Annotated in this window: 57 protein-coding genes (1 of these 57 cut by a window edge); 22 read left to right on the top strand and 35 right to left on the bottom strand. The window is 58.6% G+C overall.

The features are described from left to right. Nucleotides 1–5 carry the 3' end of a DUF2244 domain-containing protein gene (locus KMP13_RS04395; RefSeq protein ID WP_215264352.1) on the top strand. 481 nt of this gene lie to the left of the window's left edge, so 5 of the gene's 486 nt are visible here — the last part of the coding sequence; its start codon lies off the left edge, out of view; it ends in the stop codon at nt 3–5. Nucleotides 6–88: 83 nt separating this feature from the next. Here KMP13_RS04395 and KMP13_RS04390 read toward each other — a convergent pair whose 3' ends face one another. After that, the gene (locus KMP13_RS04390; RefSeq protein WP_215264341.1) at nt 89–562 is read right to left on the bottom strand and encodes a GatB/YqeY domain-containing protein; all 474 of its coding nucleotides are present in this window, start codon (nt 560–562) and stop codon (nt 89–91) included. 219 nt (nt 563–781) lie between these two features. Between KMP13_RS04390 and carA the strand changes: the two genes are divergently transcribed. Together carA and KMP13_RS04380 are read left to right on the top strand one after the other, a co-directional pair. Next, nucleotides 782–1,945 carry a glutamine-hydrolyzing carbamoyl-phosphate synthase small subunit gene (gene carA, locus KMP13_RS04385; RefSeq protein WP_215264340.1) on the top strand — a complete coding sequence of 388 codons (1,164 nt, stop codon included), beginning with the start codon at nt 782–784 and terminating at the stop codon, nt 1,943–1,945. A gap of 110 nt (nt 1,946–2,055) precedes the next feature. Then, nucleotides 2,056–4,044: a glycosyltransferase gene (locus KMP13_RS04380; protein ID WP_251363675.1), complete on the top strand. Its 1,989-nt coding sequence runs from the start codon at nt 2,056–2,058 to the stop codon at nt 4,042–4,044. Here the strand turns inward: KMP13_RS04380 and KMP13_RS04375 are convergent. Beyond that, nucleotides 4,001–4,651, bottom strand: a complete 651-nt coding sequence (locus KMP13_RS04375) for a GntR family transcriptional regulator (RefSeq protein WP_215264350.1) — start codon at nt 4,649–4,651, stop codon at nt 4,001–4,003. The genes KMP13_RS04380 and KMP13_RS04375 overlap by 44 nt on opposite strands. Nucleotides 4,652–4,790: 139 nt before the next feature. Here KMP13_RS04375 and KMP13_RS04370 point away from each other — a divergent pair, with 139 nt between their 5' ends. Beyond that, entirely contained in the window at nt 4,791–5,435 is a 645-nt protein-coding gene (locus tag KMP13_RS04370) for a pyrimidine 5'-nucleotidase (protein WP_215264339.1), read from the top strand. A gap of 4 nt (nt 5,436–5,439) precedes the next feature. Here the strand turns inward: KMP13_RS04370 and KMP13_RS04365 are convergent, their stop codons facing one another. Further along, nucleotides 5,440–6,201, bottom strand: coding sequence for a nuclear transport factor 2 family protein (locus KMP13_RS04365; RefSeq protein WP_215264338.1), 762 nt, complete (start codon nt 6,199–6,201; stop codon nt 5,440–5,442). Nucleotides 6,202–6,385: 184 nt separating this feature from the next. On the opposite strand from KMP13_RS04365, the gene KMP13_RS04360 reads away from it, so the two are divergent. Continuing rightward, nucleotides 6,386–7,588 carry a UbiH/UbiF family hydroxylase gene (locus KMP13_RS04360; protein ID WP_215264337.1) on the top strand — a complete coding sequence of 401 codons (1,203 nt, stop codon included), beginning with the start codon at nt 6,386–6,388 and terminating at the stop codon, nt 7,586–7,588. On the opposite strand, the gene KMP13_RS04355 is transcribed toward KMP13_RS04360, so the two are convergent. Both KMP13_RS04355 and KMP13_RS04350 read right to left on the bottom strand, forming a co-directional pair. Beyond that, a complete protein-coding gene (locus KMP13_RS04355; RefSeq protein WP_215264336.1) occupies nt 7,585–8,052 on the bottom strand; it encodes an Lrp/AsnC family transcriptional regulator in 468 nt (155 codons plus the stop codon). The two genes, KMP13_RS04360 and KMP13_RS04355, sit on opposite strands and share 4 nt — an antisense overlap. After that, entirely contained in the window at nt 8,049–8,504 is a 456-nt protein-coding gene (locus tag KMP13_RS04350; protein ID WP_215264335.1) for an Lrp/AsnC family transcriptional regulator, read from the bottom strand. The genes KMP13_RS04355 and KMP13_RS04350 overlap by 4 nt, the downstream gene beginning before the upstream one ends. A 129-nt stretch (nt 8,505–8,633) precedes the next feature. Between KMP13_RS04350 and ilvC the strand changes: the two genes are divergently transcribed. The 3 genes from ilvC (at nt 8,634) to KMP13_RS04335 (ending at nt 11,069) form a co-directional block, all read left to right on the top strand. Further along, on the top strand, nt 8,634–9,656 hold the full coding sequence (gene ilvC / locus KMP13_RS04345) for a ketol-acid reductoisomerase (protein ID WP_215264334.1): 1,023 nt from the start codon (nt 8,634–8,636) through the stop codon (nt 9,654–9,656). A 109-nt stretch (nt 9,657–9,765) separates the two neighbouring features. Then, on the top strand, nt 9,766–10,164 hold the full coding sequence (locus tag KMP13_RS04340; protein WP_215264333.1) for a hypothetical protein: 399 nt from the start codon (nt 9,766–9,768) through the stop codon (nt 10,162–10,164). Continuing rightward, entirely contained in the window at nt 10,161–11,069 is a 909-nt protein-coding gene (locus tag KMP13_RS04335) for a DMT family transporter (protein ID WP_215264332.1), read from the top strand. The genes KMP13_RS04340 and KMP13_RS04335 overlap by 4 nt, the downstream gene beginning before the upstream one ends. Before the next feature lie 20 nt (nt 11,070–11,089). Here the strand turns inward: KMP13_RS04335 and KMP13_RS04330 are convergent, their stop codons facing one another. Further along, the gene (locus KMP13_RS04330; protein WP_215264331.1) at nt 11,090–11,410 is read right to left on the bottom strand and encodes a hypothetical protein; all 321 of its coding nucleotides are present in this window, start codon (nt 11,408–11,410) and stop codon (nt 11,090–11,092) included. 120 nt (nt 11,411–11,530) lie between these two features. Between KMP13_RS04330 and KMP13_RS04325 the strand changes: the two genes are divergently transcribed. After that, nucleotides 11,531–12,259, top strand: a complete 729-nt coding sequence (locus tag KMP13_RS04325) for a helix-turn-helix transcriptional regulator (protein ID WP_215264330.1) — start codon at nt 11,531–11,533, stop codon at nt 12,257–12,259. 39 nt (nt 12,260–12,298) lie between these two features. Here KMP13_RS04325 and glmM read toward each other — a convergent pair whose 3' ends face one another. The 8 genes from glmM to KMP13_RS04285 all read right to left on the bottom strand — a co-directional run bounded on the left by glmM (nt 12,299) and on the right by KMP13_RS04285 (nt 22,971). Then, a complete protein-coding gene (gene glmM, locus KMP13_RS04320; RefSeq protein ID WP_215264329.1) occupies nt 12,299–13,642 on the bottom strand; it encodes a phosphoglucosamine mutase in 1,344 nt (447 codons plus the stop codon). A 55-nt stretch (nt 13,643–13,697) separates the two neighbouring features. Further along, entirely contained in the window at nt 13,698–14,693 is a 996-nt protein-coding gene (gene folP, locus KMP13_RS04315; protein ID WP_215264328.1) for a dihydropteroate synthase, read from the bottom strand. Beyond that, nucleotides 14,690–15,622 carry a dihydroneopterin aldolase gene (locus KMP13_RS04310; RefSeq protein ID WP_215264327.1) on the bottom strand — a complete coding sequence of 311 codons (933 nt, stop codon included), beginning with the start codon at nt 15,620–15,622 and terminating at the stop codon, nt 14,690–14,692. Before KMP13_RS04310 ends, folP begins: the two co-directional genes overlap by 4 nt. Before the next feature lie 145 nt (nt 15,623–15,767). Next, nucleotides 15,768–16,412: a cell wall hydrolase gene (locus KMP13_RS04305; RefSeq protein ID WP_215264326.1), complete on the bottom strand. Its 645-nt coding sequence runs from the start codon at nt 16,410–16,412 to the stop codon at nt 15,768–15,770. A gap of 177 nt (nt 16,413–16,589) precedes the next feature. Beyond that, a complete protein-coding gene (locus KMP13_RS04300) occupies nt 16,590–19,100 on the bottom strand; it encodes a putative PEP-binding protein (RefSeq protein ID WP_215264349.1) in 2,511 nt (836 codons plus the stop codon). A gap of 258 nt (nt 19,101–19,358) precedes the next feature. Continuing rightward, the gene (gene glyS, locus KMP13_RS04295; protein ID WP_215264325.1) at nt 19,359–21,422 is read right to left on the bottom strand and encodes a glycine--tRNA ligase subunit beta; all 2,064 of its coding nucleotides are present in this window, start codon (nt 21,420–21,422) and stop codon (nt 19,359–19,361) included. A 70-nt stretch (nt 21,423–21,492) separates the two neighbouring features. Beyond that, nucleotides 21,493–22,014 carry a DUF6446 family protein gene (locus KMP13_RS04290; protein WP_215264324.1) on the bottom strand — a complete coding sequence of 174 codons (522 nt, stop codon included), beginning with the start codon at nt 22,012–22,014 and terminating at the stop codon, nt 21,493–21,495. Between the two features lie 15 nt (nt 22,015–22,029). Then, the gene (locus tag KMP13_RS04285) at nt 22,030–22,971 is read right to left on the bottom strand and encodes a glycine--tRNA ligase subunit alpha (protein ID WP_215264323.1); all 942 of its coding nucleotides are present in this window, start codon (nt 22,969–22,971) and stop codon (nt 22,030–22,032) included. Between the two features lie 221 nt (nt 22,972–23,192). Here KMP13_RS04285 and KMP13_RS04280 point away from each other — a divergent pair, with 221 nt between their 5' ends. Continuing rightward, on the top strand, nt 23,193–24,947 hold the full coding sequence (locus KMP13_RS04280) for a trypsin-like peptidase domain-containing protein (protein WP_215264322.1): 1,755 nt from the start codon (nt 23,193–23,195) through the stop codon (nt 24,945–24,947). 86 nt (nt 24,948–25,033) lie between these two features. On the opposite strand, the gene KMP13_RS04275 is transcribed toward KMP13_RS04280, so the two are convergent. From KMP13_RS04275 to KMP13_RS04255, 5 genes are all read right to left on the bottom strand, one after another. Beyond that, nucleotides 25,034–25,675 carry an SDR family oxidoreductase gene (locus KMP13_RS04275; protein WP_215264321.1) on the bottom strand — a complete coding sequence of 214 codons (642 nt, stop codon included), beginning with the start codon at nt 25,673–25,675 and terminating at the stop codon, nt 25,034–25,036. 42 nt (nt 25,676–25,717) lie between these two features. Further along, the gene (locus KMP13_RS04270; protein ID WP_215264320.1) at nt 25,718–26,215 is read right to left on the bottom strand and encodes a DUF1178 family protein; all 498 of its coding nucleotides are present in this window, start codon (nt 26,213–26,215) and stop codon (nt 25,718–25,720) included. 56 nt (nt 26,216–26,271) lie between these two features. Beyond that, nucleotides 26,272–26,730 carry an NUDIX hydrolase gene (locus KMP13_RS04265; protein ID WP_215264319.1) on the bottom strand — a complete coding sequence of 153 codons (459 nt, stop codon included), beginning with the start codon at nt 26,728–26,730 and terminating at the stop codon, nt 26,272–26,274. A gap of 76 nt (nt 26,731–26,806) precedes the next feature. Continuing rightward, the gene (locus tag KMP13_RS04260) at nt 26,807–27,556 is read right to left on the bottom strand and encodes an EcsC family protein (RefSeq protein WP_353055681.1); all 750 of its coding nucleotides are present in this window, start codon (nt 27,554–27,556) and stop codon (nt 26,807–26,809) included. Nucleotides 27,557–27,614: 58 nt separating this feature from the next. After that, entirely contained in the window at nt 27,615–28,103 is a 489-nt protein-coding gene (locus tag KMP13_RS04255; RefSeq protein WP_215264318.1) for a GNAT family N-acetyltransferase, read from the bottom strand. 85 nt (nt 28,104–28,188) lie between these two features. Between KMP13_RS04255 and KMP13_RS04250 the strand changes: the two genes are divergently transcribed. Together KMP13_RS04250 and KMP13_RS04245 are read left to right on the top strand one after the other, a co-directional pair. Further along, nucleotides 28,189–28,791: a flavin reductase family protein gene (locus KMP13_RS04250; protein ID WP_215264317.1), complete on the top strand. Its 603-nt coding sequence runs from the start codon at nt 28,189–28,191 to the stop codon at nt 28,789–28,791. Nucleotides 28,792–28,820: 29 nt separating this feature from the next. Next, nucleotides 28,821–29,468, top strand: a complete 648-nt coding sequence (locus KMP13_RS04245) for a CatB-related O-acetyltransferase (RefSeq protein ID WP_215264316.1) — start codon at nt 28,821–28,823, stop codon at nt 29,466–29,468. A 21-nt stretch (nt 29,469–29,489) separates the two neighbouring features. Here KMP13_RS04245 and KMP13_RS04240 read toward each other — a convergent pair whose 3' ends face one another. From KMP13_RS04240 to KMP13_RS04225, 4 genes are all read right to left on the bottom strand, one after another. Beyond that, nucleotides 29,490–29,834 (bottom strand): VPLPA-CTERM sorting domain-containing protein, encoded by a 345-nt coding sequence (locus tag KMP13_RS04240; protein ID WP_215264315.1) that lies wholly within the window; start codon nt 29,832–29,834, stop codon nt 29,490–29,492. Between the two features lie 26 nt (nt 29,835–29,860). Then, nucleotides 29,861–30,025, bottom strand: a complete 165-nt coding sequence (locus tag KMP13_RS04235) for a hypothetical protein (RefSeq protein WP_215264314.1) — start codon at nt 30,023–30,025, stop codon at nt 29,861–29,863. A gap of 246 nt (nt 30,026–30,271) precedes the next feature. Beyond that, nucleotides 30,272–31,552: an ATP-grasp domain-containing protein gene (locus KMP13_RS04230; RefSeq protein WP_215264313.1), complete on the bottom strand. Its 1,281-nt coding sequence runs from the start codon at nt 31,550–31,552 to the stop codon at nt 30,272–30,274. 171 nt (nt 31,553–31,723) lie between these two features. Beyond that, nucleotides 31,724–33,334: a SulP family inorganic anion transporter gene (locus KMP13_RS04225; RefSeq protein WP_215264312.1), complete on the bottom strand. Its 1,611-nt coding sequence runs from the start codon at nt 33,332–33,334 to the stop codon at nt 31,724–31,726. A gap of 373 nt (nt 33,335–33,707) precedes the next feature. Between KMP13_RS04225 and KMP13_RS04220 the strand changes: the two genes are divergently transcribed. The 3 genes from KMP13_RS04220 to KMP13_RS04210 all read left to right on the top strand — a co-directional run bounded on the left by KMP13_RS04220 (nt 33,708) and on the right by KMP13_RS04210 (nt 36,005). Then, nucleotides 33,708–34,274, top strand: a complete 567-nt coding sequence (locus tag KMP13_RS04220; RefSeq protein ID WP_215264311.1) for a hypothetical protein — start codon at nt 33,708–33,710, stop codon at nt 34,272–34,274. Nucleotides 34,275–34,423: 149 nt separating this feature from the next. Continuing rightward, nucleotides 34,424–35,287 (top strand): S-methyl-5'-thioadenosine phosphorylase, encoded by an 864-nt coding sequence (locus KMP13_RS04215; RefSeq protein WP_215264347.1) that lies wholly within the window; start codon nt 34,424–34,426, stop codon nt 35,285–35,287. 91 nt (nt 35,288–35,378) lie between these two features. Then, nucleotides 35,379–36,005 carry a LysE family translocator gene (locus tag KMP13_RS04210; RefSeq protein WP_215264310.1) on the top strand — a complete coding sequence of 209 codons (627 nt, stop codon included), beginning with the start codon at nt 35,379–35,381 and terminating at the stop codon, nt 36,003–36,005. 22 nt (nt 36,006–36,027) lie between these two features. Here KMP13_RS04210 and KMP13_RS04205 read toward each other — a convergent pair whose 3' ends face one another. Continuing rightward, a complete protein-coding gene (locus tag KMP13_RS04205; RefSeq protein ID WP_215264309.1) occupies nt 36,028–36,216 on the bottom strand; it encodes a hypothetical protein in 189 nt (62 codons plus the stop codon). A 341-nt stretch (nt 36,217–36,557) separates the two neighbouring features. Between KMP13_RS04205 and KMP13_RS04200 the strand changes: the two genes are divergently transcribed. Continuing rightward, the gene (locus KMP13_RS04200; RefSeq protein ID WP_215264308.1) at nt 36,558–37,097 is read left to right on the top strand and encodes an adenine phosphoribosyltransferase; all 540 of its coding nucleotides are present in this window, start codon (nt 36,558–36,560) and stop codon (nt 37,095–37,097) included. 61 nt (nt 37,098–37,158) lie between these two features. On the opposite strand, the gene KMP13_RS04195 is transcribed toward KMP13_RS04200, so the two are convergent. From KMP13_RS04195 to coxB, 10 genes are all read right to left on the bottom strand, one after another. Continuing rightward, complete coding sequence (locus tag KMP13_RS04195; protein ID WP_215264307.1) at nt 37,159–38,577, bottom strand: FAD-binding oxidoreductase; 1,419 nt, start codon at nt 38,575–38,577, stop codon at nt 37,159–37,161. A gap of 34 nt (nt 38,578–38,611) precedes the next feature. After that, on the bottom strand, nt 38,612–39,202 hold the full coding sequence (locus KMP13_RS04190) for a GNAT family N-acetyltransferase (RefSeq protein WP_215264306.1): 591 nt from the start codon (nt 39,200–39,202) through the stop codon (nt 38,612–38,614). After that, a complete protein-coding gene (locus KMP13_RS04185) occupies nt 39,202–40,476 on the bottom strand; it encodes a M16 family metallopeptidase (protein ID WP_353055679.1) in 1,275 nt (424 codons plus the stop codon). The genes KMP13_RS04190 and KMP13_RS04185 overlap by 1 nt, the downstream gene beginning before the upstream one ends. Next, the gene (gene thrC, locus KMP13_RS04180) at nt 40,473–41,861 is read right to left on the bottom strand and encodes a threonine synthase (protein ID WP_215264305.1); all 1,389 of its coding nucleotides are present in this window, start codon (nt 41,859–41,861) and stop codon (nt 40,473–40,475) included. The genes KMP13_RS04185 and thrC overlap by 4 nt, the downstream gene beginning before the upstream one ends. Next, nucleotides 41,861–42,544, bottom strand: a complete 684-nt coding sequence (locus KMP13_RS04175) for an SURF1 family protein (protein WP_215264304.1) — start codon at nt 42,542–42,544, stop codon at nt 41,861–41,863. The genes thrC and KMP13_RS04175 overlap by 1 nt, the downstream gene beginning before the upstream one ends. Nucleotides 42,545–42,672: 128 nt before the next feature. Next, nucleotides 42,673–43,485 (bottom strand): cytochrome c oxidase subunit 3, encoded by an 813-nt coding sequence (locus KMP13_RS04170; protein ID WP_215264303.1) that lies wholly within the window; start codon nt 43,483–43,485, stop codon nt 42,673–42,675. A gap of 11 nt (nt 43,486–43,496) precedes the next feature. Next, a complete protein-coding gene (locus KMP13_RS04165; protein ID WP_215264302.1) occupies nt 43,497–44,084 on the bottom strand; it encodes a cytochrome c oxidase assembly protein in 588 nt (195 codons plus the stop codon). Next, entirely contained in the window at nt 44,084–44,251 is a 168-nt protein-coding gene (locus KMP13_RS04160; RefSeq protein ID WP_215264301.1) for a cytochrome C oxidase assembly protein, read from the bottom strand. Before KMP13_RS04160 ends, KMP13_RS04165 begins: the two co-directional genes overlap by 1 nt. Nucleotides 44,252–44,255: 4 nt before the next feature. Then, nucleotides 44,256–45,197, bottom strand: a complete 942-nt coding sequence (cyoE, locus tag KMP13_RS04155) for a heme o synthase (protein WP_215264300.1) — start codon at nt 45,195–45,197, stop codon at nt 44,256–44,258. A 113-nt stretch (nt 45,198–45,310) separates the two neighbouring features. Further along, on the bottom strand, nt 45,311–46,150 hold the full coding sequence (gene coxB, locus KMP13_RS04150) for a cytochrome c oxidase subunit II (RefSeq protein ID WP_215264299.1): 840 nt from the start codon (nt 46,148–46,150) through the stop codon (nt 45,311–45,313). A 194-nt stretch (nt 46,151–46,344) separates the two neighbouring features. Between coxB and tldD the strand changes: the two genes are divergently transcribed. The 3 genes from tldD (at nt 46,345) to topA (ending at nt 52,036) form a co-directional block, all read left to right on the top strand. Beyond that, nucleotides 46,345–47,766: a metalloprotease TldD gene (gene tldD / locus KMP13_RS04145; protein ID WP_215264298.1), complete on the top strand. Its 1,422-nt coding sequence runs from the start codon at nt 46,345–46,347 to the stop codon at nt 47,764–47,766. 238 nt (nt 47,767–48,004) lie between these two features. Continuing rightward, nucleotides 48,005–49,156: a DNA-processing protein DprA gene (gene dprA / locus KMP13_RS04140; RefSeq protein WP_215264297.1), complete on the top strand. Its 1,152-nt coding sequence runs from the start codon at nt 48,005–48,007 to the stop codon at nt 49,154–49,156. A gap of 210 nt (nt 49,157–49,366) precedes the next feature. Further along, nucleotides 49,367–52,036 (top strand): type I DNA topoisomerase, encoded by a 2,670-nt coding sequence (topA, locus tag KMP13_RS04135; RefSeq protein WP_215264296.1) that lies wholly within the window; start codon nt 49,367–49,369, stop codon nt 52,034–52,036. 27 nt (nt 52,037–52,063) lie between these two features. Here the strand turns inward: topA and KMP13_RS04130 are convergent, their stop codons facing one another. Continuing rightward, complete coding sequence (locus KMP13_RS04130) at nt 52,064–53,293, bottom strand: Hint domain-containing protein (RefSeq protein ID WP_215264295.1); 1,230 nt, start codon at nt 53,291–53,293, stop codon at nt 52,064–52,066. A gap of 288 nt (nt 53,294–53,581) precedes the next feature. On the opposite strand from KMP13_RS04130, the gene KMP13_RS04125 reads away from it, so the two are divergent. The 3 genes from KMP13_RS04125 to KMP13_RS04115 form a co-directional block, all read left to right on the top strand. Continuing rightward, complete coding sequence (locus KMP13_RS04125) at nt 53,582–54,304, top strand: CoA transferase subunit A (protein WP_215264294.1); 723 nt, start codon at nt 53,582–53,584, stop codon at nt 54,302–54,304. Beyond that, on the top strand, nt 54,304–54,933 hold the full coding sequence (locus KMP13_RS04120) for a 3-oxoacid CoA-transferase subunit B (protein ID WP_215264293.1): 630 nt from the start codon (nt 54,304–54,306) through the stop codon (nt 54,931–54,933). Before KMP13_RS04125 ends, KMP13_RS04120 begins: the two co-directional genes overlap by 1 nt. A gap of 318 nt (nt 54,934–55,251) precedes the next feature. Further along, on the top strand, nt 55,252–55,624 hold a 373-nt coding region (locus KMP13_RS04115; RefSeq protein ID WP_215264292.1), incomplete at its 3' end, for a phage integrase N-terminal SAM-like domain-containing protein.

The following is a 55,624-nucleotide window of genomic DNA, read 5'->3' as shown; positions in this document are numbered from 1 at the left end:
CATAGGATCACCAGACCCAGCCCATAAAAAAAACCGCCACAAGGGCGGCCTTTTTAAGTCGAAATCGTATTCGATGTGGGCGAGCCGATCAGCAACCGCCCGAGGTACAAAGCTGATCTTTGACCAGCGTGCCAACCTTGCCAAAATCCATTTGGCCCGTGAACTTGGCCTTAAGCGCCGCCATGACTTTTCCCATGTCACGGATCGATGCTGCGCCGGTTTCGGCAACTGCATTTTTGATCGCATCCGTGATCTGGGTGTCATCCAGCTGCTTGGGCAGGAACTCTTGAATAACCTCGATCTCGGACAGTTCCCGCTCCGCCAGATCCAGGCGTCCGCCTTCCTCATAGGCGCGGGCGCTTTCGGTGCGCTGCTTGGTCATCTTGCCCAGAATGGCGAGGATCTCGCTATCAGCGATCTCACCCTCGTCGCTGGTGCCACGCGCGGCAATTTCACGGTCCTTGATGGCAGCATTGATCAGCCGCAGGGTGGCCAGACGCTCAGAGGCTTTGTCTTTCATCGCCTGCTTCAATGCGTCGTTTACCCGCTTTCGCGTATCCATATCTATCTTCCATACAACAGGATTAGGAAAAACGAGCATTACCCAGTTTCGCAGCCTCTGACAAGTTTAGCCTGTTCCACGCCGTTTTTTGTTAATCACAGGTCGATCCAGACCAGGTTTAACGCATAATTTTCGCTCGGATGCCGGCGGGCACTGCTTGACCGTCCCTGCGCTGCACCCTACAAGCCTGTGAATTTTACCCGCATGGAGAGTCGCGTTATGGTCGTTACCGCCCCGTCCAAGCCCACCGCCTGCTTGGCGCTTGCCGATGGCACCGTCTTTTATGGTACTGGCTTCGGTGCCACCGGGGAGACCGTGGCCGAGCTGTGCTTTAACACCGCGCTCACCGGATATCAGGAGATCATGACGGACCCGTCCTATGCGGGGCAGATCGTGACCTTCACCTTCCCGCATATCGGCAACGTCGGCGTCAATCCAGAAGACGATGAAACCGGAGATCCCGTGGCTGCCGGCATGGTGGTCAAATGGGACCCGACCCTGTCGTCCAACTGGCGCGCCACCGAAGAGCTGAAATCCTGGCTCACACGCACCGGCCGGATTGCAATTGGTGGCATCGACACCCGTCGCCTGACCCGCGCGATCCGCCAGCAGGGCGCACCCCATGTTGCCCTCGCCCATAACCCGGATGGTGTCTTTGACATCGAAGCGCTGGTGGCCAAAGCCCGCGCCTGGCCCGGCCTCGAAGGCATGGATCTGGCCAAAGACGTCACCTGCGCGCAATCCTACCGTTGGGACGAAATGCGGTGGGCCTGGCCCGAAGGCTACACCCGCCAAGAAGCCCCAACCCACAAAGTTGTCGCCCTGGACTTTGGTGCAAAACGCAACATCCTCCGCTGCCTGGCCTCTGCCGGATGCGATGTGACGGTTCTGCCCGCGACGGCCACGGCCGACGAAGTGCTCGCGCATAATCCAGACGGTGTGTTCCTCTCCAACGGCCCCGGCGACCCGGCCGCAACAGGCGAGTATGCTGTCCCGATGATCAAGACCATTCTGGACACCACAGACCTGCCGATGTTTGGCATCTGCCTTGGTCACCAGATGCTGGCGCTGGCTCTGGGTGCCAAAACGATCAAGATGAACCACGGCCACCACGGTGCCAACCACCCGGTCAAGGAATACGAGACCGGCAAGGTTGAGATCACATCGATGAACCACGGTTTTGCCGTGGATGCGCAATCCCTGCCTACGGGCGTGGAAGAGACGCATGTCTCGCTCTTTGACGGCTCCAACTGTGGCATCCGGATCAGCGAACGTCCGGTCTTCTCGGTTCAACAACACCCCGAAGCAAGCCCCGGCCCGCAAGACAGCTATTACTTGTTTGAGCGTTTTGCAGAGGCTATGGCCCAGCGCAAAGCATCGTGAAATCAATGGGTTTCGCCGTAAAACCGGCGGGACCCTCACGGTTGTTAATGCTTTTTTAACCCAAAAATCAACTCTACTTATACGGTAATCATCCACAGGATTGATGCCGCATGGGCAAAGTTTGGTCTTCCAACGTTGCACTCCCCGCGACGCCCCGTGAACGCGTGGGCGGCCCGCTCTTGGGGAAAATTCTGCTGCGCCAAAACGCGGTCAGCAATGACCGGCTGATGCGGGCTTTGGTCTTGCAACAGCACCAGCGCGCCAAGCTCGGCCAGATCCTTGTGGCGCAAGGTTGGGCCAGTCGTGCCAAGGTGTTACAGGCATTGGCCGACCAACACGACATGCCCACCGTGACATTAAAAGGCCGCCAGATGAGCCGCGCTTTGCTGGGGCGCAAAGCACCGGCGTTTTGGTTGCTGCACACGGCGGTTCCCTGGATGAAGCTGGGGGACACAGTTGTGATCGCCATCGCCCATCCCGAAGAACGTGCCACGCTCGAATCGGCTTTGGGTGGAAGTTTTCCACAGGTGAAATTTGTACTGGCCGATGAAGAGGACATTCGCACCGCAATCGCCAGCCATTTCCGCCGTGAACTGGCGCATAATGCATCCTCTCGCACCCCCAATCGGATGAGCTGCCGCAATCTGATGAGCCGCAATTTGCAGCGTGTCTTATGCGGCCTGATGGTCATGCCCGCAGCTGGGCTGCTTCTGGCACCGCAGGCGACGTTTGCCGCGCTGACATTGGCGGCGCTTTTGTGCCTGTGCTTGTTCATGTCGTTGAAACTGGTGGGGTTGCTGTCGCATATCCAGCAACTCAGGCACGCCCGCGCGCCCACCCCGCCGGTCAACAAAGGGCAATTGCAACGGCTGCCCAGCATCTCGGTCCTGGTGCCGCTGTTCAAAGAGGCCGAGATCAGCCGCGATCTGCTGCGCAGGCTTGGCAAACTGTCTTATCCGCGCACCCTGCTGGACGTGTTCCTGGTGCTGGAAGAAGATGACACCATCACCCAAAACGCCGTCTCGCGGGTCGATCTCCCCCATTGGATCAAGGTGATCGAGGTGCCGCGCAATGGTGGTTTGCAGACCAAGCCGCGCGCGATGAACTATGTTCTGGATTTCTGCCGCGGCGATCTGGTGGGCGTGTGGGACGCCGAAGACGCCCCCGACGGGGACCAGCTGGAAAAAGTCGCCCGCGCCTTTGCCGATGCGCCTCCCGGTGTGGCTTGTTTTCAGGGCGTGCTGGATTACTACAACCCCACCACCAATTGGCTGTCGCGCTGCTTTACGCTGGAATACGCCGGCTGGTTCCGCATCGTGCTGCCTGCGTTGTCCAAACTTGGTCTTGTGTTGCCGCTGGGGGGCACCACGATGTTCATCCGGCGCAATGTGTTGTTAGAGATCGGCGGCTGGGACGCCCATAATGTGACCGAAGACGCGGATCTGGGCGTGCGTCTGTACCGTGCGGGCTACGAGACCCAGATGTTGCCTGCCACCACCTATGAAGAGGCCAATTGCCGTGCCTGGCCTTGGATAAAACAGCGCTCTCGCTGGCTCAAAGGCTTCATGGTGACCTACCTGGTCCATATGCGCCGCGCCGGGCAATTGCGCAAAGACATCGGTTGGTGGAAACTCTTGGGGCTGCAGGCGTTTTTCATCGGAACCGTTGGCCAATTCCTGCTGGCACCAATCTTGTGGACCTATTGGCTGTGGTGGTTGGGTTTCGCCCCGCCGGTCGCAGCCAACCTATCGGGACAGAGCGCGCAGACCTTGGTGATCCTCATGCTGGGGTGCGAGGTGTTGTCGATATTGCTCGCCATCGCCGCCGCCTTTGCTTGTGGGCGCAAACGGCTGGCCTTCTGTGCGCCGACGCTGTTGTTTTACTACCCGCTGGGCACCATCGCCGCCTACAAGGCGCTCTATGAGCTGATTATAAAACCGTTTTACTGGGACAAGACCCAACATGGGCTGCACAGCGACCAACCCAGTGCACAGATTAAACCACGGGCCAACCCACAAACCAGCGCGCGGGGACCCAAAGTGACGCTTACATCGGTTACCGTTGCTCGCGCTGGATCGCGTCCTGCTTCAGGCGGGTGACAAAAGCGACCGAGATATGTTCGCGCAATGCCTTATATGCCGCCTCTTCATCACGGCGCTCAATCGCATCGACGATTTTCTTATGCTCGGCCTGCGCAATACGCCCCCGCCCCTGCGCCGATAGCGAGGTGCTGACCATCAACGCCATGGTCCGGTGCACCAGATCCAATTGCTGCACCAAATAGCGGTTGTGCGAAGCCAGATGGATCTGTTCGTGGAACCGGCGATTGGCGCGTGCCAGCTCTACCGGCTTGTCCACCAGCGCATCATCGGCGGCGACCATCTCACGCAGAACTTTGACCTCCTCGGAAGTTGCGTGTTTGGCAGCCAGCCGCGCGGCCAGCCCCTCCAATTCACTGCGTACCGCGTAAAGCTCGGCCATTTGGTTGTGATCCAACGAGGCGACAATCAGCGAACGCCCGTCACGCTCCAGCAGGGATTGTGTCTCCAGCCGTTGCAGCGCTTCACGGATCGGGGTGCGCGACACGCCAAACTGTTCCGCTAGATCGCTTTCCACCAGCCGGTCGCCCGGTTTATAGACGCCAACGTCAATCGCTTCGAGGATCAGAGCATAGGCGTCTTTTTGGTTGCTGCGGTTCTGGTACATCGTCATCCCTGTGGTCGTGTGGATATTATGTCTACACCGCTCCCGATTTGGTGCAACCCTTTGCCAGAAACTGCGCCGATTTCCCGCAGCCCGCGCGCGCGCCATTGTCACGCCAGCGCCCAGCACGTAACGAGGTTGCATGACCAAACATGCTTTTTCCCACGTCCGCCATTGGGTCTTTGATCTGGACAATACGCTATACCCGCCCTCAGCGCGATTGTTTGACCAGATCGAGGTTAAGATGACCCGCTATGTGATGGAGGTTCTGGGCGTCGAAAAAGCCGAGGCCGACCATATGCGCAGCCATTACTGGCATGCGCATGGCACCACGCTGGCCGGGTTGATGACCCATCACCAAATCGACCCGGAACCCTATCTGGAAGCGGTGCATGACATCACGCTCGACCATCTGGAACAGGACCAGGCGCTGGCTCAGCACATTGCCGCCCTACCCGGCAAACGCATCGTCTATACCAACGGATCCGCCCCGTATGCCAAACGCGTGCTCGCCGCGCGGGGGCTGGCGGGATTGTTTGACGGGGTCTTTGGGGTAGAACACGCCGCGTACCGGCCGAAACCCGAACGCGCGGCCTTTGATCTGGTGTTTGAAAAAGCCGGGATCGACACTCAAACCGCTGCCATGTTCGAAGATGATCCGCGCAATCTCACCGCGCCACACGCCATGGGCATGCGCACGGTCCATGTCGCGCCAGAGGCCACGCCAGCAGATCACATTCACCACCACACCGATGATTTGACCGCTTTTCTGGAACGGCTGCTGTAGCCGTTCAGAACTTCCCGTTGGTGTTTTTCCACTCGGGCTGCGGTGCCACGGTTTCTGTGGTGTCCCAATGCTCTGCGATCAACCCCGCCTCGTAACGGAACAGGTCGTAAAACGCCGTCTGCGTCCCATCGCGCAGCCCCTCGCTCACCGTCAGGACAAAATCCCCCTGCGCCAGAACGCGGTGCAATCTCTGATAGGTAATCCGCGGCTGCCCAGCGTGGTCGGCAGATAGCGCCGCGCGCAAGGATGCAATTCCATCGCCCAGATGCGGATTATGCTCGATATAGTTGGCGTCCATATGCCCGGCCAAGGCCTCAAACCGGCGCATGATCAGCACCTGTTGAACAAACCCTCGCGCCTGCCTGCGGTTTTCTTCGGTCAGATGCAGATCCGTGACCGCAACCGGGCCCTCGACCATATCACGGCCCGATAGATTGGGACCAAGCCGGTCTTGGATATTGTCCCAATGTTCCACCGCCTGCCCGTCTTCAAACCGGAACACCTCGAAACAGATTTTGCGGCTTGAGAAATCATATTCCATCTGGGCAAAGACATAGTCGCCATCTTCAAACCCGCGCACCATATTGACCCGTGGCTCCGTTTTGGCGAGGCGCGCAAACAAACTCGCCAGCCCTTCGCTGCCCTCATGGGTTTGCGGGTTGTGCTGGATGTATTGCGCCTCATTCACCACAGCAATCGGACCGGGATCGCCGGTTTCAATGCTTTTCAGCAGCTCACGGATCTGGTCGATACGGTTTTGTGTCATCGGCGTCCCTTCCCCTCTGCCAGAACTCTAACCCCGCCATGGCGCACTGTCTTGTGAAAGCAGCACTTGCCAATTTCGCACGGCTCATCCCGCCCCGAGGCGAATGATCACAGCGCGCAGCTGTCGCCTGTACTTCCCTTGCGCAAAACCCTATGTGAGGGACAGAGTTCTGGAGGGCGGTAGTATGTCAGAGAGCTGCGATATCTTCATTTCCGGTGGCGGGATTGCCGGTCTTACGGCGGCGGCCACCTTTGGTGCGATGGGGCTGAACGTGATCTGCGTCGACCCGACGCCGCCCATTGTCGAGCGCGACACCAAGGGCGCGGACCTGCGCACCACAGCGTTTTTGCAGCCAGCCAAATCGCTGTTGTCTGAATGTGGCCTGTGGGAGCGTTTGGACGCCCATGCCGCCCCATTGCAGATCATGCGGATTGTCGACGCCGGGGGCGCCTTGCCGACGCCGCGCGTGGTGCGCGATTTCAACGCCTCCGACATCTCGGACCAGCCCTTTGGCTGGAACCTGCCCAACTGGCTGTTGCGCCGTGAAATGATGGCCCGCTTGGCCGAGCTGCCGAATGTCGATCTGCGTATGGGCACCGGCGTTGCGCCACGCGGTCTGTTCACCCGTATGGACAGCGCCCGGGTCACCCTGACAGATGGCGCGCAGATCGCGGCCAAACTGGTGCTGGCCTGCGATGGGCGCAATTCCCCCGTACGCGAGGCCGCAGGCATTCCTGTGTCGACCACCCGCTACGGTCAAAAGGCGCTGGCGCTAGCGGTCACCCATGACGCCCCTCACGACAATGTCTCAACCGAGGTGCACCGCAATGGTGGCCCGTTTACCCTGGTGCCGCTGCCGGATTATCAGGGCAAGCCCTCCTCGGCGCTGGTCTGGATGGAGCGCGGCCCAAAGGCACAAGAATTGCTGAACCTGCCTGTTGCGGCCTTTGAAGCGGCGATGACCGATCGCAGTGGCGGGGTCTATGGGCCGTTGAAACTGGCCTCAAACCGCACGATCTGGCCGATCATCAGCCAATCCGCAGCGCGTCTGAACGGCGAACGCGTCGCCCTGATGGCCGAAGCCGCCCATGTGGTGCCCCCGATCGGGGCCCAAGGGTTGAACATGTCGCTGGGTGATCTGACCACCTTGCGCGATCTGATCCAAACCCGTCCCGAAGGTCTGGGTGACACCGCGATGCTCAGCGCCTATCACAAGGCCCGCCACCGCGAGATCATGATCCGGGTGCGTGGCATTGATCTGTTGAACCGCACGTCAATGTTGGAGCCGCGCCCCTTGCGCGATCTGCGTGCCGCAGGCCTCAGCGCGCTTTATTCGCTGCCACCGGTGCGCCGGACGTTGATGCAGATGGGCCTGGGTGTGCGTTAGACGCCCTCCCCCAAGGGCCCCGGCCTGCGTTCCTCGGACAGCATCACATTGGCCTCGACATTGCCAACGCCGGGCAGAGTCATCACCCGCCGCCGCAGCACCCGTTCGAAATCGGCAATGTCGCGCGCGGTCACCCGCAGGCGATAATCATAGAGCCCCAGAACATGTTCCACCCGCTGCACCTCGGGGATGGCGGTCACCGCTCGTTCAAAATCCTCGAGCGAGACCCGCCCTTTGGTCGCCAGTTTGACACCCAGAAACACCGTGACCCCAAAGCCCAGCTTTTCCTTGTTCAGATCCAGCCGACGCCCAACCAGAATGCCTTGATCCTGCAAGCGTTTGATCCGCCGCCAGGTGGCCGGCTGGCTCAACCCCAGTTCCCGCCCCAAAGCCCCGGCAGATTGAGTGGCATCCGCCGACAGGGCGCGCAATAGCGCCAGATCGATTGCGTCATACTCGCTCATATGGGCAGGCTTTCTTCGGCTTTGATCCGTGCCACATGCATCAACGCCTCAATATCCGCGATATGTGGCAACAGCAGGATCTGCCGACGATAGATCCCCTGATAATGCGCCATATCCCGTGCAATGACCGTCAGGCGCACGTCCACCTGCCCTAGAAACGTTTGGATCTCCAGCACTTCGGGAATATCACGCGCAGCGGCAATGAATTCGTCAAAGGCTTGCGCATATGTCTTGTCCAGGGTCACCCGCAGCGACACCTCAACCTCATACCCCAGCGCGCGCCAATCGATCTCCATTCGCACGCCCTGGATCACACCACTGTCGCGCAGCTTCTCCGCCCGACGCGACAGGCGCGACGGGGTCAGCCCCAATTGATCCGCCAGATCCGGCAGCGATTGGTCCGGTTCCGCCTGCATACGGCGAAGAATGCGTCTATCCAAATCATCAAGCATGATTGAATCAGTAATTGAAAGTTATGCGAATGATAAGCGCAAAATAAGGTGAATTATCAAACGAAACACTCTCGCGCCTGTCGCAGGAATGCCTATGATCTCCGCAAATTCAATGTGAGGAGACGTGACATGCGCGTTTATTATGATCGCGATTGCGATGTGAACCTGATCAAAGACAAAAAAGTCGCTATTCTGGGCTACGGCTCGCAAGGTCACGCGCACGCGCTGAACCTGCGCGATTCCGGCGCCAAGAACCTTGTTGTGGCCCTGCGTGAAGGCTCTGCATCGGCCAAGAAAGCCGAAGGCGAAGGCCTGACCGTTATGGGTATCGCCGAAGCGGCAGCTTGGTGTGACGTGATCATGTTCACCATGCCCGACGAACTGCAGGCTGAAACCTACAAGAAATACGTCCACGACAACATCAAGCCGGGTTCCGCAATTGCATTCGCTCACGGCCTGAACGTCCACTTTGGCCTGATCGAGCCCAAAGAAGGCATCGACGTGATCATGATGGCGCCCAAAGGCCCAGGTCACACCGTACGCGGCGAATACACCAAAGGCGGCGGCGTGCCCTGCCTTGTTGCGGTTGACACCGACGCCACCGGCAAAGCGCTGGAAATCGGCCTGTCCTATTGCTCCGCCATCGGCGGCGGTCGCTCCGGCATCATCGAGACCAACTTCCGTGAAGAGTGCGAAACCGACCTGTTCGGTGAACAAGCTGTTCTGTGTGGCGGTATCGTTGAACTGATCCGTTGCGGCTTTGAAACTCTGGTCGAAGCGGGCTACGCCCCTGAAATGGCCTATTTCGAGTGTCTGCATGAAACCAAGCTGATCGTTGACTTGATCTATGAAGGCGGCATCGCCAACATGGACTACTCGATCTCCAACACTGCTGAGTACGGTCAATACGTCACCGGCCCACGCATCCTGCCATACGAGCAGACCAAGAAAGCCATGAAGGACGTCCTCACCGACATCCAACAGGGTAAATTCGTGCGTGACTTCATGCTAGAAAACCAAGTTGGCCAGCCCACCATCAAAGCCTCCCGTCGTGCCAACGACGAGCACCAGATCGAGGTTGTCGGCGGCAAACTGCGCGACATGATGCCTTGGATCTCTGCTGGCAAAATGGTCGACAAAGAGAAGAACTAAGCTCTTTCTCTGATTGCACTTTTGAAGCAGGGTCGGCATCGTCGGCCCTGTTTCTTTTGGGGGCACTTGCAGGATGGAAATCGACTTAGACGTAAGGCGACGAAAAATAATGCCCCGCCTGACGACAGCTACTGTCTGTCTCTTCGTCGCCATCTGGTGCTATTTCGGATTTGCCACAGGCGTAAATGTGGAATGCGGTAAGCTTTCTGTACCGGCCGAGAAACGGCTTCGTTTCTGCAAACTGGCCGAACGGTTTAGCCATCCACTTTTGACAGATCACCAGTTGGCTGATGCTTTGCTGGACAGCGCCATCACCTTGGCTGAACTTGGTAAAACCCATGCAGCTTCAGAGGATTTCAAGAGGTCCTGGCATTTACAAAACCCGTACAGAAAAGAAGTTAACACCGCCCGATCCAACACGATTAGGCGAATGACACATCCTGATGTGGCACGATCTGTCCAGCAGATCTGGAGAGACGCCATCACAGAAAGCAGCCGATCCAAATGAACACCTCCCCCACCATCGCCCCCCACTATTGGGTCATGATCGCAACCCTTGGCTTTGTCTGGGGTGGGACGTTCTTGATGGTTGAACTGGCTCTGCGCGGCGTGACACCGTTTTGGCTGGCGGCTGGGCGGATTGGCTTTGCGGGCATCTTGCTGTCGGCGATCTGGGGCGTTCGCGGTTTCCGCTTGTTCGAAGACCGCAGCAATTGGACATCCGTTACTTTGGTTGCGCTGCTCAGCACTGCGCTGCCGTTTTTGTTGCTCAGCTGGGGCCTGCAATATGTGACCTCGGGCTTTGCTGGCGTCAGCATGGGTGCGATCCCACTGATGATACTGCCGCTCGCACATGTCTTTGTCGCCGGAGAGCAAATGGGGCCGCGACGGATCCTTGGCACAGTGCTTGGCTTTGTTGGCATTTTGATCCTGATCGGTGGCAAGGCCTTTGACAGCAGCGGGTCCGACCTTGAAACCTTTGGCCGCCTGGCCTGCCTGTCCGCTGCCGCCTGTTATGCCTGCTCTTCCATCCTGACCCGCCGCCTACCACCCGTGGACTCACTGGGCCTGGCGGCAGTGTTGATGCTGATTGGCGCGGTGGTGATCATCCCCATCGCCTGGATCGCCGAAGGCCCGCCCCCAGCGCTGGATCAAGAGACGTTATTCTGGGTTGCCATCCTTGGTCTCATCCCGACGGCCGGCGCCAATCTGCTGCGGGTGATGGTTGTGCGCGGGGCTGGGCCGGTCTTCATGAGCCTGACCAATTACCAGGTCCCTGTGTGGTCGGTCACATTGGGCGCTTTGATCCTCAACGAGGCACTGCCATCATCACTTTTTTATGCGCTGGCCCTGATTATTGGCGGCGTGGCCATCAGCCAATACAAATCGCTATCAGCGCTATTAGGTCGATAATCAAAGTGCACATTACGCACTCAGGACGCATTCCTTCGCCAATCTCTAATTCTGCGAACCAATAAAACGCAGATCAAAACATAAATGAATGTGACCCATCCAATAAACACATACAAAACCAAAGATGTCCCAATTCCCCAGCCCAGCACGAAAAAAGAAACGATAAAAGAGATCACGGCAACCGCAAGGCTGAAGAATGTGATTTGGATCCCGACCCCTTTGAGTGAGTTGGCATCATCACAATCCAGACGCTGCACCCCCGACGACGTGGGTATCGAAAGCCCTTCGGCAGTGGGGTTTTCTGATTTCAACATGTCTTCGGTAACGTTAAATTGATTCATGGCGAAACCTGCGTAGATAAATATTCTTTTGCGTGTATATTTCCTTCATGGTCAATTCTTCAAAGGCCGTAAACCTATACAATTCTATAGTATCGAAACGCAAATTACATCGAAATCGAAATGTCCGATAGTTTACTGGAATTCACTTCAAATATCGCTTCGGCCAAATCAGCAGAAGACGTCGGGAAACATTTTCTAAAAACTGCTGATTTTATGGGGGTTTGCCTGCTGCACGCATTTATGGGCACCCCAGAAGAATCCTTCCGCGTGACGACCATGCCGGACTGGGGCGTGAAAATGGACTGTCACCGGCCCGATCTGATGGACTGCTATACCGTGCAAAATGTGCGTGCAGGTATACCTAGAACGCTGTGGGGGTTGGATATTGATGCCCAACAAATAGACAGAATTACCCCTGCGTCGCTTCAATCAAGCCGAGACAGGTTCGAATACTATGGGCAGCGGACAGCCATGACATTTGCCATGCCGGATCCAGATGGCATCTACCGCGGTGCAGGTGCCGGGTTTGGCTTTGCGGAAAATTCTGCGCAGTTCAAAACCATGTTGAAAGAACAGGGCGGGATCTGGGCCGTATTTGCATTTGCCGCGCATTCTCGGATGCAGCAACTTCTGGATCTGGCGCCGGGAAAATCTCCGCTGACCAAACGTCAGGCTGAAATTCTGGTGCTGCTTGCCAATGGTATGCAACTGGGCCAGATCGCAGATGCTTTGGTGGTCTCAGACTCAACGATCAATATGCATCTGGCGACCCTGAAAAAACGCCTGAACGTCAAAACCAAGGAGCAGGCATTGGCGATGGCGCTGACAAACAATTGGATCGCCGTCTAACGCCACGTGGTGCCGCGGCGACCCATTTCTGAAAACTGGTTAAGCTGTTGCCACCTCAACCGCGCTGACAACACTGTCGACGGCTTGGTTCAAAATCGCCTCATCCTCGCATTCCGCCATCACCCGGATCAAAGGTTCGGTGCCCGATTTTCGGATCAACAAGCGTCCCTGCCCGTCCAAAACCTTCTCGGCCGAGGCAATAGCGTCCTGCACACGTTCATTCTCCAGCGGCACCTGCCCGGCGGTGTAGCGGACGTTTTTCAACAGCTGCGGCACCGGGGTGAATTGATTGGTAAGCTCAGAGGCTTTCTTGTCGCTGCGCACCATCTCTGCCAGGAAATGCAAACCCGCCATCAGACCATCGCCAGTGGTGGCAAAATCGGTCATCACGATGTGGCCGGACTGCTCACCACCCAGGTTGAAGCCCTCTGCGCGCATCCGCTCCACCACATAGCGATCCCCAACCGAGGTACGCTCCAGCGAGATCCCGTCAGCGTTCAAGGCCCGCTCCAGACCCAGGTTCGACATCACGGTGGCAACCAATGCATTGCCATTCAAACGCCCATCCCGGTGCCATTGACGCGCCAACAGCGCCATCAACTGGTCGCCGTCGGCCACCGCGCCGGTCTCATCAATCACGATGACGCGATCCGCATCGCCATCCAGGCAGATCCCAACATGGGCGCCATGCGCAACCACAGTTTCCGCCGCCACCGACGGCTGGGTCGATCCGCAACCACGGTTGATATTGCGCCCATCCGGGGCGACGCCAACCGGAATAACCTCTGCGCCCAGCTCCCACAGGATCTCGGGCGCGGCGCGGTGGGCGGCGCCATTGGCGCAGTCGATCACCACTTTCAGCCCTTCCAGACGCACATCGCGTGACAATGAGCTTTTGACCCGTTCGCCATACCGGAACCGCGCATCATCCACCCGTTTGGCCCGCCCGATGTTATGCGACTGAGCACACTCCACCCCGGCCTCGATCAGCGCTTCGATCTCCATCTCTGCAGTGTCCGAGAGCTTGTATCCGTCGGGGCCAAAGAATTTGATACCATTGTCATCCGCCGGGTTATGACTGGCGGAGATCATCACGCCCAAATCCGCGCGCATGGAGCGAGTCATCAGACCCACCGCAGGCGTCGGCACCGGCCCCAACAACAAGACATTCATGCCCGTTGATGTCAGACCCGCCGTCAGCGCGTTTTCAAACATATACCCCGAAAGTCGCGTATCCTTGCCAATCACCACCCGGTGGCCGCTGCCGTTGTCCCGGCGAAAGTAACGCCCAACCGCTGCGCCAATCCGCAGCGCCATTTCGGCCGTCATCGGGTGAATATTGGCGGTGCCACGCACGCCGTCGGTTCCAAAAAGTTTCCGCATCGCTTTTGCCTCGCAACTGGGCCGGTTCATTGCCGGTGCCATGATTGCTGTCAGGTTACCGGATGGCCTGCCACAGGCGCAATGCCTGATGCGTGGCGGCCACGTCATGTACTCGCAGGATTTGCACGCCTTGGGCCACGGCTGCAAGCCCCACCGCCACCGAGCCCGGCATCCGGTCCACAGCCTGCGGCGCATTGCCGATGTCGCCGATAAACCGCTTACGCGAAGCCCCCAGCAAGATCGGACATCCCAGCGTGTGAAACAGGCTGATGTTTTTGAGCAGCGTCAGATTATGGGCCTGCGTCTTGCCAAAGCCGATGCCCGGATCCACCACGATCTGGTCACGAAAAACACCGATGGCTTCCAAACGGTCGATCTGTTGTTCCAAAAAGTCATAGACGTCCAGCAGCACATTTTCATACTGCGGATCATCCTGCATGGTCTGCGGATCACCCTGCGCATGCATGATACAGACCGGCACCCCCGCCTGCGCGGCCAAGGGCGCAAGCGCCGTGTCATGCGTAAAACCCGAGACATCATTGACCAGACTGGCCCCGGCCTCCAACCCTTCCAAAGCCACTGCGGCCTTGCGGGTATCGAGCGAGATTGGCACTTCGCTCTGTTCTCGGATCCCGGCAATCACCGGGGCTGTGCGCGCGATCTCTTCGACCTCTTCCACGGTTTCAGCACCGGGACGGGTGGATTCGCCGCCCACATCAATAATCGACGCGCCTTGTTTGATCATCCGCTGCGCCGCCGTGCAGGCCACGTCGTAATCCTCATGTACCCCGCCGTCCGAGAAACTGTCGGGGGTGACGTTCAAAATGCCCATCACCTGAGGCGTGCCCATATCCAGCCCCGCAATAGACGAGCGGCGCGCCGACATGCGGCGGCGGTGTTCTTCGGGGACCAATCCGGCTGGCATGATCTGCGGCGGGCGCCCCCGCTCCAGCGCTTCGACTTCGGAAAACCACAGGCGGCCCCCAGCCAGGGGAATGGCACCTTCGGGGCGGGTTTCGCCATCTCGCACTAAGGGTCGGAAATAGATCAAATCTCTGCTTGCTCCAATGTCACCGCGCGCAAGGGGGTAGCGGACGTCCAGTTCGCGACATCAGCATCCCCAGCAAAAGCAAGCACCTCGCAGGCTGCGAAGTGTTCTGCAAACCATTTGGCCAGCGCCCATCCGTCTTCGGCGTCCACGTCAGATCCCTCCGGAGCATCCAGCACGATCTTGGCCGGAGCCCATACGCTAATCTGGCGGTTTTTCAGCGCCCAGTCCAGTTCAGTGCGGCTGGCCACAACCACACATCGTGGCTCTCGATTGTTCAACTGCCATGCGGCGAGTTCGACCGAAACCAGTGCTGCGCGGCGACGCGGACCATCCGACATGCCATCGCGGTCTTTGGTCGGCGCAGGCGGAACACATACCACCAGCGGTGCCTCCATCGCGGCCATCTGGTCGATCCAATGCGAGACATGCGGGCTTTTTAATGCGACCTCAGTCAGATAGGCGATCCGCGGATTTGGGGCCGCAACCACGTCCACGGGCGCATCGGTCACCACGCCCTCTTTGCTGCGCACAATTTCAACACCCAGCGCGCCCGGACCCCGGTCCAGCTTTTCAATCCGCACGAACACCCGCCGCGCTTGCGGTTCTTGCAGAATACGCAGCGCCACACGGTCACAGAGGGTCTCCAACAGGTTCAACCGCTCGGCGGCCAATTCGGCGGCAATCGACTCTGCCAGCGTGTCATAGGACAGGATGCGATCAACATCATCGTCCAGATCTACAGGCAAGGGCGCGATTTCCACCACCACGTTGAAACTCAGCCGTTGGGTTACATCGCGTTCGCTCTGAAAAGCGCCGATTTCCACATCCACGATGTGATTGCGCAACGAGAGCCGATCCAAAGGGCGATCAGCGGTTGCCTTTGCACGCGCTTCGGGATGCGCAAAGGCAAGTTCGGTTTCAGATGTCATCTCAGCTGTCCTTGACGGATGGCACAAAGCCCCGAACCAAACTGGCCGGGGCTTTCTCTATACCGTCTTAAAATCAGGGGAGACAGCGCTATCGCGCAGCATTTCGCGCCAAATACGCCAAATTTTCACTGCCCCTACCGGATTGTCAGTTGGATGCGGTCCGATAACGATCGTCACGGTAGAATTTGTGCACGCCAATGCGCGCGGTCTCTGTGAAACTGCGGCTCCAACGGGGGCGCACCGCTGTGGTGTGGTAATAGGTGGCGCCTTCCGTCAGATCGGTGCTTGTCCCATCCAGCACCACACGCGCGACCTTGGCCACACGTTCATAGGCCCGCTTTTCGGCAATCACTTCCTTGTGGCCGTCGCAGGTATAGGTGAACTGACACTCATACTTGCGCCCGGTCCCTTGGTGGACCACCGCACAGGCGGAATTCGGGAACTGTTTGCTGTCCACCCGGTTCATGATGACCTCAGCCACCGCGAACTGCCCTTTTACCGTCTCACCGCGTGCCTCAAAGTAGAGCGCCTGCGCCAAGCACTGAAATTGGGCATCGCCGGTCGCTTTTGGACGGCTATCGAGCCAACTGTTGGCAAATTCCACATTTTCGCCCTTGGCGCGCCCGTTTTTACCGTTAAACTTGAAAAAACGCGCATAGCGGGCTTCGGGAATGGCCTGCAAAGTCGTCTGCTCCTTAAGGAACAGTTGGCCAAGATCTGCTTCGGCCTGTGCGGAACTGCACAGGGTTACAGCCGCAGCAGCCGCAGCGGCAAACTTGATAGTCTTCATCTCTTTCACCCCCAAAAACACCGCGCACATGGCAAGCTGGTGCACGCAGTCGGATCGTCTAGCTGAAACTTCTCAAAAGGTCCAGACGGCGCCAGGGTTCAGCCCAGTTTGCGCACCGATCCGCTTCCTCGTCTCTGTCTCACTTGCAAAGGGAAATGTCGAGAAAGCCGTTAATTTTCAGTTAGTTTGAAGCGTTTTCTCCGTTTTATCAGCGATAGCGAGCTGAGCGGCGGCAAGCCGCGCAACGGGGACGCGAAATGGTGAACAGGACACGTAATCAAAGCCTGCACGGCGGCAAAATGCGATTGATTCGGGGTTGCCCCCATGTTCGCCACAAATCGACAATGTGATGCCCGGACTGGCCTCTCGACCGCGCTGAACACCCAGCTTCAACAACTCCCCAACCCCGTCCACATCCAGCACGTGGAACGGATCTTCGGGAAAGACCCCCTGGCGCACATATTCGGACATGAACCGGCCCGCATCATCACGCGACAGCCCATATGTCATCTGCGTCAGGTCATTGGTCCCAAAGCTGAGGAAGGCCGAATGCGCCGCAATCTCATCCGCGCGCAGCGCCGCGCGTGGTGTTTCGACCATGACTCCCAGCCGATAGTTAAACGCCTGCCCGCGTTCTGAACGCACAGCAGCCGCAACCGCATCGATACGCGCCTTGACCAGCTCCACCTCGCGTTTGGCAGACACCAGCGGGATCATAATCTCCGGCACCACCGGCGCGCCGTCCACCGAGGCCTCAAGCGTGGCTTCAAAAATCGCCCGCGCCTGCATGTCATAGATTTCCGGAACGGTCACCCCCAGACGCACACCGCGCAGACCCAGCATCGGATTGTATTCACCCAGCTCCTCCACCCGGCGGGTGACTTCGCTAACCGGCAGGCCAAGCGCCTCTGACAATTCGCGCTGCCCCGACTGGCTGGTGGGCAGGAATTCATGCAAGGGCGGGTCAAACAGGCGAATGCAAACCGGCAGGCCTTCCATAATGCCAAACAGCTCGCGAAAGTCATCGCGCTGCATCGGCAACAAACGCGCCAAAACGGCCGCCCGCCCCGATGGGGTCTCGGCAAAAATCATCTCCTGCATCACCGTCAGGCGACCGGGGTCAAAGAACATATGTTCGGTCCGGCACAGCCCAATGCCTTGGGCATTGAAATTGCGCGCGGTGCGGGCATCGCGTGGCGTGTCGGCATTGGTGCGAATGGCAATATCACGCTCTTCATCCGCCCAGGACATCAAGGTCTGGAAGGCCCCGTCCTGCGCCGCTTCGACCATTTCGGGTTCCCCGGACAGCACTTGGCCGGAACTGCCATCAATGGTGATCAGATCGCCTGACCGGAAAATCCGCCCATCCGCCGCCCGCAGCCGTTTGCGGCGGGTGTCAAACCGGATCGAATTTGCGCCCACAATACACGGCAGACCAAGGCCGCGCCCGATCACGGCTGCGTGGCTGGTCATGCCGCCCTTTTCGGTCAGCACCGCGACGGCGGCATGCATGCCGCGCACGTCCTCGGGCGAGGTTTCGCGCCGCACCAGAATACAAGCCTCCCCGCGCGAGGCGCTCGCCTGCGCTTCAGCTGATGTAAAGATCAGTCGCCCGGTCGCGGCCCCCGGACTTGCGGCAATCCCGTCGCCAATCACATCGCGGCGCGCATCGGGCGCCACCTGCCGGTGCAACAGCTCGTTCAGGGAATGCGCGTCGATCCGCATTACCGCTTCTTGCTGTGGGATGATCTTTTCTTCGGCCAGACGCACCGCCATCCGCAAGGCTCCGCGCGCGCTGCGTTGCACGCGTACACCGTCCAAGATGTGCACTTTGCCATCCTGAATGACAAATTCAGCCTGCATCTCCTCGCGCAGTTTTTCCCGCATCAAGGCCGCATGTTGTTTCAATTCTTCAAAGGCTTCGGGCGCCAGGTCTTCCAACGCCGGTCCGCGCGCGTCCTTGGCCAGATACATCGCTGCGACATCAGCGCCCAAGGCATCGCGCCCCTGGCTCTGGCTCAGATAACGTCCAGTGATCCGCTGCTCCCCGGTCTTGGCGTCGACCAATTGCAAGACACCAGATCCGCATTCGCCACGCCCCAGCCCCGGCACCATTTCCTGCACCACAAGGCCAAGCCCCGCATCCGCCGGCGCACCGCGCGCCTGACGCAAAAGCCGCGCCGATGTCCCCTCCCAGGCCCGCGCCATTGACCGCAACACCGCGCCCAATTGCTCGGACCGATCCTGCGGGAAATTCTCATCCGTTTCCGCCTCATAGGCATGTAGGATTTCAACCAGCGCATCGGGGCCGCCGTCCTCAACATCTTCAAAGACATCCGGATCTAGACGCGCCACATGCACCGCATAAGACTGCACAAACCGCAGGTAAATCGCTGCCGCCGCGCCGCGTCCCAGTTGATCACATAGGTCCACATAACAGGCATCATTAACGCCGATGTTCAAAATCGCACCGGGTCCACCCCAATCGGGATCTTCCGACGACGGACGCACACAAAGCAGCGCATCCGAGGGGAACTCAGCCAGGATCGCATCCAGATCTGGCATCACCCCATTGGCAATCCCGTGCACCGCATCAAACGACAGGGCAACAGTGCGCGGCACCGGCAGGTCCAACCGAACAAGGCGCTGCAGGCATTTTGCACGTCCGCCATGGGCCGACACATGCATGTTTGCCGTTGGTGTAATACGCACCGCATTCTCGAACTCGGAACCATCTTTCTGCACTGCAGCATCCTCTCACTGCCCGCAGCATAACACCGCGAATGCCCCTGCATAGGGCCGAATTTGAAAATTTTTCTGCACCTGAACAATGCAAAACACCCGTGAGGGTTCGGTCAATCTGGCGCAAATTACGCAATTGCGCAAAAAGAAAAAGGCCGGCTCATCAAGAAGCCGACCTCTCATATCACATAGCTTGGGTGAGGCTTAGCCTTCGATCTGGCTAAGATCCGCAACCTGCCCGCAGGCCTTGCGGATATCACTCAACAAGTTCAGACGGTTACGGCGCACGATCTCATTGTCCGCGTTGACCTGCACCGCCTCAAAGAAAGTGTCGATCGGCTGGCGCAGTGCGGCCAAGCCGCCCATGGCGGCCGCGAAATCCTCGGTCTCGATGGCCGTGGAGATCGCTCCCCCGTCGCCTTCCAACGCATCAAACAGCGCCTTTTCCGCGTCATCCGTGGCAAATTTGCGATCCGCCCCATAGGAATATTCAACGCCATCCTTCTCTTCGGCCTGGGTCAGGATATTGTTGGCGCGTTTAAAGCCCTGCACCAGGTTCACACCATCGTCTGTGCCCAGGAATTCCTGCAAGGCACGGGCGCGTTTGACCAACAGGGTCAGATCATCATTGCCGTCCATTTCAATGCAGGCATCGATCACATCGTGACGCACACCCTGATCGCGCAGGAAAACCTTCAGACGATCGTGGAAGAAGGACATCAGATCCTCAACATCCGCACCCTCATAGCCTTTGGCAAAAATCTCTTTCAGCGCAACATGGTCGTCATTCTCAAGAACCAATCGGATCACACCCAAAGCCGCACGACGCAGGGCAAAGGGGTCTTTGGAACCCGTAGGCTTTTCATCGATTGCCCAGAACCCGGTCAGCGTGTCGATCTTGTCTGCCAGCGCCACTGCAACGGATACCGCCTCGGTCGGGACCACATCTGACGGGCCAAGGGGCGAATAATGCTGCTCACAGGCATTGGCGACTTCTTGCGGAAGGCAAGCCGCTTCAGCGTAGTAACGCCCCATCAGACCTTGCAGTTCCGGGAATTCATAGACCATCTCGGACGACAGATCCGCCTTGGCGACCTTGGCCGCCTGCTCTGCCAGATCGGCGTCGGCGCCAACAACCGACGCAATCTCACGTGACAGCGCTGCGATCCGGTCGATCCGCGCCGCTTGGGTGCCCAGCTTGTTGTGGAAGGTCACGTTCGACAGTTTCTCGGTCCAAGCAGTCATGCCGGTCTCGGATTTGGCAACCCGCAGGTCATTCTCCCAGAAGAATTTTGCGTCCGCCAAACGGGCCGACAGAACCTTTTGGTTGCCCGCCAGAATGGTCGCGCCATTGTCGGCGGTTTCACGGTTGGCGACGGTGATAAACCGTTCGATCCGTCCGGTCTTGGAATTTCTGACCGAGAAGAATTTTTGGTGTTCCTTCATCGAGGTCTGCAAGACCTCGGCAGGCAAGCCCAGGAAATCCTCGGCAATTTCACCCATCAAGACCACAGGCCATTCCACCAGCCCCGCAACCTCTGCCAGCAGGCCCTTGTCCTCTACCACGTCCAGACCGGACGCAAAGGCCTGATTGGTGGCATCCTGCCAGATCGCGTCGGCACGTTCTTGGGGATCCAACACCACAAAGGCGCGCTTCAACTGGGCCGCGTAGTCGTCAAAACCAGACACGGTGACCTTGGCAGGCGCCATGAAACGGTGGCCAAATGTGGTGTTGCTGGCATTGATGCCTTCGATTTCAAACGGCACAACCTCGGCACCCTCGTCGCTGGACAGCAGACAGATGATCGAATGCAGCGGGCGCACCCAGCGCAAGGAGCCCGCGCCCCAACGCATGGATTTCGACCAGGGGAAGTTGCGGATGGTTGTATCCAGAACCTCGGCGATGATCTCGGCGGCCGGACGGCCTGGTTTTTCGATGGTGGCGAAATAGACCGCGCCTTTTGGGGTCTCGCGCTCTTCCAACTGGTCCCGCGTGACGCCGGCACCGCGCAGGAAACCTTCGATGGCTTTGTCCGGCGCGCCGACTTTGGGGCCTTTGCGCTCTTCACGAACTGTGGGGCTTTCGGCCAGCAGCCCGTCCAATGTCAGCGTCAGGCGACGCGGCGTCGAAAAGGCGGCGGCCCCCGCATAGGTCAGACCGGCCTCAACCAGACCATCGGTTACCTTCTTCTTCAAATCATCCGCCGCGCGCGCCTGCATGCGGGCGGGGATTTCTTCGGAAAAGAGTTCAATCAAAAGATCGGGCATCGTTGCGTCCTCGGGTCCTGCGCGTCAGGCGCATGTATCGGTGTCATACCGGGGCGCGCCCGGCAAAAATTCAATTGTCTCGGTCTGGGCAATCTTCGCCAACAACGGTTCCGTCATAGGCTTTCTTGCCGCAGTTATTCAGTTCATGCCAGGCATAGCCGCGCCCATCCGTGGTGATCGCCACAATTCGGTCGACCCCGAAATGGACGTTCTTTGCGCCCAGAAACGCGGTTGCGGTGCCTGCGTTCAGTTCCGCACCCAGGGCTGCGGCATCAAAACAGTCAAACCAACCCGGCGCATTGCGCGGCTCATCCTTGTCGGACAGTGTAAAGACCTGCGCCAATTCATCCGGCGTCAACGGTGTGGTGAAACAGGCGCGATAGCGAATGGGAGAGCTGTCGGCGTCAATCGCCTCAAACACGTCATAGGCAATCGTCTGTGCCGCCCCGCCATCCAGCGGCATCAACACCACATCCTGACCCGGTTGGGCGACGACATCCTCGTAAAACCCATAGACCTGCAGGTAATACATGCCCACGCCCGCAGCGAGCGCAGAGCCCCCCAGCAGCAGGGCCAGAAACTTACCCATCATCTGCGCGTCTCCCGCTTATGCTGCATCCTCATTGGAAAAGCCCCCGGCCTCGGTCAGTACGAAAGCGTCCGCACATTGTTTGGCCAGCGCGCGCACACGACCAATATAGGCCTGACGTTCCGTGACCGAAATCACGCCACGGGCATCCAGCAAGTTAAACATATGGCTCGCTTTGATACATTGATCATAGGCCGGATGCGCCATGATGATGCGTTTGCCGGTCTTGGGGTCCACATGGTCCCGCGCGAGGATCGCGGCGCATTCTGCCTCGGCTTCCTCGAAATGGCGCAGCAGAACCTCGGTATTGGCCACGTCGAAATTCCAACGGGCGTATTCTTCTTCGGTCTGTTTGAAGATATCACCGTATTTCAGCGCAATCGGCGACTGCGGGTCGTTGAACGGCATGTCCATCACATGGTCGACACCCAGCACATACATCGCCAGACGTTCCAGGCCATAGGTCAGCTCACCCGAAACCGGCGCGCAGTCATGGCCGCCCACCTGCTGAAAATAGGTGAACTGGCTGACTTCCATCCCGTCGCACCAGACTTCCCAACCCAGACCCCAGGCGCCCAGTGTTGGGCTCTCCCAGTCATCCTCAACAAAGCGGATGTCGTGCAGCTGCATATCGATGCCGATCGCCGCAAGCGAGCCCAGATACAGCTCTTGCAGATCGGGCGGCGAGGGTTTGATCAGCACCTGATACTGGTAATAGTGCTGCAAACGGTTCGGGTTCTCACCATAGCGGCCATCGGTCGGGCGACGCGACGGCTGCACATAGGCCGCAGCCCAGGCATTGGAGCCGAGCGCACGCAATGTGGTCGCCGGGTGGAACGTCCCTGCCCCCACTTCCATGTCATAGGGCTGCAGGATCGCGCAGCCTTTTGAGGCCCAGTAAGTCTGAAGCCGCAGGATGATCTCTTGGAAGGAGCGCGGCGCGCCGGGTGCTTGGGTCATATCTCTTCCCTTTTGGGGCATCAAATGCGGTCTTCTTCCTATGGAACTGCAGGCAAAGGGTCAACGGCTCAAAACACGCGCACCCAGTTGAAAAAAGCTGTGAACAGGTTTGAATTCCACATGACCACCCGGTTTTTCCCCGTTAACAGGAGTTCCATTTGAAACGCATAGCCGTTAAGAGCCAAAGGAATTTGTTTATGTCCCGGGATCGAGGCCCCCTTATGAAAAAGCTCATCGCCGTTTGGGCGCTGTCCATTCTGACGTTCATCATCGCCACCCCACACCCCGCGCGTGCGCAACAAGAGCCCACGGTTTGGATCCAGGTCGCGGCCCACCCGTCGCTGGCCCAGGCCGAAGCGCGCGCCCGTGATTTCGCCGCGCGGCTGCCAGATGTCTCTGGCTTTTCGCTGGGTGGCGGCTGGTACGGTGTGGTGCTTGGTCCCTACAGCCGCACCGATGCAGAACGCGTGTTGCAGGTTTACCGCGCCGAACGTCAGATCCCCGGCGACAGCTTTATCGCGTTTTCCCGCAACCTGCGGGCACAGTTCTACCCGGTTGGCCCGGTAGAGACGACGCCGGTTGTGCCGCCCGTGGCAAGCGCTGAACCAACAGCACCTGCACCCCAGACCAGCCCGCCGCAAATCGCGGTCGCCGATGAAAGCCCCGCCGAAGCCCGCCGCTCCGAGGCCCGCCTCAGCCGCGCGGAAAAGCAACAGCTGCAAATCGCGCTTCAGGCGCAGGGGTTCTACAGCTCTGCGATTGACGGCTCCTTTGGCCGTGGCACCCGCCGCTCAATGGCCGATTGGCAAGCCGCAAACGTGGTGGAACCCACCGGCGTTTTGACCACCGCACAGCGCAAAACCCTGTTGGATCAATACAACGCGCCGCTGATCTCGGTCGGCATGGCGCGGGTTGAGAACGCAGACGCCGGGATCGCCCTGTCGGTGCCGACCGCCGAGGTCGCCTTTGCCCGCCATGAATCGCCCTTCTCGATCTATGAACGAGCCGGTGATCTGGGCGCGCAGGTGCTGCTGATCAGCCAGCCGGGCGATGCACGCACGCTGGCAGGTCTGTATGAGATCCTGCAAACGCTTGAGATTGTGCCCCTCGAAGGCCCTCGCAGCCGCAGCGGCAACAGCTTCACCATCGAAGGACGCGGCAACGGGATTGTCACCCACGCCGAAGCCACCCTGCGCAATGGTGAGATCAAAGGCTTTACCCTGATCTGGCCCACCGGAGACGATGAACGCCGCGCGCGTATCGTGACCGAAATGCAAAACACCTTCACCCGGTTGGACGGTGTTCTGGATCCCACCGCCGGTGCAGACGCACCACAAAGCGTCGATCTGCTGTCCGGTCTGGAAATCCGCAAACCGCGCCTGTCGCGCACCGGCTTCTTTGTCGATGCGGCGGGCACCGTGCTGACCACCTCGGATGTGGTGGCGCAATGCAGCCAGGTGACACTGGATCACGACTATCCGGTCGATGTGGTTCTGGATGACGCGCCAAACGGCGTTGCCGTCCTGCGCCCCCGGTCGCCACTGGCGCCGATGGATGTGGCCCAACTGGCTATCACTGCGCCGCGTCTGCAGTCTGATGTGGCCGTTGCTGGTTTCTCCTACGAAGGCATCCTGGGCGCGCCGTCTCTGACCTGGGGCACCCTCAGCGATCTGCGCAGCCTTGATGGCAACCAAGGCGTCGCCCGTCTGGCCCTGGCCGCACAATCCGGCGATGTCGGTGGCCCGGTTCTGAACGCCAATGGCGCGGTTCTGGGCATGTTGCTGCCCCGTCAGGTCGGCAGCCAGCAATTGCCTGCAGGCGTCAGCTTTGCCGCCAATGCCGAGGCCCTGCGCGCCATTCTGGCCCGCGCGTCTGTTGCGGCAACCGACCAGACCGACCCTCAAGGTTCGGTGCCAAACGCCGAATTGGTGCGCAAGGCCAACGGCATGACCGTCCTGGTCAGCTGTTGGGAATAAACCTTTGGCATAAAACGCAAAAAAACCGGGCCTCGCGCCCGGTTTTTTTGTACTTCACGCAGCAGATCCGATCGCCAAAGGCGCGATCAATAGGGCATGATCCGGCCGTCCCAGGCGTGAAAACATCCCGTCGTCTCGACGCTCAGATCCTCAAACTCGCGGATCAAACCAGAGACGCTCTCCAGAACCGAGACCTCCCCATCGGGGCCGCCCATATCAGTGCGCACCCAACCGGGATGGTAGATCCCAACCGCAATGCCGTGGGGTTTCAGATCGGTTGCCAGATTGCGCCCGATACTGGTCACCGCCGCCTTTGAGGCGCGATAGGCATAGCTGCCCCCCGGTGCGCGGGAATGGCTGCCCATCTGCGACGACAAAATGGCGATCTTGGGCATTTCAGACAGATGCAGGTTGGGTAACAGCGCCTGAACCGTCAGAAAAACGCCGGTGACATTTGTCGCCATCGTCTTGGTCCAGACCTCGGCGCTGAAGTCGCCCAGCGCCATGTTCTTGTCCAGATAGACACCGGCGTTGCAGATCAGCAGATCAATGGGCTGGCCTTTTAGGCGGGCCGCAAACCGCGCCTGTTGGCCCGGGTCGGTCACATCAAGCTGGGTGTCCGCGGAATGATCGCGCGAGGTGGCGCTTACCGCGTGGCCTTCATCGCGCAGTTGGCGCGTCAGTGCCTTGCCAATGCCGCGACTCGCTCCGGTGACGACTACATGCATGTGTAACCCTTCTGTTTTACTTGCCTGATATTAACCCGCGTCTCAGTTCGTCTTGCGCCCTGGAACAAAGGGCAGCGGCATCACCGGGATACCGTCTTCGATCAATTCTTTTGCCTCATCAATCTTGGCCTCGCCATAGATCGCCCGTTCCGGCGCATCGCCCAAATGCATGGCGCGCGCCTCATCGACGAAACTATCCCCGACATAGTCAGAGTTCGCCTCAACCGTTTCGCGTATTTTCTTCAGCGCCGCCTCAACCTCTGCCTTGGCAGGGGGCGTTTCTTCGGCACCCACGACTGCGGGTGCAGGCGCCACAGGCGCAGGTGCTTCCACAACCGGTGGTTCCGGCTCTCCCAAGGCAGAGACGGCTTTGCGCCCGGTGCGCACACGCGGGGCCATTATCGCTTTTTCAACATGGTGCGTGCCACATTCGGCGCAGGTCACCAGCCCCGCCTGTGACAGCTTGTCAAAAGCGCCGGCGGACTGGAACCAACTCTCGAACACATGGCCTTCTGCACATTTGAGCGTGTATTGAATCATGCTTTCCCTCATAGCAGGAAAACGCGATTAAAACCCCAAATTCATCAAGCACAAGGTCAATTCGCCGTGGAATTCAGCATCTTGGGACGAAAGCTTACCAGAATTTCAGCCAACTCCGGCTCCATCACCAGATCCGCCGCGTCTTCCGGCGAAAACCACTTGCGCTGGCGCTGGTCGGCTTCGGGAAATTTGTCTTCCAGATAGGCAACTTCCAGCGGAAAGAGATCAACCTGACAGGGCAAGGGCGCATCATCGGGGCGCCATTTGTCATAGTCATAACTACCAATTTTTTTGGTTACGATATCGCCACGCACGCCCGCCTCTTCCCAGGCTTCGACCCGCGCCGCCTCCCAGGGGGCACGCCCACGCATGGGCCAGCCCTTGGGCACGATCCAACGACCAATCCCGCGAGAGGTGATCAGCAGAACACGCAGCTTTCCTTTTGCGGTGACACGGTAGCACAACGCACCAAATTGCTGCCTGGGCGGCATTGCTTTGTTGATCGACTTTGGCATTTTACGTTATTTCCAATCGCCTCAAACTGGCGACCCGATCCCTCATAACAATTCCACAATACGCAACCGATTTGGGTCATCCCCTGCGTTGCAGGCGATCTTTCAATTCTCTTTCTGGCATATCACAGTCGATTGCCAGTCTACGCACTGAAAAGTGAACTTTTGCGACAGTTTGATAATATCCCGCAAAAAGGTAGTTACAGGACGCCCCAGCCGCACCGCCGATCACCGGAACCGCCTGTGCTGCCAGTTTTTGCCCCAAAGCGATGCCTAATTTTGGGGCAACTTGTGCCACCAATTTCTGCATGCCACCGCTGCTCATGCCCAAACGCACCGCAAGATAGCCCGCATCGCGCGCGTCAGTGTCGAACGGCCCCGGCGCGCCAAAGATGCGAATCGTGTCAAACAGCACGCTGTCGCTTTTGGGATCAAACCCGTGTCGCGCGGCTTCTTGTTGGATGATCCGCAACAAGAATGTGGTGGTTAGCGGCAGCTCGGCCAAGGTTCCGGCCAGACCGCCCGCGCCGCCCACAACGCCCAGCGCCGCACCCACCAGCCGTTCGCCGCGCGGTGACACGTTGGGCAGAACACGGCGCGCAGCCCCTTGGCGCAGGGCAAACATCAGCGCCTGTTCGGTGGCACCATCCAGATTGCGCCTGACTGGATCTGGCAGTCGCGACAAAAGCTGGTCGGCTTGCGCGCCCATGAAATTCAAGAACCGTACCCCCGGGCCATTGGTCTGTTGGTACAGTTTGGCGAGTTTTTCCAGTTCCTGATCAATGTCTTCGGGCGCATGCACCCGTTCCGGCATCAGAATTTCGACCACGTTGGCACTCCCTGCTTACCTCAAAAATGGGGCTGCAGAAGACGCTTTTCAACCTGTGTCATCTACTCCAGCGGGTGACTTTGCCCTGAACACCTGCCCAGGCGTCCGGCTTTAGCGCCAGCCCCAGAACCCGGTCAGGGTTGGTGGGCGGCGGCATTTCTACCCCCACGAGCCGCACAAACCCGAACCGCTGGTAGTAGGGTTGATCGCCCACCAGCATCATCCGCGACCAGCCACTGTCCTGGGCTTGCGCCACGCTGTCACGGATCAAAGAGCCGCCCAGCCCTTCCCCTTGTCGGGTCGGGTGAACCGCCACGGGACCCAGCAGCAACGCGTCGTGCGCGCCCACATGGACGGGCCAAAACCGGATCGCCCCGGCCAGAATCCCATCGCTATCACGAGCAACCTGGCTCAACCCCAAGACCGGCGGCACATCATCGCGCAGACGATAAGACGACAGTGCTTCGCGCCCGGGCGCAAAACACAGGTCATAGAGGGCCTCGACCTCCCACCTATCTTCTGGTTGCTCAGATTTTAGCTCGATCACAGCGCTCACCTCATTGTGCCCCGCCTCAGGGGTGGAATTGCCCCTAGCACGTGCATAAGTGTGGCGCAAACACTTGGAGACCCTCATGTTCTACCGCCCCAGCGAAGGCCACGGCCTGCCTCATAATCCTTTCAACGCTATTGTCACCCCGCGCCCCATCGGCTGGATTTCCAGCCGCTCCAAGGATGGGGTCAACAATCTGGCGCCCTATTCCTTTTTCAACGCCACCGCCTATGTCCCGCCCCAGGTGATGTTCTGCTCAACCGGGACCAAACCCGATCAGGACGGCACCAAGGATTCGCTGGCCAATATCCGCGACACCGGCGTCTTTTGCGTCAATGTGGTGGAGTATGAAATGCGCGACGCGATGAATGCCTCCTGCGCGCATCTGCCCAAAGAGGTTGATGAATTTACCCACGCCGGGCTGGAAGCCGCAGAATGCACCCAAATCGCTTGCGCGCGCGTCGCCGCCGCACCGGCCGCTTTGGAATGCGAAGTCACGCAGATTGTTGAGCTGAAAGGTGAGACCAATTATATGGTCATGGGCGAAGTGGTCGGCGTTCACATGCGCGACGATTGTCTGATTGATGGTAAGTTCGACATCACCACCTATCATCCGCTCAGCCGTCTGGGATATATGGATTACACCACCATCCGCGACCTGTTCAGCCTGCAACGCCCCGGCTAACAGACCGGGTCACATACTGGATTACACATATGCCTTTGCCCGCCCCGGACGCGCGCCACCCGATCACCTTGCCCGACGGCACTTTGTACCCTGGTACAGTTCTGTTGGACCAGGTGATTGATAACCCGCAGTTCCAGGTCGGGGCCTATACATATGCCTCCGACTTTGACCCGCCTCAGGACTGGGGACGACACCTTGCCCCCTATCTGTTTCCCTTCTCCCAAGAACGTCTGATCATTGGCAAATTCTGCTCGATCGCGAATGGGGTGAAGTTCATCACCGCTGCCGCCAATCACAGCCAGGCGGGGCTGACGTGCTACCCCTTCCCGGTGTTCTCAGTTGGGACGCGCGCAGGGTATCAAACCGATTTGCGCGACACGGTGGTGGGACACGATGTCTGGCTGGGCTACGGCGCCATGGTGCTGCCCGGCGCGCGGATTGGCAATGGGGCCATCATCGGGGCGGGCGCCGTAGTGCGCGGCGAAATCCCACCCTATGCCATCGTTACCGGCAACCCCGGCACGGTGCTACGCTACCGGTTTGCGCCAGAGGTGATCACCCGGCTGCAAGACCTCGCCTGGTGGGATTGGCCCCATGACGCAATTGTCCAAGCCGAAAGCGCGCTGTTGCAAGGGGATGTGTCTGAGTTGGAGACGCTTGCTCCGCCACGTCAATAACCCCTTGCGCACACATGGGGTTTACCCCTGTTTGCGCATTTTGCGACCCGTCCAGCCCAAGGCAAACAGCCCGGTTGCCATCAGCGGTAAACCGGCCGGCACGGGGACCGGTGCGATTGCCTCAGAGGGAAAGGCAATGGCCGAGGCCGTCACCTCAAAGATACCCTCTGCTTCGTCAAACAAAAGTCCGCCACCTCCGGCGAAGATCAGTTGATCGAAGTCCTGTTCGGAAAAATCAACGCCGTTTACCCCATCCCTCAGATTGTAATCAATCCGCCTCAAAACGCCTGCGAAAAAATCGAACGTGATAAAGTTAGGAAAATCGGTGGCATTCTCACCGGTATAGGATGTACCAAACAACGTCAACGAAAGTGCAATTCCATCGGCCGGGTTTAGGGTGCTGAAGGAACCAGGCTGTCATCATATGACAGCACCCCGTCATCCGACAGGAGTGATCCTGTTTGATCGAATACGCGGAAGTCAAATTCGACCACAGCGGCCGGTGCCGCCGTCGCCAGGCCGAAACTCAAAAGACAGAATGTCAGAAGTTTTTTCATCAATGTATCCACCTAAAATCTCATGTTAAAAATGTCTGCCAACCGGCAGCGCATTTGGGTACCGTCGACGGCTACAACAGCGTCGTTACTTATTCGATAAAACAGAGAAACCGGCGCGTTCGGGGCGACTTGCGATCGATTGCACAGCTGTGATGACCATTGCGACGACACGTGTTCCGTGTTGTAAAACATGAAAGCCCGGCGAATTTGGTCACCGGGCTTTTCTGTCATTTTTTCTCACGGCTACTACACTACGACGCGCAGTTCCTGGACCTGAATAGGTGGGATATTTGCAATCACGCCTGTTGGCACTGACATGTCCAGAACGCGGCATTTCGACGTCAACAGGTTTTCAAACGCGTCAAAGACGTTCTGCATATGCTTGTGTTTATAGGGATAAATCTCAGGACTATCCAAATCATGCACGATCAAGGCGTTGTCGATCTCAAACAGCACCAGATTGCCATCGGCGTCTTCGGCGCAGTCGATCCCATAGTAATCCAACCCGATGACGGCTGTGATCGCATCAAAGGTCGCTTGGTGACGTTTGCCGAAACCTTCGGCGAATGTCTCCATAAACGCTTCTTCTTCGCGGCGTTTTACGGCGCATTCTTCCATCTTTGCATTGGCGTACCAAATGTCCCAACGATCCGCGATTGCATAGTGCGAGGGATAGGCTTTGCCGTCGATACAGACAATCCGCGCCTTGCGGAATTGCCCGTCCTTGGGTGAGGCATAGTCCATGAATTCACTGACGAAAAACGCCTCTTCTGGACGGGTTTCAAGGTAGGCTGTGAAGTCCGCCCGTGTCTCAACCTTGGCCAAACCTGCGCCCGCATGGGAGCCCACGGGGCGAACAACAAACGGATAGACCGCCGTCTCTGCCAGCGCCTCGCTCTCGTTTTCATGCGCCAGCATCCGCTGCAAAGTTGCGCGATCAATCTCTAGCGTTTTGGGGGTCCGCAGACCTTGCACATTGCCCAGCAGCTCCGGCACCGTGTCCCGCTCTGGCTTGACCAAATGATGCGGCAGGTTCAGAACATCGACACCTTGGAGCGCGGCAATGCGGCGCACGGTTTCAAAAAACTGCTCTGCCTGTTCGTGATCCGCAGGTGCCGCACAAAAGGCCACATCATGGGGCGGCAAGGTTGGGTATTCGTCCGGCTTCATGTCGAAGTGGGGATAGTAGGTCACCACGTCAAATGCGTCGTTGCCAAGTAAAAGGTCTACGGGCGTATTGCCTCCCATGTGGATCGGCGCAGCATAGATCAGCACCGTCCGTTTGGCCTTTACTTCACGGATCGGCTGGAACACCCGGCTGATGTCCAGCGCATAGTCCTGCCATGCCAAACCCAGCTCCTGGTGTCCCTCAAGCTGTGCTGCAATAGACAGGTCCATCATGATACCGGCGTTTGTCGGGTCTTCTTTAATCAGGGCAATTAGATCGTTGTAAAATGACTTAACGTCGCCGCCGCCAAAGGCCAATTCTGCCAAGGCTGCGAGGCCAATTCTTGGTTGAGGTTCCATTCTGGCTCCTTTGCTTCAATATTTACAGAAGTGCCATGAGGATCTTAATATCTCCTCTATCCAGCAAAGAGGCGCGACGGGGTAAGCGGCTATAAAAAAACGGCAACCTTATCGAGATCACCGTTTAGTGAAGTAATTTGACCGAATATGTCCGATCTGTATTTCTACGGATCAGTGCCCGCCAAGAATCCCGGTGCGGACGGAGTAATCCACCGCAACCGCATATTCCGGGTCATCGTCGCTGTCGATCATCAGGTGACCGGCTTTGGTCAACAGCTGATGACAATCCCGGCTCAGATGACGCAGTGCCAGGGTTTTGCCGGCTGCTTCATACTTCGCCGCCAGCACTTCGATCGCTTGCAGGGCGGACTGGTCCACCACGCGGCTGCGGGCGAAATCGACGATCACGTGATCGGGGTCCTCAGCGATGGTGAACAGCTCGCCAAAACCTTCGGAAGAGCCAAAGAACAGCGGGCCTTCGATCTCATACACTTTGGCCCCCGTGTCGCTTTCGCTGTCGCGGGTATGGGCCGTGATCCGGCGCGCGTTGTTCCAGGCATAGGCCAGGGCCGAGACGATGACGCCCACCACAACCGCAATCGCAAGGTCAGTGGCCACGGTCACCACGGTCACCAGCACGATGACAAAGGCGTCGGTCAACGGCACTTTGGTCATCACTTTGAACGAGTTCCAGGCAAAGGTTCCGATCACAACCATGAACATCACACCAACCAGCGCCGCCAGCGGGATCTGTTCAATCAACGGGGACGCCGCAACGATAAACAGCAACAGGAACAGCGCCGCCGCGATGCCGGCAATCCGGGTACGACCGCCGGATTTGACGTTGATCATCGACTGACCAATCATCGCACAACCGCCCATACCGCCAAAGAAACCGGTCAGCACGTTGGACGCGCCCTGGGCGATACATTCCTGGCTTGCGCCACCGCGCTTGCCGGTCATCTCACCCACAAGGTTCAGGGTCAAAAGGCTCTCGATCAGACCGATTGCGGCCAGGATCACCGCATAGGGCAGGATGATCTCAAACGTTTCCAGATTGAAAGGCACCAAGGGGATGTGGAACCCCGGCAGACCGCCCTCGATCGAGGCCATGTCGCCCACGCGCGGTACATCCAGACCCAGGGCAATCACCAAGATGGCAACGATGCCAATACCCGCAAGCGGCGCAGGGATCACGCTGGTGATTTTGGGCATACCCCAGATGATCACCATGGTCAGCGCCACAAGACCCAGCATCAGCACCAGCTGACCACCGGCCAGCCATTGCTCCCCCCCGGTTCCGGGCACTTTGAACTGGGTCAGCTGCGCCAGGAAAATCACAATCGCCAGACCATTCACAAAGCCGAGCATCACCGGATGTGGCACCAGGCGGATGAATTTGCCCCAATGCATCACGCCCGCGATAATCTGCAAGATCCCCATCAGAACCACCGTCGCAAACAGGTATTCGACACCGTGTTCCGCGACCAAAGCCACCATCACCACGGCCAAGGCACCGGTCGCGCCCGAGATCATGCCAGGACGGCCGCCCAAAAGCGCTGTCACCAGCCCCACAAGGAAGGCCGCATAAAGGCCGACCAACGGGTGCACACCCGCCACAAAGGCAAAGGCCACCGCTTCGGGCACCAGCGCGAGGGCCACGGTCAGACCGGACAAAAGCTCGGTCCGGACGCGGGAAACGGTAAGACCCTCATCCTGCATGATCGACAGGTTCGGGGGAGAAATCTGCTTGGCCAGGAGGCCTAAAACGCCACGTGTCATCAAGTCTACCTGATTAGGGGAAGGAGGTTGTTGCCAGCCTGTTAACGGTAAAGCACCTCTCAAGCAAGGCAGCCCACCCCGGTTTGGGCGGTGCAGATCGCGGCAAACACCGGCAAAACACACCCCAAGGCCGGGTTTAAGGCACAAGGGCTGCCCAAACATGTCCGATCTGCATGAGACCACCCGCATGGAGGTTTCGCGGCGAAACGGTCGCCGATCCGGCGCGCGCCCCGGTCATAGATTTGAAACCAGTCTGCCCCCCTCGGTGGTGCCCCACCCCTGCAACATCCATAGCGACAAGTTGATTTCATGGAGACCGCCGCAGCCAGTAAAACCTGGACCAACTCAAATGGTACCAAAAGTGGAAAATGTGATGCGCGCGACCCTCGGCCTCGGCCTTTCAACCGTTTTGACAGCTTTGATTGCAAGCGGCGCGGCAGCGCAGGATGTGGACGGCAAGGACACCGCCAGCAATTGGCGCGTGACCCATTTTGAGACCTTCGGCATCTACCTGTCCTCCTGTGATGAACGGATGGAGGGCGAGACCCTGAGCCAACGCTGTTATTTGCGCTATGTGGACATCTTTTCGCAAAAGCCAAAGTTCGCGGCCCAATTCATGTTTGTCACCAATGGCGATGCGGGGCCGGAGGTTGAATTTGGTCTGGAAGCCGGAACCCTGTTTGGCCCCAACGGGTTTCGCATCGAAGACGCAGGCGAAGAGATCTGGAAAACCCGGCGCATTGGCTGCCTGACGGGGCTGTCCTGCACCTTTGACGACACCGCAGCCGCGGGCTTGTTGGACGCGATGCAGAGCGGCGATGCCTTTCGGTTCACCTTCCGCGACAGTCATGGCCAGTCCCAGGATTTGAGCTGGCCCCTAGAAGGCTTTGACGCCGCGATGCAGGATTTCCGCGCACAATCCGACCTGCGTGGCCTATAGGCGGCACCGCTCATGGGCTAAGCGACCGAGGGCTTCATCTTTTTAAAAATACTTGCGCCGCAGGCCCGCGCTTGTCAAAGCGCGGCGAAACCCTCACTACTTGCACAACCCTATCAAATTCGGAGACTTCCACCGTGACCAAAGAGACCATGATTGCCGTGATTGGCGGTTCAGGCATTTATGACATTGATGGGCTGGATGGCGCGGAATGGGTCAGTGTTGACACGCCCTGGGGCGCGCCCTCGGATCAGATCCTGACGGGCACGTTGAATGGCGTCAAAATGGCCTTTCTGCCCCGTCACGGGCGCGGCCATGTGCATTCCCCGACCGAGGTGCCTTACCGCGCCAATATCGACGCGCTAAAACGTCTGGGTGTGACGGATGTGTTTTCGGTCTCGGCCTGCGGCTCGTTTCGCGATGAAATGGCGCCGGGGCATTTTGTGATTGTGGATCAATTCATTGACCGCACATTCGCCCGCGACAAAAGCTTTTTTGGCACCGGTTGTGTGGCCCATGTGAGCGTCGCTCACCCCACCTGCCCGCGCCTGTCGGATGCGGCGGAAACGGCTGCCAAAGACGTCGGCATCACCGTGCATCGCGGGGGCACCTATCTGTGTATGGAAGGGCCGCAGTTTTCCACCCTTGCGGAATCCAAGATGTACCGCGAAAGCTGGGGCTGTGATGTGATAGGCATGACCAATATGCCCGAGGCGAAATTGGCCCGTGAAGCCGAGCTGTGTTATGCCTCCATCGCGATGGTCACCGATTATGACAGTTGGCACCCCGACCACGGTGAGGTCGACGTGACCTCGATCATTGCGACCTTGCAGGGCAATTCCGCCAATGGCCGTGCGCTGGTTGCCAAACTGCCAGAGCTGCTGGGCGCCACCCGCGAAGAGTGCGCGCATGGCTGTGACAAGGCGCTGGAATTTGCCATCATGACCGCGCCGGAAAAACGCGATCCTGAACTCTTGGCAAAACTGGATGCGGTTGCAGGCCGGGTTCTGGGCTAGGCGACCGCACCCATGTGATCCGATACAATTTATCCCTTGCTGCCCCGATGATTTTCGGGATTGCTGGGGTGATTGTATTGGAGAGACCCCCATGGATTTTCACCTCTGGCTTGCCTTTGTCACCGCCTCTGTCGTGCTGTTGTTGATCCCCGGCCCGACGGTTTTGCTGGTGCTCAGCTATTCCCTGTCCAAGGGACGTTCGGTCGCGGTGGCGTCGGCCCTTGGGGTGGCGTTGGGGGATTTTATCGCAATGACCGCCTCCCTTGCGGGGCTGGGTGCGCTTGTGCTGGCCTCGGCTGAATTGTTCACAGTTCTGAAATGGGTGGGTGCTGCCTATCTGGTCTGGCTGGGCGTCAAACTGTGGCGCAGTGCAGGCAGCGGAGGTCTGACGCCTATGGGGACCGACAAGGTTCAGGCGCGCGGTGTTTTTGGCCATGCGGCGGTTGTCACCGCGCTCAACCCGAAATCCATCGCATTTTTCATCGCCTTTGCGCCCCAATTCGTGCGCCCGGAACAGCCCTTGCTGCCGCAGTTTGCGGTTATGATTGCCACGTTTGTGGGTCTGGCTGGGGTGAATGCGCTGGTCTATGCCTTGGCGGCGGACAAATTGCGCCGCGTCATTGCGCGCCCGGCGTTTAACAACTGGATCAGCCGGTGCGGCGGCGTGGCGTTGATTGGCATGGGGGTTTTGACCGCCACATTGCGCAGGCCGGCCTAAGAAACCGCCCGTATCCCCGCGGCTATTTCTTCGCGTTTTTCTTGAGGAAATCGCGGATAAAGTGGCGGATCTCGCGCGCGGCTGTGGTGTCGAGCTCTTTGCAGAGGTCAACAAAACGCTCCCGCTCGGCCTTGTCCAGGCGCAAGACCAGCTGGCTGTCCTTTGTCCCTTTTGTAGCGCGATCTTTTCTGCGCACGCATTCCGCTTTCATTGTTTGTTCTTGCAATATGTATATAACTTGTATATACATATGATGTACACGGTCGAAGTTTCGACTGTTTAATTCGTGAAATCGTTACACAAAGGCGGAGAAAAATGAACCTTTACGTCGCCGAAAAACTTCTGACACGCGATCGCCGGGATTGGAATAATCCACATCTTCCCTGGCTTTCGTCCAAATTTTATCGCTCCTTTTTCTCACAACGTCGTTAGGCTTGCATAGCCGCGCTTCCCTCTTGAACCGCGCGCTTTAATCGGTCACACCCAGTTGGCCCGACGCTGTGTCGGGTGATTGATGATGACCGTGACGCGCGATCCACAGGGAGCGACCGCATGCCCAAAAAGCCCGACGTAAAAGATTACATCCGCACCATTGTGGACTTCCCCCACGAAGGGATCATGTTCCGCGATGTGACCACCCTGTTTGCCGATCCGCGCGGGTTTCGCATGGCCATCGACCAGATGCTGCACCCCTATGCCGGAGAGCGGATCGACAAGGTTGTCGGCCTTGAGGCGCGCGGCTTTATTCTGGGCGGGGCGATTGCTCATCAGCTGAGCGTTGGTTTTGTGCCGATCCGCAAAAAGGGCAAACTGCCCGGCACCACCATCAGCGAGGAATACAAGCTGGAATATGGAGAGGCGATTGTGGAGATCCACGATGACGCCATCCAAAAGGGTGAAAAGATCCTGGTGGTCGACGATCTTTTGGCCACCGGCGGCACCGCAGGCGCGGGTATCAAGCTGATCGAACGGCTTGGGGGCGACATTATATCGTGCTCGTTCATTGTCGATCTGCCGGAACTCGGCGGGCGCAAGCTGCTGGAGAGCCAGGGCATGGATGTGAATGTTCTGTGTGAGTTTGACGGGCTCTGAACCGAGCCATCATATGCGCGCAATCGGGGGCCAATTGGCCCCCTTCTTTCATGGGCGCGGGTTACGTCGCCGCCAACACCGCGCCGGGGTTCATGATCCCATTGGGATCGAGCGCCGACTTGATCGCCCGCATCGCCGCCAATTTGGTGGGATCCCCGTAACGTTCCAAATCCGCCACTTTGACCCGCCCGACGCCGTGTTCCGCACTGAAAGAGCCGTGATACTGCGCCACCAAATCATGCACACAGGTCTGGATCGCGGCGCGCAGGTCGCTGTATGCGTTCCGGTCACGCCCTTGGGCCGGGAAGACATTGTAATGCAGATTGCCATCGCCCAAATGGCCAAAGCAATTGATCCGCATGTCGCCGAGTTTTGCCAGCGCCTGCTCGCCTTTGACGATAAACTCGGGAATGAGTGAGATCGGCAATGAGATGTCATGGCTGACGATGGAGCCCACCGCCTTGTTCGCGATGGGGATATGTTCGCGCACGGACCAGATTTCCTGCCGCTGCGCCTCGGATTGGGCGATGGTGCCATCACTGACCAGATCACGCTCCATCGCGGCCTCAAACAGCGCCAAAAGCGCTGCTTCGGTGCTGTCCTCATTGGCAAGCCCCAGATCGATCAGCACGCACCATTCCGGGCGCGGATCCAAGGCCTGGCGGATGTCTGGCAGATGCTCGGCCATGAACGCCAGCCCCTGACCATGCATCAATTCAAAGGCGCTGACCGCCTCACCAAAGCGGTCGCGCGCCAGCGCCAACAGCTCAATCGCTGCAGCCGGATTGGGAACCACCATCAATGCGGTGCCAAGGCCACGCGGGCGCGGTGACAGTTTCAGGGTTGCCGCGGTAATGATCCCCAGCGTGCCTTCGGCCCCGATCAGAAGGTTGCGCAGATCATAGCCGGTGTTGTCCTTGCGCAGGCGAGTCAGCCCATGCCAGATCTCTCCGCTGGGCAAAACGGCCTCGAGCCCGAGACATAGATCACGGGTATTGCCATAGCGCAGCACGTTGACGCCGCCGGCATTGGTCGCCAACAGGCCGCCCAACCGCGCGGTGCCTTCGGAGGCCAATGACAGCGGGAACAGGCGATCCACATCCGCCGCCGCCGTCTGGACATCGGCCAGAATGGCACCAGCCTCAGCCACCAGCACGTTTTCCTGCGGGTATGTGGCGCGCATCTTGTTCATCCGCTCCAGCGACACGACCAAGGGTGCGGGGCCATCTGGCGCAACTTGCCCGCCCACCAGTCCGGTGCCGCCGCCATAGGGCACAACCCCAATGCGCGCCGCATTGGCGGATTTCAGAAGGGTTGCGACCTCTTCCACTGTGCGGGGCAATACGACGGCGCCTGCCTTGCCCTGATAGCGGCCACGCGGCTCGTCCAGATAGCGCGGCTCAGCCGGGCGCAGGGTATCGGGCGGCAGCTGGGTCGCCAGCGTGTTGAGGAAAAAGGGCGTGACTGGGTTCAAAGGCATGGATTGCGTATCTCAGCTTGGGTCTGAATACGGGTCAGACCTGTCCCGAAGTGGTACGCCCGCGCCGATCATGGCGCAAGGCGGCATAGAGCACATGGGTGCGCCAGCGCCCGTTGATCTGCAGGTAGGATTGCGCGACGCCCTCATATTTGAAGCCCGAGCTTTCCAGCAACCCACGCGAGGCGGCGTTTTCCGGCAGGCAGGCGGCCTCGATCCGGGACAGATTCACCTGGGTGAACGCATGATGGACCATCGCGTTGATCGCTTCGCGCATATAGCCCTGGCGCGCAAAGGGCAGCCCCATCCAATAGCCCAACGTCCCGGCCTGTGCAGGCCCCCGGCGGATATTGTCGAGCGTCAGCGCGCCCAGCAGACACTCGTCAGTGCGCCGGAAGATAAACAGCGGCATCGCCGTGCCGGAATTGACTGAACGCTGCGCCCAATAGACCCGGTTGGTAAACGATTTGCGCCCCAGGTGGTCCTTGGCCCAGGTTGGCTCCCACGGGACCAGATGATCACGACTGTGTTGCCGCAGCGCCGACCATTCGCGGAAATCGGAATGGGTCGGCAGCCGCAACGTCAGACGTTCGGTTTCAAGACGGACCTTGCGACGCGACAACAGCATCAGGCAGCGCGCCTCTCCTGCAATGCCTCCAAGGTCGGCGCAGTCTCAACCGGACCATATAGCGCCAGCGCCGCTGGGGCCTGCACCGCATAGGTTTCGGCAAGCTTGCGCACATCCGCCGTGGTCACGGCGTCGATCTTGGCAATGGTTTGCTCCAATGACGGAACGCGGCCCCAGATCTGCACCAGACGGGCCAGACGTTCGGCACGGTTGGACGGGCTTTCGAGCCCCATCAACATCCCAGCTTTCATCTGCGCACGGGCGCGGGCAATTTCCTGATCGCTCAGATCATGGGTTGCGCGTTTCAGCTCATCAATGGTGACCTGCGCCAGCTCCCCCACCTGATCACCCGATGTGCCCGCATAAATCGTCAGCGCGCCGGTGTCGGCATAAGAGCCTGCCTGCGCAAAGATCGAATAACACAGGCCCCGGTTTTCGCGGATTTCCTGGAACAGGCGGCTCGACATGCCGCCGCCCATGGCACTGGCGTAGATCTGCGCGGTATAGATCGCATCATCGCGGTAGCCCGGGCTTTCCAGCGCCAGCGCGAAATGGGCCTGTTCCAGCGATTTGGTATTGCGGATCTCGCCCCCATGAAACAGTGCGGCGTCGCTTTGCAGGTCTGATTTTGGCGTCATATGTCCAAACAGTTGTTCAGCAAGCTTCACGATCTCATCGTGGTCCACACCGCCGGCGGCGGACAGGATCATCTGGGACGGGCCATAGTGTTCGCCGATAAAATTCTGCAGATCCTCGCGGCCAAAGGCACGCACACGCTCTGCAGGGCCGAGGATGGTGCGTCCAATGGGCTGGCCGGGGTAGCATTGCTCTTGCAGCCAGTCAAAGATCACATCATCGGGCGTATCCAGCGATTGGCCGATTTCCTGCAGAATCACGTTCCGCTCCACCTCGATTTCATGTGAATCAAGGGTGGAGTTCTGCAGGATATCCGCGATCACTTCCATCGCCAGATTGGTATCGTCCTTGAGAACCCGCGCGTAATAGGCGGTGACTTCGCGGCTGGTATAGGCGTTGATATAGCCGCCCACGTCTTCGATCGACTCGGCAATTTGCAGCGCGCTGCGCGTTGCGGTGCCTTTGAACGCCATATGCTCCAGAAAATGCGCAATGCCGTTCTGTTCCAGACGTTCATTGCGGGCACCGGCACCGACCCAGACGCCGATGGCTGCGGACTGCAGCCCCGGCATATGTTCTGTTACGATCCGAAAACCATTGGCGAGTTCGTGTTGTTGCACCGTTACTGGGCTGGTCACTGGGCGATTGTCTTTCTGATATGATCTTCAAGTACACCCAGATCATTTGCGATGCGGGTCAAACGTTCCGATCTTTCATATAGATCAGACATGCGCGTGGGAAGAGGCGGATGCACGTCGCTGGCTTTCTCGACCGCAGCGGGGAATTTTGCCGGGTGGGCTGTTGCCAATGTGATCATCGGCACGTCCGCTTTGCGGTGTTCTTGCGCAACTTTCACGCCAACCGCGCCATGGGGGCACAGCAATTCGCCCGAGGCGGCATATTCCGCCTTGATCGTCGCCAATGTCTCCTCTTCCGAGGCGCGACCGGACACGAAAGTATCGGCCAGTAACTGCATCGCCCCCTGGCTGACGTCGAAACCGCCCTCTTTCAGCTCATCCATCAGCTGCGCGACGGCTTTGCCATCCTGCCCATAGGCATAAAACAGCGCACGTTCAAAGTTGGAAGAGACCTGAATGTCCATCGAGGGTGAGATCGAGGGGATGGTCTCCCCTGTGTAGTAGCCCTTGCCGGACAGGCAGCGGTGCAGGATGTCGTTCTGGTTGGTCGCCACCACCAGCTGGTCAATCGGCAGGCCCATCTGTTTGGCGATGAAGCCCGCAAAGATGTCGCCAAAATTGCCGGTCGGCACGGTGAAGGAGACCTTGCGATAGGGTGCGCCCAGCGAGGCAGCTGCGGTGAAGTAATAGACCACCTGCGCCAGAACACGGGCAAAGTTGATCGAGTTCACGCCAGCCAGTTTGACCCCGTCGCGGAAGTCAAAATCGTTGAACATGTCCTTGAGACGCGCCTGGCAATCGTCAAAGTCACCATCCACTGCCAGCGCGTGCACATTGGCCGCGGTTGGTGTGGTCATCTGACGGCGCTGCACTTCAGACACGCGACCATGGGGGTACATGATAAAGACGTTCACCGCCTCAAGCCCTGCAAAAGCCTCCATCGCGGCAGAACCGGTGTCGCCTGAGGTCGCACCCACGATGGTCACGCTGTCGCCGCGACGTTTCAGAGCGACTTCGAACAATTGGCCGATCAGCTGCATGGCGAAATCTTTGAACGCCAATGTGGGGCCGTGGAACAGCTCCAGCAGGAAGTGGTTGGGCTCCAGCTGTTTCAGCGGTGCGCGGGCCACATGGCCAAAGCCCGCATAGGCGCGGGCAATGATGTCGCGAAACTCCTGATCGGTGAAGCTGTCGCCCAAAAAGGGACGCATGACGCGATACGCGACCTCTTCGTAGGGCAAGCCAGAGAGCGCGGCGATGTCATCGGCGCTCATCAATGGGATCTCGGCCGGAACATAAAGGCCGCCGTCGCGTGCGAGGCCGGTCAGCATCGCTTCTTCAAAGGTCAGCTCGGGCGCTTGTCCGCGGGTTGAGATATATTTCATCAGTTCGAACCTTTAGGTTGGGTGCCAGTGCGACGCAGGAAATAGGCGGTCATCCCGCCCCAGATCGCCGCCAAGGAAAACCAGGTGATGGTATATTGCAAATGGTTGTTGGGAATGCCAGCGGTTGTGATCGGCATCGGCGTCGGCGCGGCGTTGTCCTGCGGCTTTTCGCGCAGCACCAGCAGCACGGGCCGGGTGTCCAGTTCCGAGGCCAGAACATCAACATCGCGCGCATACCAGACATTTCCCGTTCGGTCGGGATCCGGGGTAAAGCTGCTGCTTTCGTCGGGCCAATGTAGGTTTCCAACCAGCCTCGTCTCGCCCAAGGGGCGCGGGTCCTGTTTGCGCGCGGTTGGCACAAAGCCACGATCCACCAGAATGCGACCCTGTGTGTCTGTCTCAAACGGGGCGATGACACGGTAGCCTGCCCCCTGCGCTTTGAAGGTGGTCCAGACGTGGATCTCTCCCGGCAGCAAGGTGCCTGTCGCGGTCACGGCGCGGTACTTATCCTGTTGTGGGTCGATCTGGTCTGGAAGCGGGATCGGGGCAGCTGCGATATTGGCGTCAATCTCGGCCAGAATGGCAGTTTTCCAATTCAGCCGTTTGAGCTGCCACGTGCCGAGGCTCAGCAGGATTGCGCATCCCAAGACGCCCACAATGGCCAGAAACCAAAACGCTCGCATTGTTGTCATCTTTCCCACGGCAAAGGCGCGCAAGGTCTGTGCCCCACGCGCCTTTGGTAGATAATTGGCCTTTGCGGCATTGAAAACCACAAAGATGTATTCGTTACACTTCGTGTGGCGGCCCGAGCTTAGAGGCCCGAGGTGCCCCAGATGTAGACGGCCACAAACAGGAAGAGCCAGACCACATCAACAAAGTGCCAGTACCAGGCTGCGGCCTCGAAACCGACGTGCTGTTCCGGGGTGAAATCCCCCTTCATCGCCCGGATCAGACAGACCGTCAGGAAGGCGGTCCCGATCAGCACGTGGAAGCCGTGGAAACCGGTGGCCATGAAGAAGTTCGAGTAGAACTCATCGCCGCCAAATTCCCAACCTTCGTGCAGGATCAGTTCGGCGTATTCATAGCCTTGCAGGAACGTAAAGAAGACACCCAATGCGATACCGATCGACAGACCCTGGATCAGCGACTTGCGGTCGTTGTTGTGCACCAGCGCGTGGTGCGCCCAGGTGACAGCACAGCCCGACAGCAGCAGGACCAGCGTGTTGATCAGCGGCAGGTGGAACGGGTCAACCGCGTGGATGTTCGGCGCGATATATTCGGCACCGACGTAGCTTTCCATCGGGTAGATCGCATGTTTGAAGAACGACCAGAACCAGGCGACAAAGAACATGACTTCGGACATCACAAAAAGGATGAAGCCATAGCGTAGACCGATGCGGACAACCGTGGTGTGGTCACCCTGACGGGATTCTATCACCACTTCGCGCCACCAGCCGTACATGGTGTACAAAACCATCGCAAAGCCGACCCAGAAGGCCGCCGATGTGATGCCCTGCATCCAAAGCACCGCGCCAAACAGCATGATGAACGCACCGACCGAAGCCACGAGGGGCCAGATGGACGGTGGTAGAATATGATAATCGTGATTTTTAGCGTGCGCCATTTAAGTGTCCCTCACCTAGCGACCGAGTTCTTGTTTTCATCTGCGCCGACCTCCAGAGCCGCGTACCCTTCGGGCAGATCGCTCTCATAGAACGTGTACGATAATGTAATCGTATGCACGTATTTCGCGTCCGGATCCTCGACGATTTCGGGATCCACAAAGAAGGTTACGGGCATTTGCACCCGCTCCCCTGGTTGCAAGACCTGCTCTTCAAAACAAAAGCAAGCAATCTTGTCGAAATATCCACCGGCCGAATAGGGCGTCACATTGAACGACGCCATGCCCGCGATGGGCCGGTCGGTGGGGTTGTATGCTTCATAGAAGGCCAGACCGGTTTCGCCGATCTTCAGCTCCATCTCACGGGCGACGGGTTTGAACTCCCACGGCATGCCGCGCTCTTTGGAGGCGTCAAACCGCACCGTGATTTTTTGGTCAAGAATGGTGTCGGATCCCGCCTCGGCCACGCCTGTGACGCCGCCAAAGCCGGTCACCCGGCAGAACCAGTCGTAAAACGGCACCGACGCCCAGGCCAGCCCGCCCATCAGACACACAACACCAACCAGTTGCAGAACGGTTTTTTGTTGCGCGCTTGCGGCCATCAGTTGGTCCCCTGCGACAGCTCGGAGGGGAAATTGAACCCGTTGGAGGTCACTTTGACCATGGTCAGGGCCAGAACCAGCACGACAAATCCGCCCAAGACCAGCCCAAGACCGATATTGCGCCCTTTGCGACGGCTGTGCAGCTCATGTTCTTTGTTCAGTGCCATTGGCTTACCAGCCTCCCAGACCGAAGGGTTTCAGAAGCGTTTCCGCAAGAATCGCGCCGAAATGCAGGAAGAGATATAGCAGCGAAAGTTTGAAGAAGCTGCGCTCAACCTTGAAATTATCCGCTTCGCTGGCGATCTCGTCCCGGCGGGAAATCCGCAAGGCGCCCAGCAGGAACAATGCGTTCAGGACAACCGCCACGGCCATATAGATCGGACCACCGATGCTGGTGAAGCCGGTGCCAATCGCCAGCACCGCCAGCAGCACCGTGTAGGCCAGGATATGCAGGCGAGTGGTGCGGCGACCATGGGTCACGGTCAACATCGGCACGCCCGCGTCGTCGTAGTCGTTGCGCATAAACAGCGCCAGCGCCCAGAAATGCGGCGGGGTCCACATAAAGGTCAGGGCGAACATCAACCAAGGCTCCAGCGACATGGATCCGGTCGCAGCGATCCAGCCGATGACCGGAGGAAAGGCCCCAGCCGCGCCGCCAATGACGATGTTTTGCGGCGTCGAACGTTTCAGCCACATGGTATAGATCACCACGTAGAAGAAAATGGTGAAGGCCAGAAAGGCCCCGGCAAAGATATTGGTCGCCAGCGCCAGCATAATGACCGACAGGCCCGACAGGGCGATGCCGAATGTCATCGCTTCGGGGGCTGTGATCTTACCTGCGGGGATCGGGCGCTTTTTGGTGCGTTTCATGATGCGGTCGATATCCGCATCCCACCACATGTTCAGCGCGCCGGACGCGCCGCCGCCAATGGCAATAAAAAGGATCGCGCAGAAGCCGACTACGGGATGCACCGAAACCGGCGCTGCCAACAGACCCACAAGGGCCGTGAACACCACCAGCGACATCACACGTGGCTTCAGCAGGGCGAAATAATCACCAAAGCTGGCCTCGTCCTCATACACGGTGCTGGCGTGAAGGCTTGCGTCTGTCATAGTCCTCGGGTCTTTCGTCTACACAACAGGGCCGGTGGCGGCCCTGCATATGTTGCTCCGTCTGGCGCCGCTCCCGTTTGAGGGCGACGCTCTGTGCGGTTCAGCCAACCGGCTTACTTGGCTGCGACCTCATACGTCTGGGGCAGGCCCGCGTATTCGTCGATCGCACCATTCAGCCAGGCGTCATAGGCTTCTTCGCTGACCACTTTGACGGTGATCGGCATATAGGCGTGGTCCTTACCGCAAAGTTCGGAACACTGGCCAAAGTAGATGCCTTCACGCTCAGCCTTGAACCACAGTTCGGCCAGACGACCGGGCACCGCGTCCTGCTTTACGCCAAACGCCGGGATGGTCCAGGAGTGGATCACGTCCGCGCCGGTGATCTGCATCACAACAGTCTTGTTCACGGGAACAACAACGGCGGTGTCGGTGGCCAGCAAATATTCATCCGGCGCATACCCGTTCTCTTCCAGCTCTTCCTTCGCCAGCATGAAGCTTTCGAATTCGAACTCGTGGTCCACATATTCATACCCCCAGTACCACTGGTAGCCGGTGACCTTGATGGTCAGGTCAGCCTTTGGGATCACCTGCTGGCGGAACAGTTCCGGCAAGCTGAAGGAGCCGATAAACACCAGGATGATGATCGGGATCACGGTCCAGGCGATTTCAACCGGTGTATGGTGGCTAAAGTTCGCCGGGGTTGGGTTGGCCTTGCGGTTAAAGCGCACGATGGCCCAGACCAGAAGTCCGGCCACAAAAACGCAGACGATTGTGATGATGATCAAAATCATCGCATCAAGTTTCTGAAGCCCCTCTGCCAATTCAGTGGCAGGTGGCTGGAACCCGAGCCCGCCATCGACGGGTTTACCAACGGTCTCCAGAGCCTCCTGAGCCATGGCGGGAACAGTCAAAAGGCCAGAAAAAAGGCCCCCTAGCATCAAAGCATTCTTCATTACGCTGTCCTGATCGTTTGATCGCATCTAATGTTGAGGCGGGTCATAGCAGAATTCCTCCCGAATCCGCAAACTGCCTCTAACCTATTGTCTTTGATCCCGATCAAAATCATATTCCTTTGCACAGTTAAAGAGAAATGCTCGCGGCAAACCGTCGCTTTTCTTGATTTATTTCAATAAACCCGAGGACCCTGATGGACCATTCCGACTTTCGTCCCTTTGAAACCAGCCTCCCCGAAACTGAGGCTCTGGCGGTTTTGAAAACTGCGCTCGACGGGGCGCAAGATGGTGAAATCTTTGCAGAAAGACGTAAATCGGAATCACTGGTTTTTGATGACGGACGCCTGCGTTCGGCCAATTACGACGCCTCAGAAGGCTTTGGTCTGCGCGCAATCAACCAAGATGTTGCCGGTTACGCACACTCGACAGATTTGTCGGTTGCTTCACTGAAGCGTGCTGCAGATACAGCACGACTGGCGGTTGGCGATGGTGGCGGCACCTGGGCAGACGCTCCACAAGCCACAAATACCCGGCTCTACTCCGAGACAGATCCGATCAGCGCCCTGCCCTTTCCGGTCAAAGTGGAGACGTTGCGCGAAATTGATGCATATGCCCGCGATCTGGACCCGCGTGTGGTTCAGGTGACGGCCGCGCTGGCGGCATCTTTGCAAGAGGTTGAGATTCTGCGCCCTGATGGCGTGCGCATTCGCGATGTGCGCCCGATGACCCGGTTGAATGTCTCCCTGATCGTCGAAGAAAACGGTCGCCGCGAAAGCGGCTCGGCAGGCGGTGGTGGCCGTGTTGGTCTAGATGGGTTGATTGATCCCCAGGACTGGCAGGGCAAAGTGCAAGAATCGCTGCGTATCGCGCTGGTGAATCTGACAGCGGTTCCGGCGCCTGCGGGCGTCATGGAAGTTGTGCTTGGCCCCGGCTGGCCCGGCATCTTACTGCACGAAGCGATTGGCCACGGGTTGGAAGGCGACTTCAACCGCAAAGGCTCGTCTGCGTTTGCGGGTCTGATGGGCGAACGTATTGCCGCCCCCGGTGTCACCGTTCTGGACGATGGAACGATCCCCGATCGGCGCGGCTCGATCACCGTGGATGACGAGGGCACGCCCAGCCAGAAGAACACCTTGATCGAGGACGGTATCCTGGTTGGGTTCATGCAGGACCGGCAGAACGCCCGCCTGATGGGGGTCGAGCCCACTGGCAATGGCCGCCGTCAAAGCTATGCCCACGCCCCCATGCCGCGGATGACCAACACGTATATGCTGGGCGGCACGGCGGATCCCGATGATCTGGTGAAAGACATGAAAGACGGTATCTGGGCCGTTGGGTTTGGCGGTGGTCAGGTCGACATCACCAATGGCAAATTCGTCTTTAGCTGTACCGAGGCGTATCGGGTGAAAAACGGCCGCATCGGCGACCCGGTAAAAGGTGCCACGTTAATAGGTGACGGGGCGACCGCGCTCAAACAGATCCGTGCGCTTGGCAATGATATGGCGCTTGACCCCGGCATGGGCAATTGCGGCAAAGCGGGTCAATGGGTGCCCGTGGGCGTCGGCCAGCCCAGCGTTTTGATGGATGGTTTGACCGTTGGCGGTTCTGCCACCTAAGCGCGTTACATTAACCACGCCACAGACCCGTTACCGAAGGGCGGCGCCCTATTAAGCGTCGCCCTGTTGCATTTTAACGATTGCTTTTCCCCATAAAACACAGGGGATATGGCGTATTTCCAAGCGTAATTTCGATTCAAACCCTTTTTCAGAAAAAACAACGAAAAAGCGATCTACGTTCACCTGCTGTTAACCTCCCCAAACGTATTCATGATAGTGCAACAGGGCGGAGCCTAGGATGATCGAAGGAAACATTTCTTCCACTCACCCCCCACTCCCACCCACCACGGAAGATACCCGATTTTCCTGGCTTCGTCTGTTGCGCTCACGGCGTGTCGGTCCGGTGACGTTTCACCGCCTGATTAACACATACGGTTCAGCGCAGAATGCGCTGGAAGCGTTGCCAAAAATGGCGCGCGATGCTGGTGTCAAAGGCTATGAAATATGCCCTGCCAGCAAGGTGACCGCCGAATTAAATGCCGCAAAAGCCGCCAAAGCGCGGCTTTTGTGCTTTGGAGATCCGGACTACCCCGCCCTCTTAAAAGACCTGCCAGATGCGCCGCCCATCCTGTGGGCCATCGGGGATCTGTCGCTGTTGCAGCGCCCATCGCTGGCCTTGGTTGGTGCGCGCAATGCGTCATCGCTGGGCTTGCGGATGGCACGCGCCCTGGCGCGCGACCTTGGCGAGGCGGGCTATGTCGTTGCTTCCGGTCTTGCACGCGGCATCGACACCGCCGCGCATGAGGCCGCGCTGGAACACGGCACCATTGCGGTTATGGCCGGCGGCGTGGACGTGATTTACCCGACTGACAACACCAAACTGGCAAATGACATCGCGGACCAAGGTCTGCGCCTGTCAGAACAGCCGATGGGACTGGCCCCAATGGCGCGCCATTTCCCCAAACGCAATCGCATTATCGCAGGCCTCGCCCGCGCCCTTGTGGTGGTTGAGGCCGCAACCCGATCCGGCAGTCTGATTACCGCACGTGATGCGTTGGATCTGGGGCGGGAGGTGATGGCGGTTCCGGGTCATCCCTTTGATGCGCGTGCATCGGGCTGCAACCTGTTGATCCGCGACGGGGCGCTACTGGTACGCGGGGCGCGCGACGTGTTGGAGGCTTTGCCGCCCGATCACGTGGTCACGCCCAAGCCTGCGCTAAAAGATCTGCCCCCGCCGCCGCCAGAACGGCGTGATTTGCGCGAAACGGCTGCGATTCACCAAGAGATTCTTCAACGATTGGGCCCCTCCCCCACGGCCGAAGATCAATTAATTCGCGAAATCGCCGCCCCTGCGCGAGATGTCGCACCCGCCTTAACCGAGCTTGAAATGAAGGGTGATGTGGATCGCCAACCGGGCGGCTTGATCTGTCTAAAGTTCGACAAATCCTGAACATGCCCAAGGGATTGCCCATTGTCTGCGTCGATGTCGGCGTAAATCTGCACCATCCAGCGCTCGCATGCCAAAAAGCCTTCGTTTCGGCCTGCACCACGATTGACCGCGGCAACGAATTGATGCAGTCGGATTGACATTCAGCCCTTGCGCACCACACTTTGCCCGGCCATAGAACGCGCCGAATACGTCCGAAGAGGTCTTTAATTTATGCCAGTTGTCGTCGTCGAATCACCGGCCAAAGCAAAAACAATCAACAAATACCTTGGCTCCGACTATACGGTCTTGGCATCTTATGGACATGTTCGGGACTTGCCGGCCAAGAACGGTTCAGTAGATCCAGACGAAGAATTCGCAATGACATGGGAGATCGGCACCGATAGCCGCAAGCATGTCAAAGCCATCGCCGATGCGTTGAAAGACGATGACGAACTGATCCTCGCAACTGACCCCGATCGCGAAGGGGAGGCCATCAGCTGGCACTTGCAGGAAGCGCTGACCAAACGCCGGTCGATCAAGAAATCCACCAGCGTCAGCCGGGTGACATTTAATGCAATCACCAAAGAGGCCGTGACCGAGGCGATGCGCAACCCGCGTCAGGTCGACATGCCTCTGGTGGAGGCCTATCTGGCACGGCGTGCGCTGGACTATCTGGTTGGCTTCAACCTCTCGCCTGTGTTGTGGCGCAAACTGCCCGGTGCGCGGTCGGCGGGTCGGGTGCAATCGGTCTGCCTGCGTTTGATTGTTGAGCGCGAGATGGAGATTGAAGCGTTCAACCCACGTGAATACTGGTCTGTCAAAGCCCAGATGGCGACGCCGCGCGGTCAAAACTTCGAGGCCCGCCTGACGGTTCTGGGCGGTGACAAGCTGGATAAATTTGATCTGGCCAATTCCACCGCAGCAGAGCTGGCGGTTCAGGCGGTGGAGGCGCGTGATTTCACCGCACGCTCGGTTGAGGCCAAACCAGCCTCGCGCAACCCGTCGGCGCCGTTTATGACCTCGACCCTGCAGCAGGAAGCCAGCCGCAAGTTCGGCATGGGTGCGCGCCAATGTATGAATACCGCGCAGCGCCTTTATGAGGCCGGGCTGATCACCTATATGCGGACCGATGGTATCGACATGGCCCCCGAAGCCGTGACCGAGGCCCGTGCTGAGATCACGAAACGCTACGGCGCTGAATATGTGCCCTCTGAGCCGCGTATTTATAAGAACAAGGCCAAGAACGCGCAGGAAGCGCACGAATGTATCCGCCCCACCGACATGAGCCGCGATGCGGCCTCGCTGAAGGTCTCCGAGGACGACCAGCGCAAGCTCTACGACCTGATCTGGAAACGGACGCTGGCCTGTCAGATGGCCGGTGCGCGACTGGAACGTACCACCGTCGATATCGCGTCGGCGGATGCGCAGGTTGTGCTGCGCGCCACCGGTCAGGTGATGCTGTTTGACGGCTTTATGCGCGTCTACGAAGAAGGCCGCGATGACGTCGTCTCTGACGATGATGACAAGCGTCTGCCGCAGATCATGCAAGGTGAGGCGATCAAATTCGCAGGCTCCCTGCAGGGCGACTTTGACAAGGCAGGCAGTGACGCGGCCATTCTGGCAACCAACACCTCTGTTCTGGCGCTGCAGCACCACACAATGCCCCCGCCGCGCTATACCGAGGCGACGCTGGTCAAACGGATGGAAGAGCTGGGCATTGGCCGCCCCTCGACCTATGCCTCTGTTATCACCACGATCCAGGACCGCGACTATGTCCGCAAGGACAAGAACCGCCTGTTCCCCGAGGACAAGGGCCGGATCGTTACGATCTTTTTGCTGAACTTCTTCCGCAAATATGTGGGCTACACGTTTACGGCGGAACTGGAAGATCAGCTCGATGATGTCTCGGCCGGCGATCACGACTACAAAGAGGTGCTGGGTCAGTTCTGGCGCGACTTCTCTGCCGCAATTTCCGAGACCTCCGATCTGCGCATTTCCCAAGTTCTGGACGTGCTGGATGACGCGCTTGCACCGCAACTGTATCCGCCGCGCGAAGATGGCACCGATGCGCGTGCTTGCCCGAAATGTGGCGCCGGTCAGCTGCACCTCAAATCGTCGCGCACCGGCGGGTTTGTCGGCTGTGGCAACTATCCCGAATGTAACTACACCCGCCCGATTTCTGGCGAAGGCGCCGAAGGGTACGAACGCATCCTCGGCACCGATGATGGCGATGAGATCCACCTGAAATCGGGGCGTTTTGGCCCCTATGTTCAGCGTGGTGAGCCCACGCCCGAGAACAAGAAACCGCCGCGGTCTTCCTTGCCCAAACAGAACAAAGACTACCTGCCGGGCTGGGGCCCCAATGACGTCACGCTGGAACAGGCGGTCACCCTGCTGACGCTGCCGCGCGAGATCGGCAAACACCCGGATGGCGGCGTCGTGGCCTCGAACCTGGGGCGTTTTGGCCCCTATCTGATGCACCAGCTGCCAGATGAGGAAAAACCCGTCTATGTGAACCTCAAAGAGACCATGGATGTCTTTGAGATCGGCATGAACCGCGCCACCGAGATGATCGCCGAGAAACGCGCCAATCCCGGACGTGGACGCCGTGCCGCGGCCAAAGCGTTGAAGGAATTGGGTGAACACCCCGATGGCGGCGGCGCGATCCAGATCATGGACGGGCGCTACGGCCCTTATGTGAAATGGGAAAAGGTCAACGCGACCCTGCCCAAAGACACCGAACCCAAAGATGTGACGGTTGAAATGGCCGTGGCCCTGATTGCCGAGAAAGCTGGCAAGAAGGCTCCGAAAAAGAAAGCGGCGGCCAAAAAGACCACTGCAAAGAAGAAAACCACCACCAAAAAGACCTCAACCACCGCCAAAAAGGCGGATGCTGAGTAAAGCACCGGGGTGCGCGACCCCGCCGGTTTAATTCTGGCGGGGCGGTATGACCGTGACGGTGGCTTGGGGTACCACACTGTCCACCAACGCGGGTGCAGCATTGGCATAACAACGCACCGCTGCTGCGCGCCGCGTGTCCGCGCGTCGTCTCCACGCACCGGTTGACGCGGCGCGTGTCAGGCAATGCCCCTCCAGCGCTGGTTGTTTTGCACGGCAAAGACGCTCCACCAATTTCTCAGCCCTGGCCCCCTCAACACATCGCCGTGCCGTCTTGGGCTTGCCGTCCTGGAACACCAGCGACGGTTGATGCACAAAAAGGTCACGCCGATTGCGGTCCGGCAATGCCGACAGCGCCATGGGCCCCGGCAGAAAGCTTTCGACCAAGGCGCTGTCGGCAAACAGAACCTCATGCGCGCGGGTCATAACATGCCAATAGGTCAAGGCGCGGTGCACACTGCATTGGCTGATATTGGGCAGGCCCAGCAGTTTTTTGGCGGGCACAAGGACTTGTGGCTGATCAAACATCTGCAGCGCAATCTCGGACGCCACGACAACCCGGTGTTGGGGCGACACATAGAGCGGCCGTTTGGGCCATCCCATCCCCAAAGCACCGGTGCCAATCCGGATCGGTGCCTCAGACGCGCCCGAGACCACATGCTGGCACCCCATCCAGACAATCGGCTGTAGCCCGTGATCCAGGGTCTGCACCAGATCGCCGATCTCCAACTGTTCCACCGGCACCTCACCGCCCACGGACATCAATTGTGTGCCTTCCAAAAAGCTGGTGACAAAATTGCTTGCCTCCAGGTTGGAACACAGCCAGGCCATCTTGTCCTGGGCCAGACGATCAATGGTCACCGACCGCACTGCCTGCGCCGCAACAGCTGCATCCTGGCGGCCGGGCGTCAGAAACAACCGCCCCAGATCGTCCTGCAAAACATACATGCGCGCCTGGATGCGTTCGGCATCGACGGTTTGAATGGTCACGTGGTATTCCAAAGCCCCATCCATCGGATCCTGTTCAGGCACCGCAATCAGCGGATGGAGCTCTTGTGGTGTGCTGGCGGAAAAAAAGCCCTCATCCGGGCTGAAATCTTCCAACAACACTGTCTCATGTGATTGAAGCAGCGGCGCAGCTCCGCTGCCATATGTATTGCCGACTAGTGAAAAGGCTTGCGCCACAGACCAATTACCATCGTATGTGTCCAGCTCGGCATCACTGCCGAGATAGAACGCATCTATCGCGTAGTCAGACATTTTAATCCCCCATGGATCTTATGCCAGTGTCCGGACGAATTCGTAACAAATGGTTAATTTGTTGATAATTTATGTTCGCAAAATTTACGTATAAATACGTATTTTTGGCCAATTTTGGACAAAAATCACCGCCAAATCGTTAACGCATGCGAAATAATGATTAAAACCGTGAGCTGTGCGGCGGCGCAGCGTGAATCCGTAGTAATACCCGAATCTCTCAGTATTCTTGACTTTACCCCCCGCTGGGCGCGACAACTTGGCCAGAAATTCTGTAGTCGGGAGGACTCCATGAAGAAAGTGCATTCCACCGCCGCCGAAGCCCTTGATGGGCTGCTCAACGACGGCATGTTTATTGCGGCGGGTGGCTTTGGCCTTTGCGGCATTCCAGAGCTCCTTCTGGACGCAATCAAAGACGCCGGCACCAAGGATCTGACATTTGCCTCCAACAATGCGGGCGTGGATGATTTTGGCATCGGCATCCTGCTGCAAACGCGTCAGGTGAAAAAGATGATCTCGTCCTATGTGGGCGAAAATGCTGAGTTCATGCGTCAGTATCTGTCTGGTGAGCTGGAACTGGAATTCAATCCGCAGGGCACGCTGGCCGAACGTATGCGCGCCGGCGGTGCGGGCATACCCGGCTTTTTCACCCGGACCGGGGTTGGCACCGTGATCGCCGAAGGCAAGATGGAGAAGCAATTCCCCACCGGCTCCGACGGCGCCATGGAAGACTATATTATGGAAGAAGGCATCTTTGCCGATATCTCCATTGTCAAAGCCTGGAAAGCGGATGAGACCGGCAACCTTGTCTTCCGCAAGACCGCGCGCAATTTCAACGTCCCCGCCGCAACCTGTGGCAAGGTCTGTATTGCCGAAGTTGAAGAGATTGTGCCCACCGGCTCGCTGGACCCCGATACGATCCACCTGCCCGGCATCTATGTGCACCGCATCATTCAAGGTGATCATGAAAAGCGCATTGAACAGCGGACCGTACGTGCAAAGGAGGACGTGTAATGCCTTGGGATCGTAATCAAATGGCGGCACGCGCCGCACAAGAGCTGCAAGACGGCTGGTATGTGAACCTCGGCATCGGCATTCCGACGCTGGTGTCCAACTACATCCCCGAAGGCGTCGAAGTGACCCTGCAGTCCGAAAACGGCATGCTGGGCATGGGCCCTTTCCCCATTGAGGGCGAAGAAGACGCGGATCTGATCAACGCAGGCAAGCAAACCATCACCGAATTGCCGCAAACCGCCTATTTCGACTCGGCGCAGTCATTCGCCATGATCCGCGGTGGCAAGATCGCCATGGCGATCCTGGGCGCGATGGAAGTGGCCGAAAACGGAGACCTCGCCAACTGGATGATCCCCGGCAAGCTGGTCAAGGGCATGGGAGGCGCAATGGATCTGGTGGCCGGCGTGGGCCGTGTGGTTGTGGTTATGGATCACACCAACAAACACGGTGTCTCCAAGCTGCTGAAAGCCTGCACCCTGCCGCTGACCGGCAAGGGCGTTGTCGACCGCATCATCACCAACCTCGGCGTTCTCGACGTTGTTGAGGGCGGCCTGAAGGTGGTTGAACTGGCCGACGGCGTCTCCATGGACGACATGGTCACCGCAACCGAGGCAACCTTGGTCGCATAAGCGACAACCGTTCACACCAAACAGACACAAGGGTCGCACACCACACGCGGCCCTTGTTTCGTTGCGCATGTGTTACTGCGGATGGTCAAACGATCCAGACTTGGCGCAGCGGCAAGATTGAACAGGTCGTTGCCGTGGACGCTGGAGTTCAGAGGCAAAGCTGAAATTGCGCCAATGCCTGCTGAGCGGACGAAGCCGCTGGCGCGGCAATGGCGCTTGCTGCGGTTGTTGTGCGCTGACTTTGGCGGTGTGGATTTTGAGATCTAGCGAACCTGTCTGACGATTGAGCCTTCTCAATCAACGGACAGGAGAGTTTCCATGACACATGAGAAGACAACCCCGCTGCGTGAGCGGATGATCGAAGACATGCGCATCCATGAGATGGGCGATAAAGCGCAAAAGGCCCATATCCGGTCGATCAAGGATTTTGCCGGGTTGCTGAAGAGGTCACCGGACACGGCCACGCCTGACGATCTGCGTGCCTATCAGCTTCACATGACAGATACTGGGGTCACGCCGCCTACATATAATGCGCGGATCATGGCGCTGAGGTTCCTGTTTGGGAAGACCTGCGGACGTGAAGATATGAAGCGCTACATGCAGTTCCGCACTCAGCCGCGTAATCTGCCGGTGGTGCTGAGTATCGAAGATGTTTCGGAGTTGCTTGCTGCCGCGCCCGGACCTGGACTGA

Source organism: Epibacterium ulvae, assembly GCF_018678075.1.
Classification (GTDB): domain Bacteria; phylum Pseudomonadota; class Alphaproteobacteria; order Rhodobacterales; family Rhodobacteraceae; genus Epibacterium; species Epibacterium ulvae_A.
This window is presented reverse-complemented; position numbering and strand designations above follow the sequence as displayed.

What these genes read in the sequence shown, in the direction of transcription:
- KMP13_RS04390 (WP_215264341.1), bottom strand. Translation starts at nt 562, where the DNA reads ATGGATACGCGAAAGCGGGTAAACGACGCATTGAAGCAGGCGATGAAA.
- carA (WP_215264340.1), top strand. Translation starts at nt 782, where the DNA reads ATGGTCGTTACCGCCCCGTCCAAGCCCACCGCCTGCTTGGCGCTTGCC.
- KMP13_RS04380 (WP_251363675.1), top strand. Translation starts at nt 2,056, where the DNA reads ATGGGCAAAGTTTGGTCTTCCAACGTTGCACTCCCCGCGACGCCCCGT.
- KMP13_RS04375 (WP_215264350.1), bottom strand. Translation starts at nt 4,651, where the DNA reads ATGTACCAGAACCGCAGCAACCAAAAAGACGCCTATGCTCTGATCCTC.
- KMP13_RS04370 (WP_215264339.1), top strand. Translation starts at nt 4,791, where the DNA reads ATGACCAAACATGCTTTTTCCCACGTCCGCCATTGGGTCTTTGATCTG.
- KMP13_RS04365 (WP_215264338.1), bottom strand. Translation starts at nt 6,201, where the DNA reads ATGACACAAAACCGTATCGACCAGATCCGTGAGCTGCTGAAAAGCATT.
- KMP13_RS04360 (WP_215264337.1), top strand. Translation starts at nt 6,386, where the DNA reads ATGTCAGAGAGCTGCGATATCTTCATTTCCGGTGGCGGGATTGCCGGT.
- KMP13_RS04355 (WP_215264336.1), bottom strand. Translation starts at nt 8,052, where the DNA reads ATGAGCGAGTATGACGCAATCGATCTGGCGCTATTGCGCGCCCTGTCG.
- KMP13_RS04350 (WP_215264335.1), bottom strand. Translation starts at nt 8,504, where the DNA reads ATGCTTGATGATTTGGATAGACGCATTCTTCGCCGTATGCAGGCGGAA.
- ilvC (WP_215264334.1), top strand. Translation starts at nt 8,634, where the DNA reads ATGCGCGTTTATTATGATCGCGATTGCGATGTGAACCTGATCAAAGAC.
- KMP13_RS04340 (WP_215264333.1), top strand. Translation starts at nt 9,766, where the DNA reads ATGCCCCGCCTGACGACAGCTACTGTCTGTCTCTTCGTCGCCATCTGG.
- KMP13_RS04335 (WP_215264332.1), top strand. Translation starts at nt 10,161, where the DNA reads ATGAACACCTCCCCCACCATCGCCCCCCACTATTGGGTCATGATCGCA.
- KMP13_RS04330 (WP_215264331.1), bottom strand. Translation starts at nt 11,410, where the DNA reads ATGAATCAATTTAACGTTACCGAAGACATGTTGAAATCAGAAAACCCC.
- KMP13_RS04325 (WP_215264330.1), top strand. Translation starts at nt 11,531, where the DNA reads ATGTCCGATAGTTTACTGGAATTCACTTCAAATATCGCTTCGGCCAAA.
- glmM (WP_215264329.1), bottom strand. Translation starts at nt 13,642, where the DNA reads ATGCGGAAACTTTTTGGAACCGACGGCGTGCGTGGCACCGCCAATATT.
- KMP13_RS04310 (WP_215264327.1), bottom strand. Translation starts at nt 15,622, where the DNA reads ATGACATCTGAAACCGAACTTGCCTTTGCGCATCCCGAAGCGCGTGCA.
- KMP13_RS04305 (WP_215264326.1), bottom strand. Translation starts at nt 16,412, where the DNA reads ATGAAGACTATCAAGTTTGCCGCTGCGGCTGCTGCGGCTGTAACCCTG.
- KMP13_RS04300 (WP_215264349.1), bottom strand. Translation starts at nt 19,100, where the DNA reads ATGCATGTGTCGGCCCATGGCGGACGTGCAAAATGCCTGCAGCGCCTT.
- glyS (WP_215264325.1), bottom strand. Translation starts at nt 21,422, where the DNA reads ATGCCCGATCTTTTGATTGAACTCTTTTCCGAAGAAATCCCCGCCCGC.
- KMP13_RS04290 (WP_215264324.1), bottom strand. Translation starts at nt 22,014, where the DNA reads ATGATGGGTAAGTTTCTGGCCCTGCTGCTGGGGGGCTCTGCGCTCGCT.
- KMP13_RS04285 (WP_215264323.1), bottom strand. Translation starts at nt 22,971, where the DNA reads ATGACCCAAGCACCCGGCGCGCCGCGCTCCTTCCAAGAGATCATCCTG.
- KMP13_RS04280 (WP_215264322.1), top strand. Translation starts at nt 23,193, where the DNA reads ATGAAAAAGCTCATCGCCGTTTGGGCGCTGTCCATTCTGACGTTCATC.
- KMP13_RS04275 (WP_215264321.1), bottom strand. Translation starts at nt 25,675, where the DNA reads ATGCATGTAGTCGTCACCGGAGCGAGTCGCGGCATTGGCAAGGCACTG.
- KMP13_RS04270 (WP_215264320.1), bottom strand. Translation starts at nt 26,215, where the DNA reads ATGATTCAATACACGCTCAAATGTGCAGAAGGCCATGTGTTCGAGAGT.
- KMP13_RS04265 (WP_215264319.1), bottom strand. Translation starts at nt 26,730, where the DNA reads ATGCCAAAGTCGATCAACAAAGCAATGCCGCCCAGGCAGCAATTTGGT.
- KMP13_RS04250 (WP_215264317.1), top strand. Translation starts at nt 28,189, where the DNA reads ATGTTCTACCGCCCCAGCGAAGGCCACGGCCTGCCTCATAATCCTTTC.
- KMP13_RS04245 (WP_215264316.1), top strand. Translation starts at nt 28,821, where the DNA reads ATGCCTTTGCCCGCCCCGGACGCGCGCCACCCGATCACCTTGCCCGAC.
- KMP13_RS04235 (WP_215264314.1), bottom strand. Translation starts at nt 30,025, where the DNA reads ATGAAAAAACTTCTGACATTCTGTCTTTTGAGTTTCGGCCTGGCGACG.
- KMP13_RS04230 (WP_215264313.1), bottom strand. Translation starts at nt 31,552, where the DNA reads ATGGAACCTCAACCAAGAATTGGCCTCGCAGCCTTGGCAGAATTGGCC.
- KMP13_RS04225 (WP_215264312.1), bottom strand. Translation starts at nt 33,334, where the DNA reads ATGACACGTGGCGTTTTAGGCCTCCTGGCCAAGCAGATTTCTCCCCCG.
- KMP13_RS04220 (WP_215264311.1), top strand. Translation starts at nt 33,708, where the DNA reads ATGCGCGCGACCCTCGGCCTCGGCCTTTCAACCGTTTTGACAGCTTTG.
- KMP13_RS04215 (WP_215264347.1), top strand. Translation starts at nt 34,424, where the DNA reads ATGATTGCCGTGATTGGCGGTTCAGGCATTTATGACATTGATGGGCTG.
- KMP13_RS04210 (WP_215264310.1), top strand. Translation starts at nt 35,379, where the DNA reads ATGGATTTTCACCTCTGGCTTGCCTTTGTCACCGCCTCTGTCGTGCTG.
- KMP13_RS04205 (WP_215264309.1), bottom strand. Translation starts at nt 36,216, where the DNA reads ATGAAAGCGGAATGCGTGCGCAGAAAAGATCGCGCTACAAAAGGGACA.
- KMP13_RS04200 (WP_215264308.1), top strand. Translation starts at nt 36,558, where the DNA reads ATGCCCAAAAAGCCCGACGTAAAAGATTACATCCGCACCATTGTGGAC.
- KMP13_RS04195 (WP_215264307.1), bottom strand. Translation starts at nt 38,577, where the DNA reads ATGCCTTTGAACCCAGTCACGCCCTTTTTCCTCAACACGCTGGCGACC.
- KMP13_RS04190 (WP_215264306.1), bottom strand. Translation starts at nt 39,202, where the DNA reads ATGCTGTTGTCGCGTCGCAAGGTCCGTCTTGAAACCGAACGTCTGACG.
- thrC (WP_215264305.1), bottom strand. Translation starts at nt 41,861, where the DNA reads ATGAAATATATCTCAACCCGCGGACAAGCGCCCGAGCTGACCTTTGAA.
- KMP13_RS04175 (WP_215264304.1), bottom strand. Translation starts at nt 42,544, where the DNA reads ATGCGAGCGTTTTGGTTTCTGGCCATTGTGGGCGTCTTGGGATGCGCA.
- KMP13_RS04170 (WP_215264303.1), bottom strand. Translation starts at nt 43,485, where the DNA reads ATGGCGCACGCTAAAAATCACGATTATCATATTCTACCACCGTCCATC.
- KMP13_RS04165 (WP_215264302.1), bottom strand. Translation starts at nt 44,084, where the DNA reads ATGGCCGCAAGCGCGCAACAAAAAACCGTTCTGCAACTGGTTGGTGTT.
- KMP13_RS04160 (WP_215264301.1), bottom strand. Translation starts at nt 44,251, where the DNA reads ATGGCACTGAACAAAGAACATGAGCTGCACAGCCGTCGCAAAGGGCGC.
- cyoE (WP_215264300.1), bottom strand. Translation starts at nt 45,197, where the DNA reads ATGACAGACGCAAGCCTTCACGCCAGCACCGTGTATGAGGACGAGGCC.
- coxB (WP_215264299.1), bottom strand. Translation starts at nt 46,150, where the DNA reads ATGAAGAATGCTTTGATGCTAGGGGGCCTTTTTTCTGGCCTTTTGACT.
- tldD (WP_215264298.1), top strand. Translation starts at nt 46,345, where the DNA reads ATGGACCATTCCGACTTTCGTCCCTTTGAAACCAGCCTCCCCGAAACT.
- dprA (WP_215264297.1), top strand. Translation starts at nt 48,005, where the DNA reads ATGATCGAAGGAAACATTTCTTCCACTCACCCCCCACTCCCACCCACC.
- topA (WP_215264296.1), top strand. Translation starts at nt 49,367, where the DNA reads ATGCCAGTTGTCGTCGTCGAATCACCGGCCAAAGCAAAAACAATCAAC.
- KMP13_RS04130 (WP_215264295.1), bottom strand. Translation starts at nt 53,293, where the DNA reads ATGTCTGACTACGCGATAGATGCGTTCTATCTCGGCAGTGATGCCGAG.
- KMP13_RS04125 (WP_215264294.1), top strand. Translation starts at nt 53,582, where the DNA reads ATGAAGAAAGTGCATTCCACCGCCGCCGAAGCCCTTGATGGGCTGCTC.
- KMP13_RS04120 (WP_215264293.1), top strand. Translation starts at nt 54,304, where the DNA reads ATGCCTTGGGATCGTAATCAAATGGCGGCACGCGCCGCACAAGAGCTG.